Origin of the sequence: Collinsella sp. AM43-1, from assembly GCF_003467925.1 — a bacterium.
Taxonomy (GTDB): domain Bacteria; phylum Actinomycetota; class Coriobacteriia; order Coriobacteriales; family Coriobacteriaceae; genus Collinsella.
Genome location: NZ_QSFR01000011.1, coordinates 1 through 57,671, shown reverse-complemented (window position 1 = coordinate 57,671; position 57,671 = coordinate 1). Strand labels below are relative to the sequence as shown.

Sequence of the window (57,671 nt, the reverse complement as noted above, 5' to 3'; positions counted from 1 at the left end):
CGCTCGCGCTTTCCAGCATATCGCGCAGGACGCTCTTGGGAGAGAGCTGGTAGTCGTTTGCCCAGGGTACTTCCTGGCAGTACTTGTCAAAAGCGGCGTCGAGCAAGTCCTCGAGCGGCTTTTCGTAGGTGACGTCCTGGATGCGCTCCAGGCGTTCCTCATATTCGACGCCGTCAGCCTTCATTTCTGCCATCGCGCGGTCGCGCGCGGCGCGCTCCTGTGCGCGCAATATCTGCTTGGGATCCTCGAGCGTTGACTCGACCATCGAGATCAGATCCATGGTATAGGTCTCACTCTCGGGGTCGAGCAGCTCCAGCGCGGCAAGCAAAAACGGCGAGAGCGGCTGGTCGAGCGCAAAGTCCTCGGGCAGGTCGACCGTCAGCGCGTAGTCGATGTCCGGCGCGGCATCAGCCGGAGCGTCGGGTGCGGGCGGTACCTCGGTGCGCACGACGACGCCGGAGTCGATGAGCGTGGCGAAGATTTCGTCGGCGCGAACCTCGAGCTTGGCCTTTTCTTCGGGGGTCTGCAGGCTTGTCTCGATGAGGTCGTGCACGCGGGCGCGAGCGTCACCGCCCTGCTCGACCACGCTAATCACCATGGAGTGTGTGATGCGAAGGCGCGGCTTGAGCGTCTCGGGCTGCGTCTCGATCAGGCGCTCAAAGGTCTGCTTGTTCCAGGTGACAAAGCCCTCGGGGGCCTTCTTCTTTTTAATCTTGCGGAGCTTTTTGGGATCGTCGCCCGCCTTGGCCATAAGCTTGGCATTCTCGATCTCGTGCTCGGGTGCCTCGGCGATCACCATGCCCTCGGTATCGAAGCCCGAGCGACCGGCGCGACCAGCGATCTGATGAAACTCACGGGCGCGCAGGCGACGCATCTTGTAGCCGTCGAACTTGGTGAGCGCGGTGAGCACCACGGTATGGATGGGTACGTTGATGCCGACGCCGAGCGTATCGGTACCGCAGATGACGGGCAGCAGGCCCTGCTGCGCCAAGCGCTCGACCAGCAGGCGATAGCGCGGCAACATGCCAGCATGGTGCACGCCGACGCCGCAGCCGAGCAAACGCTTGAGGATCTTGCCGAAGGCCGTCGAGAAGCTCGTGCCTTTGGCGGCTTCCTTAATAGCCTCGCGCTGCTCCTTGCTGGCGATGCCAAAATTGGCGAGGGATTGCGCCGTCGCAAGTGCGGCGTCCTGGCTAAAGTGCACGATGTAGAGCGGGGCCTCGCCACGGCGCATGGCGAGCTCGACGGTGCCCTCAAGCGAGGTCGTCACGTAGTCGTAGCTCAGCGGCACGGGGCGTGGGGCATCGACGACCAAGTCGCAGGTAGCGCCGGTGTGTTCCTCGAGTGAGGTGGCGATGGCAGTGACATCGCCGAGCGTGGCACTCATGAGCATAAACTGCGTATGGGGCAGGGTGAGCAGCGGCACCTGCCAGGCCCAGCCGCGGTCGGGGTCGGCAAAGTAGTGGAACTCGTCCATGGCCACGCAGCCCACGTCGGCGTCCTCGCCCTCGCGGAGCGCATCGTTGGCAAGGATTTCGGCCGTGCAGCAGATGACGGGTGCCTTGGTGTTGATATGCGTGTCGCCGGTGATCATGCCGACGTTATCGCGGCCGAGCACCTGTACCAGATCGAAGAACTTTTCGCTGACCAGAGCCTTGATAGGAGCCGTATAGTAGCAGCGCTTGCCCTGTGCCATGCCCATAAAGAGCATGCCCAGCGCAACAAGTGACTTACCCGAGCCGGTCGGCGTGCCTAAGATGACGTGATCGCCGGCGGCCAGGTCCATGAGGGCCTCTTCTTGGTGATCCCACAGCTCGATGCCGCGGTCGCTCGTCCATTCAAAGAAGCGTTCGAAGGCTTGATCGGGCGTGAGCCATGGTTCGGGCTCGCTGCCGTCCTCGGGCTCCCACCAGGTGGGGGAGAGCGCACCGAGTGAGCCGAATTCGGCTTCGGTTCCCGTGCCGCCCGAGAATGAACTGGCGGCTCCGGCGCCGGAGACGGTGCTGGCGGCGATATCTGTCGTGGTCTGTGCCATGTGTTTGCTTTCTCTCGCGATTGTCCGCCAACTATTATGGCGTAGCGGCGGCGCGGGGTGCCAGCGCGAAAGAAAATGCAGGAAATGGGCGTCCTGCTCAGCCGTTTGGTGCGGCCGCGAGCTAAGTGAGTAGACTTTTTGCGATTTCGCCAGCACATGGCTTTTGCGTAAGGGATTTACCTGCGGTTTTACTTGTTCCTATGCGGGTTGTGCTTGGCTATTGCTAAAAAGTCTACTCACTTAGGCTTGAGGGTCGTTCGTCGGTGCCTATTTGCGCTTGCTCGCTGGCGACGTGACTGTCAAAAGCCCCTATGACTCCTGCGGAAGGCGCTTTTTGCCTTTGCGGGTGCGGTTTCTAAAGTTCTCGACGGCCTCTTCCATGCCCAGAGGTACATAGGTGAGCTCATCGAGGTTTTCGGGCAGGTAGCAGGCAAGGCTTTGCTCCTGCGCGCGGCCCGCCGCGAGCTGTTCATTGCTGGGCTGCGCGCCGGGTGTGGCGCAAATGCCATAGACGACGGCACCCATCTCGCGCGTGCGGCATTCGTACTCGGTCTCGGGATGCTCGGGATGGTCGCGGCGGACGTCGTCGCTTACCCAAAGCGTGTCGTAGCCGGCCGCGGCAAACTGCCCCAGGGCGTAGTCGCGCAATGGCTTACTGTCGGTTCGCAGTGTGACGGTGGCGCCGGCTGAAAAGAGCGGGCGGTAGAGCATCAGATGGTCGACATGGACGAGTCGTTTTTTGGCGTACTTGGCCTTGGGCTGCGGCGTGGGAAAGTTGATGGTTATGGCGTCGAGCTCGCCTGCGGCAAACAGCTGCGGCAACGTTGCGGCGCCTCGGGGCAGGACGAGTGCGTTGGATAGCTCCTGCTCGCAGATTTTCTGTGCGGCATAGGCGATGCAGATGGGCTCCTGGTCCATACCGATAAAGAGGGTGTTTGGCTCGTGCGCCGCACGCTCTACAAGGTACGTTCCCTTGCCACAGCCAAGATCCAGGTGAAGGTGTTCGAAGGGCTTGCTGCCAACTGGCGCGCAAGCCTCGCGCCAATCTCCGGCATAGGCCTCGGGGTTCGTCTCGATTGCATCGGCGTAGCGCCCCAGGCGCTCTTCGAGCACAAAGTTCTTAGGCGTGCGAACGTGGACGGCTCCCATGAGGCTCCTTGGTCATACGTATGGAACACATTGCAGGCGCGTTCCGTCAATGGGTTGAAAAAGGGTGGGCATGGTTTGCCCGAAAGATGCGGTGCGGCTCAGCGACGAGTCGCTGACGCCTATAGACGCTTGAGAATCACGTAACGGTTGAGATCGCCGCTGCGACCGTCGGCATGGAAGCGCTCAAGCTCGCGCACGGGGACCTCGCCGCTCTTGTAGAACGTACGGACGCCGCGCACCAGGTCGGTGATCTGCTGATCGTCAAAGTGATGGCAATAGCGGTAGGCGTGGCGGTCGTTTTGCCAGCCAATGAGGTGGTCACCGGCTTCAAACTGCGCGGAATCGTAACCCTCAAACGGCGGGGTGAGCTCGGCGCGGGCCTCGGCACGAACGGCCTTGCGCGCCATGCGCCCGTCGTTCATAAACTCCCAAAAGCTGATGGCGATGATGCCGCCTGGGCGCGTCTGGCGCACCAGGGCGTCGAGCACGCGTACGCGGTACTCGCACGACGGCACGTGGTGCATAAATCCAAAGCAGACCGAGATGTCGGCGAGCGGGGCGTTGAAAAGCACGTCGGGTGTCTTGGCGGGGTTGAGCTTCATGAGGGCGTCGAGCACATCGAGTTCCTGGAAGTGCAGGTTGGGAATGCGCAGGGCGTGACCGTGCGCATCGATAGCCAAATCCTGACACGAGTCAACACCATAGAACTCAAACGGGCAACTGGCGTCTGCCGAGGGGTTTGTGCCGTCGACGCCCTTGGCGGCAAGTGCGCCGCCGGCGGCAAAGTTCTCGAATCGCATATTGCCGCAGGCGAGATCGAAGACGCGGACGGGATGCTCGATCGTGGCGACGTCGAGCTGCTCGAGCGCTATGTCCATGGTGCGTACCCAGCCGGGCCACGGTGCCTGGCGCGTATCGGAGAAGGAGGCGGAGTGCTCGCGATAGAACGTATTGTTGAGCTGAATGAGCGATGAGGCGAAATCGCGGTTCACGGCGCGGAACTCCCTCCGTTGGCGGTGCGGAATAAACAGTACGACCATACTACCGTTAACGCCGCAACGGGGACAACCGAGCTGCGGGTCATTGCTTTGTTTGGACACATTTCCGCAGCTCATATATGCCCGCAACCGCCGGTTGTCAAAAATCTCACTAGAATAGGTGGCATGCTTTTGACGGTGGCGGATAGATTTTTAACTGTGCAAGGCGCCTTAAGAACAAAAACGGTCCGGCGGCACGGCTGGCATCGCATAGGAGGAACCATGAATGTAGAAACTGCGCAGCGGCTCGCCGACCTTCGTCGCAGCAAGGGTTTTAGCCAAGAAGGGCTGGCGCGAAAGCTGGGGCTGTCGCGCCAGGCGGTCAGTAAATGGGAGCGTGCGGAGAGCTCGCCCGATACCGAGAACCTGATCTCGCTCGCAAAACTCTATGGCGTGAGTTTGGACGAGCTCCTCAATCCGAGCGATGAGATCGAGGACGATATCGAGTTTGAGAACGAGGACCGCGCCCGTCAGCGCGAGGCCGAGGCGGCAGAACGTGCCCGCACCCATGAGGCGGCGGCGCGCGCCACGGAGGCAGCTACGCAGGCGAGTGATGCTGCGGCCAAGGCGGCGCAAGCGGCAAGCTGGAGTGCGCAGGCCGCCAATGCCGCTACGGCGCAGGTGACGAGTGGCGGCGCAGCTGGCTCGACTCCGTTGAAAGGTCCGTTCCAGTCGTTTCCGTATTGGGCCGTGTGCTGGCTGCTGTTCTTTTTGCTGATGTTCCTGTTTGGTGGCTCCTTTGCCGCGCTGATCTTCTTTACAATCCCCATCTATCACTGGGTGGCGCGTGCGCTCGATGGCGATTGGGCACGCGGGGATATTCAGGTTGGTCCGGCGCCGGAGGCGGCTAAGGCTCAGGATGTTTCCGCTGCGGTTGATACTGACGTGGCTTCCTCGACCGCCGCTGAGCCGAGCGCCAAAGAAGGTGATGAATGATGAAGCTCTCGCATGAGTCCAAGGTCCGCCTGGGCGTCGGTATCGGAGCGTTCGTGCTCATCATCGGGCTTATCTTTGGCACTTCGCGGATATTGTTTCATTTTGATGGCCCGTGGGATCTCGGCGATATTGCATCCGGTTTGTTCGGTATGGACGATGTGGTTGACGGGGACGATTCTTTGGATGGCGGTAACTATTCCGCTCAGTCTCGGCAGCTTTCGAGCGAAACGTTTGATGCCGACTCATTCCAGTCCCTTGACCTGGATGTGACATCGGGTGAGGTTGAGATCAAGTGCGTTTCCGGCGGGCAGGTGCGTGTCATCGAGAGCGGTCGTGTTGCAAAGGGGGTAGCTACCTACGATGCTGCCACTCAGAATCTGGCCGAGGTCAAGGGTTCTACACTCACGATTAGCCAGTTCGACTGCGATGACGAGCGCGCTATCGATCGTTCGGTCACCATCGAGCTGCCGCGGGATGTTGCCGATAACATGGTGGGCATTACAGCGAATGTAGGATCGGGCGATCTAACGGTCACGGACATTGCGTGTCATGACCTCAACCTGACGTTGGACTCGGGAGACGTCGCGTTTACGGGCACCGTGACCGACACCCTGAATGCCGAGGTCGGTTCGGGCGATGCAACGTTCGAGCTCTACCAGGCGCCCGCGAAGTCGATGGACGTGAGCGTGGGCTCGGGCGACGTGGAGATGACGGTTCCGAACTCTACGGGCTTTAAGGCGAGCCTCGCCGTGGGCAGCGGTGACTTCGAGAGCGATTTCCTTCCGCTTGGCTACGATGGCGAGACCATATTAAATCTTGAATTCGACAACGGTGATAAGTCTGCCACGTATCGTTTTGAGGTTGGTTCGGGTGACGTGTCGTTTGATTCGGAGTGACGGGTGGTTTTCGGAGACCCGCAAACGTAGCCGCGCTGTTTGATGAAGGCGCCGAAGCCGAGATCGGCTCCGGCGCCTTTGCCTTTACAATGGGGTCATGGAACAGATTATTTTGAACATACTCGATGCCCTGCGTCGCGGTGAGACCGTGGACGACAAGGTACTCGTCAAATTGATACATGCCGAGGCGCGCCGTGAGGGTGCCGACAAGCGCGATTTGGCCAAGCGTCGCCTGCTGCCGTTTTACCAGCGGGTGAAACGCGAGGAGCCGGCTCGTTGGACGGCATGGAATGTCGACGCCGAGCTAGAGCGCCAACTGCTGCAGGTGCTGCGCATGAAGCCCCGCCGCACGGCTTCGGGCGTGGCGACCATTACCGTCATCACCAAGCCGTGGCCGTGCTCGGGAGATTGCCTGTTTTGCCCCAATGACCTGCGCATGCCCAAGAGCTATCTGCACGCCGAGCCGGCATGCGCCCGTGCGGAGCAAAACTGCTTCGACCCGTATCTGCAGGTGAGCGCTCGCCTGACCGCGCTTTCGCAGATGGGACATGCGACCGATAAGATTGAGCTCATCGTGCTCGGCGGTACCTGGAGCGACTATCCGCAAGGCTATCAGACGTGGTTTATGTCGGAGCTTTTCCGTGCGCTCAATGACGATGCCGTTGCCGGCGTGGCTGCTAACCCCATGTTGGCGCGTCCGGGCATCAGCCGTGCCGAGGCAGGGCGCCTGCTCGATGGCGCTCCCGCCGATACGCTGCCGCCGGTGGTGGCGGAGCGACGCGAACGCTATCGCGCTGCCGGTATTGCGACCGATGAGGCTGAGCTTGCGAGCGGTGTTGCCGGCGAACAGGAGCGCGTGGATGCTGCCGTGGGCGGCTATAACCGCGCGGTGCGTCGTCTGTACGGCCCCGGTACGCCGTGGGGCGAGGTCGCCGAGTGGCAGGCGGCAACGATGGAGGAGCTCGAGCTTCAGCAGCGCATCAACGAGACGGCGAAGCATCGCGTGGTGGGGCTCGTTATCGAGACGCGCCCCGATGCCGTAACGCCGCAGGCGCTCACGCTCATCCGCCGTCTGGGCTGCACCAAGATCCAGATGGGCATCCAGAGCCTCGACCAACACCTGCTCGATATCAACGAGCGTCGCATTTCGGTGGCACAGATCGAGCGGGCGTTTTCGCTCGCGCGCCTGTTTGGCTTTAAGATCCACGCGCATTTTATGCTCAACTTGCTGGGCGCTACGCCCGAGGGGGACAAGCGCGACTACGAGCGCTTTGTGACCGAGGGCGCCTTTATGCCCGACGAGGTCAAGGTCTACCCGTGCGCGCTCATCGAGGGCTCGCGCCTGGTGGGCTGCTACGAGCGCGGCGAGTGGCGCCCCTATACCGAGGAAGAACTGCTCGATGTGCTGGCCGATGACATCGTGGTGACGCCGGCATTCTGCCGCATCAGCCGCATGATTCGCGACTTTAGTTCCGATGACATCATGGTGGGCAACAAGAAGCCCAACCTGCGTCAGCTCGTCGAGAACCGCCTGGCTGCTCGGGGTGACGGTGCGACGGTGCGTGAGATTCGCTATCGCGAGATCAGCACGGCGGGTGCCGACTTGGATGAGCTATCTCTTGATGAGGAAGTAGCGTACGAGACGCCGGTGACTTACGAGCGCTTTTTGCAGTGGGTGACGCCGCGGGGCAAGATCGCGGGCTTTTTGCGGTTGTCGCTGCCCGATCGCGCTTTTGTTGCCGCACATGCGGACGAGCTGCCGACGATGCCGGACGAGGCGATGATTCGCGAGGTGCACGTGTATGGCATGGCGGCGCGCGTGGGGGATCAAGGCCAGGCGGCGCAGCATCACGGTTTGGGGCGTTTGCTCGTAGAGCATGCATGCGAGATTGCCCGGGATGCGGGTTATGCGCGCATCAACGTGATTAGCGCGATTGGCACACGCGAGTACTATCGCCATCTTGGATTTTATGACCATGGCCTTTATCTGCAAAAGGAGCTCTAGATGAACAAGCCGAGTGTTTCTGCCGGCGTCGTTGCCGGCGTTGCTCTGGGAGCCGCGGCGCTTGGTGCGGCCGCTGTCGCTGTTCGTGCTGCCTGTCTGCAGGTTGCGCGAACTCGCAATGGGTTGGCGCGCGTGAAGCGCATGCACGATGAGAGCGGTGACGAGGTCCGTGTGCTCGTGCAGGGCGGCGTCTACCAAAGCGCGAGCTACGTTGGCGAGCGTTGGGCAGAGCCCGTCTTTACGTACTATCGCGCGTTTGATGACGTGTTTGAGGCCGAGGGCGCAATGCGTGATGCTTACGGGCATGGTATCGACCGTATGCTCATGCTGGGCGGCGGCGGGTTTGCCTATCCCAAGTTTGCGCTGATGTCGCACGAGGGCTTGCGCATGGACGTTATTGAGTATGACGGAGAGATTACGCGCCTGGCGCGCCGCTGGTTCTACCTAGACGAGCTGGAGCGCGCGGTGGGTGACCGCTTGCGGGTGATTACCGCTGAGGCTCGCTCGTATCTGGGCGTGACGAGCGTGGGTCATCGTCGCTACGACGTGGTCGTGAGCGATTGCTTTGGCGGTGCCGAGCCCGTGCGCGAGCTGGCAACCGTTGAGGCGTTGCGTTTAGTGCGGGGTAGCTTGAACCCGGGCGGCATCTACGTGGCTAATATTGTGAGCGCGAACGAGGGGAGCGACGTGACGTTCCTGCGCGATTGCGCCGCCACGGCGCTCGAGGTGTTCGACCACGTTTGGGTGGTCCCATGTGGCGATACGGAGTTCGGCGGCGAGGAAAACCACCTGCTCATTGTCAGCGACGGCGACTACGCCTTTGCCGAAGCCGTGCCCTTCGACGCCGACTTTCTCGGCGCTACCCTCCATGACTAGCGCGTTTCCCTGCGACCAGTCTTTCTGGGACGGGGCTTTTTTAGCTACGGGCATGATTTTTCTGGGACGGGGATTAAAAAATCATTAGGTACAGAATGATTTTTTAATCCCCGTCCCAGAAAAATCATGCTGCCGGCGCCTGGCCAAGAAGTAGCTCAACAAGCCCCGTCCCAGAAAGACTGGTCTCAGGCGTGGTCGCGCCAGCTGCGGACACGCTGCTTCATGCCCTCTATGTCGAGCACGCCTTCGGCAAAGCCCTTGCGCACGAGCTCTTCGGGAACAAACTCGTCGTAGCGGTCAAAGTAAGGCACCTCGCCAGGATAGACGAGCTCGATGGGATCGAAGTCCTTTTCGGCCTCGGCGGCGAGCACCTCAAAGAACGTCTCCTCGTCGGCCTTCATCTTAAACTGCATAAAGTACGGGCGTGACGGGTCGAGTCCGCGAAGGCCCAGCTCAGCGGCGCATTTGATTTTAAGCATGCGCTCGAGTGCTAGGAAGGCGTAGCTGCCCAACCAGGGGAAGAGCACCCAGGTGTCGCCACCCAGATTGATGAGCGGCTTAGTTCCCGCGCCCGAAATCTCGGCGGTATGACGAGCCTGCGCCAAGCGAGCCCGTGCGTTACCCATAAGGTACGGATATGCTGCGTGCTCAGTGAGCGCTTGGCGCATACGCTCGAGCACATGCGTGTTAATGTCGCCGGGGCAGTCGCCAAAGTAGGCCGGCACCCGGCCCTTGACCTGCGTGGCAAAGACAGTGTGGCGCTTCCAGTCCACTTCCTCGACAATCCAGCAGTGTCCGGCGATGGCGATGCGCTCACCGGGCGGGGGCGGATTAACGATCGTGCCCAGCTCGGCCGATTCGCTCCGGACGGTAAACTCCTCGTTTTCCTGGAACACGGCGTAGAACTTAAAGTTGTTGATGATGCGCTCGCCCGCGAGACCCACGATGAGCCCGCCACCTTCGGTGACCTGGATATGGTCGATCTTAATGAGGTGACGTAGCAGCACACGGTAATCGTCTGCCGAGACACGGTGGAAATAGCTGAGCGTGAGCACGCGCTGGGCAAGTTCGGCCGGCGTGAGCTCGCCGGTGCTGGCGAGGGTCGACATAGTCTGGTGATAGAGCAGGCTGTAGGGGAGACGATCGAGCTCGGGTGGCTCGACCCACTTTTCCTCGCGATAGAGTTGTACGAGCGCGATACCCTGCAGGAGCTTCCAGGGAATGGTTTCGGGCATCATCGTGCGCGGCTCGGGCTCTTCCTCGCGCATGACAAACCACATCTCGGGCGGAAGATCGCGACGGCCTGTGCGCCCCATGCGCTGCAAAAAGGAGCTGACGGTAAACGGCGCGTCAATCTGGAAGGCGCGCTCCAGGCGGCCGATATCGATACCGAGCTCCAGCGTAGAGGTGGTGACGGTCGTCTGTGTCTGTTCCTCGTCGCGCATGAGCTCTTCTGCCGTCTCGCGCAGCGATGCCGAAAGATTGCCGTGGTGGATGAGAAAGCGGTCGGGCTCGTGCCGGCTCTCGCAGTAGCTACGCAGCATGGAGCATACGGCCTCTGCCTCCTCGCGCGAGTTGGCAAAGACCAGGCATTTGCGGCCGCGGGTGTGTTCGAAGATATAGCCCATGCCGGGGTCGGCGTTGTCGGGCGCCGTGTCGGTGGGGTTGAGAAGCGCCTGCTCGGTCGCTCGTGGGATGTCGACTTCGCCCTCGGGGGCCGAGGAAGTTTGGCGGTCCTTGGGAGCGGCCTTGCCCCGTGCCCGCTCACGACGTTGATGGCGCTCCTCTTGTGTGAGCTGTCCGCTGTGACGCATGTCTTGGGCGCCGGCGGGCAGCGCCGCGGATGCCGCTGCCTCGATGCGCTCGCACGCGAGTACTTCGGCCTCTTGAGGACCTGTGCCCATGAATCCCCGCTGCTGAGCCTGGGGGCCCGAGTTGTAGAAGTGCTCCATGGAGATGCGCCACACGCGGCGCGGTTCCTCAAAGCGGGGGATAACGCAGTCGCGCCCCGTTCCCTGCGAGAGAAAGGCGCCCGTGCGCTCGGGGTCGCCGATGGTGGCCGAAAGGCCAATGCGGCGGGGCTGCACGCCTGCCATGCGCGAGAGGCGCTCGATAAGACAGAGCGTCTGCCCGCCGCGGTCGCCGCGCATGAGCGAATGGACTTCGTCGATAACCACATAGCGCAGGTCGCAAAACATGCGCGGGATCGCCATGTGCTTATGGATCAGGAGTGCCTCGAGCGACTCGGGCGTAATCTGTAGGATGCCGCTCGGTTTTTTGATGAGTTTGGCCTTGTGTGATTGCGAGACATCGCCATGCCAGTGCCAGACGGGGATATCGGCTTCTTCGCACAGGTCGTTGAGGCGGAAGAATTGGTCGTTGATGAGCGCCTTGAGGGGGCCAATGTAGAGGGCGCCCACGCTTGCGGGCGGGTTCTCCCAAAACTCGGTCAGGATGGGAAAGAAGGCTGCCTCGGTTTTGCCGGAAGCCGTGGATGCCGTCAGGAGCACATTGTCCTGTGTGTTGAAGATGGCATCTGCCGCCGCAACCTGGATAGAGCGCAAGCTCTCCCAATCGTGGGAGTAGATGAAGTCTTGGATAAACGGGGCGTAGCGGTCAAAGGCGTTCACGGGGCCTCCTTTCAACAACGAATCTCTCAACGCGGCTGGCAACGGCTTGCTGCATTACTGCTTCAACGTTTGCCCAGATAAAACCTGCCAAAATAAACCTGTCCCTTTTTGGTGGGTTAGATGGTGAACTCGGCGAAGTTGCGGTCGCCGCCTGCGGTGCCGGTGTCGCCTGTTGCGGTTGCCGGCGCCAACGCGTCGCCGCCGACGCTTTGCAGCAGCTCGGCCACGTTGGCGTCGGGGTTTTGGCATAGGATGTCGAGCAGCTCGATAAAGTCACGAATGACTTCACGCGGCGTCAGATGCGTGTCGGCTCCCACGCGACCGAACTCGATCTTGAGGAAGTCCACCAAGTCGTTCTCGGTAAGCGTGGGCGTCCAGCCAAAGTAGCCGGCGTGAATTTGCATGAGTTTTTCGATCAGCACCAGCAGCTCCTCGTAGGTGAGTGGCTGCAGGCGGATGATGGGCGCGAGCATGTCCTTAAGGTCTTCGCGCGCAAAGCGGCCCTGAGCGAGTCGGCTGCGCAGGGCCTCGTAGGAGAACACGCCGCGGCGGCGGTCTTCGATGGAGGTTGGCGTGCCGCCCATGATCATGCCTAGGTACTGCGCCTTGCCCTGGAGCGTGTCGTTGTACATGGTCAGGATCTTCTCGTAGTTGTATTGGCGCGTGATGGCGTTGGGAATCTTATACAGATTCACGAGCTCGTCGATGAGCACCAGCATGCCCTTGTAGCCACTGCAGACCAAAAAACGCGCGATGAGTTTGACGTAGTCGTACCAGTCGTCATCGCTGATGATGGTTGAGGAGCCCAGCTCGGCGCGTGCCTCGCTCTTGGTGCGGTATTCGCCGCGAATCCATTTGGTCACGCGGCTCATGGTCTCTTCGTCGCCCCCGGATGCGGCCATGCGATAGCGGCGGAGCATGCGGGTGAAGTCGAAGCCGTGGACCATCTCCTCGAGCGGGGCCAGTTGGGCATTGACGACCGACTCGTCGACGTCGGCACACGAGGCGACCCAGCGATCCAGAATAAGGTTGAGCGCACCGCCCTCGGGGCGCGTCTTGGTCGATATATTGCGGATGAGCTCGCGGTAGGTGGCAAGGCCCTGTCCCTGACCGCCCTGCAGGCGGCGCTCGGGCGACAGGTCGGCATCAGCGACGACGAATCCCTCGCCCATGGCGTGCGTGCGGATAGTCTGGAGCAAAAAGCTCTTGCCGGCGCCGTAACGACCGACCAGAAAGCGGAAGCTCGCGCCACCGTCGGCGATGAGACTCAGATCGGTGAGCAGGGCGCGGATCTCGACCTCGCGCCCTACGGTGATGTAAGGAAGGCCGATGCGCGGGACCACGCCGCCCTTGAGCGAGTTGAGAATGACGGCAGCGACGCGCTTGGGCACGCGAGGTGCTGCGGATGCGGTATCACTCATGGTCTAGGTATCCTCTCACGTCTGCTTCGTAGTCCTCGATAATCTGCGGCCCTGCTGCGCTAAATTCAATTACGGTGTCGCCCACCAGGTCAAAGAGCGCCTCGTTGATGGTATCGACGAGCATGTCCTCGCTCTGCTCCGATTGCACTACCGCCGATTCCGCCTGTACTGCGTTGTGCTCGAGCAGCGCGCGGAGATAGGCGTCTGCGGCGGGCGCGAGTTCGTTTGTGGCGTCAGCGGGCGTAGCAGCTGCGAACGCGGGCGTCGGCGCGAGAAGCGGTGCCACGACACCAAACTGTTCGGTGGATATGGTCGGCTCGTCGGACTCGTCCTGCCCTGCGGCCGCCGCGACCGCCTCGACCGTCGCGTCGGCTACGGGCTCGGCTTCCGGTTGCCCTGAGTCCGCTGCCTCGGCTTCTGCGGACGCGCCGTCCTCGCGTTCCTCGTCGATCAAAAGCGCTTCGCGCGTTTGTGCGGCAGCGCTCCGAATGTGCCCCAGCTGGCTCAGATCGATATCGATCTTGACGGGCTGGTGTGCGGCGTCCCACGAAAGCCATGCCACAATCTCGTCATCGATAATCTTGGCCAGATATTTGGGGACCTTTTCTTCCTTAAGGGGATGGGCAGGGTCCAGGGCCAGGCGCAGGCGTTGGTCGCAGGCGCGCATCATCTCGCCAAGTTTGCTGCTCTTTTGTCTGCTGCCGTGAATCCGCATGCATTCCCAAAAACCGTTTTGGCAACGGTAGATATGGATGGGGTCCAGACGGTATTCGCAGTCCTCGTGGCGCTCGGGCGCAAAGAATACGGCCGAGGCAAACATGGTGTAGGGCATGGCCGTCTCCTCCCCAAATAAACTTGCCACGATGCCGGTCTTTCGGTGCGTGTCATAGTAGCGCGCCATGCGGACATACACGGCGCACGCCACGTGGCGCAGATCACGGTGGTGGCTGCGGTCGAGCCGCGAGCTACTTAGGTTGTACGTGGAGAGGGCGTTGATGGCGGCCATGAGTCGCTCCTCGCGCACCTCATCGGGCGGAAGGGGGAGCGTGGGCTCGGAGGTTTTGCGACGCTTAGGGGTCTGGCCGGACGGTGCCGGTACAAGGTCTCGTGCCGCGCGCCGCAGTTCGATAAGGGCGTTATCGAACATGACGGTTTTAGAGTCGCGAAGCAGCTTGGGGTCGAGCCCGTGGAACACGGCGTAATCTTGCAGCCACACGCGCGCAAACCGGTCGATGCCGGGCTCGAAGGCGCGATAGACATCCCAAAAAGCCTTGATCTTGTTAAAACCATCGAGTGGATTATCTACGCCAATGCCGCAGATCAGCTCATAGAGATACAGAAAGGCAAAGGACGTAGACGTTTCCTCGACGGTTCCGCGGCGCACTTGGGCACGCCAGGTAAAGTAGCCGCGCAGTTGCCGGTCGCTCATGGCGTTGTAGGTGGGAAAGTACGACTTAAAGGTGCCGTTGTAGGGACAGTCGTCCTCAAAGTCGGCCATCAGCAGGCCCTGGCGGTAAAAAAGCTCGGCTTCCGAAAGCCAGCGGCCCGCACCGCCCTTGGGGTCATCCTGCCAGCGCGATATCTCGCGCATTTTGCGGTACTGGTCGGGGAGGAAATTCTGCATCTGTCGGCCGGTTTTGAGAATCGGCTCGTCTGCGTAGGTTTCGTTTGAGAAGCGGGCGGACTGATGGGTCCGGGCCTCGGCCATAATGCGCTCGATGAGCATCTTGATGTCCTGGTCGGCCACCGCTCCTCCTCTCGAACGCAGCTACGGTGTCCTCATATCATAGCACAGCATCAAACAGATGTTCGAGATACCGCTGCGTTGCTAGATTTAGAACAGGAGGGCGTATATGACGGCGATGACGACGGAGGGAAGCATATTGGCCGTGCGGAAGGTCTGAGGACGGATGAGGTTGACGCCGACGCAGAAGATGAGCATGGAGCCTACGAGCGAAAGGCTGTTGAGGGCTGCTGTGGTCATGATGGGGGAGAGCGCGCCGGCAAACAGCGTGATCGTCCCCTGGAACACGGCGACGGGCAGGGCGGAGAAGATGCAGCCGCGGCCAAGCGAGGCCGTCATGGTGCAGACGATGATGCAGTCCAGTGCGCCCTTGAGGGCAAGCGTTGACCAGTCGCCGAGCAGGCCGTCCTGGATCGATCCCACAATGGCCATGGCGCCGATGCACACGGTGAGTGAAGTCGAGACAAAAGCGTTGGTGAACTCGTTATCGCCCTCACTGCCAGTCTTGCGCTTGAGCCATTCGCCAAGGTTCTCGATGGCGGCCTCCAAGTTGATGGCCTCGCCGATGAGCGAACCGAGCGCAAATGAGACGATGAGCATGGTGGTACCGGTGGTCGCTAGCGCCTTTCCATCGATGATGAGCATCTTTTGCATGGTGCCGCCCAGGCCGATAAACAGGACGCACAGCCCCGATGCTTTCATGAGCGTGTCTTGGATGCGCGGTGTAATGAAGCGGCCGCCCGCTAATCCCAAAAGACCGCCCGCAACTAAAAGCGCAACGTTGATGATTGTTCCCAAGCCCGGCATGAGCCCTCCTGTATTGATGCCAACGTGGCAATCGTAGCAGAACGAAATGCGAGGCACATCGCGACTCATCTAATACGTTATATAAGTGGTATTAGGAATGATGCGCAGCATTTAAGCCTCAGGTGGTTGTCGGGACATAGGGGTAGTAGTCAAAGCGCAGTGTCATAAGCCGCTGCGGGGATTCAATAGCCGCGGCGATGATATTGGCATCGCGGGCACGATCAAACCCTTCGAGTTCGATCTGATACGAGACGTCTTGCATAATGTCCAGACGTCGCCAGGCTAGAAGTGTGTCGCCATCGAATTCCAAGGTCTTGCCTCCGTCTGGGGCAACGGCGTATAGACGCAGTTTAGCGGTGGTTGCAGGGTCGACAACCGTGACCTTTTTAATTTCGTTTCGAGTATTCTTGGCGCCCAACAAGGTGAGCAGTGTTGGGGCCACGACCTCGCCCGATGGCAAAAAGACGACTTCGATGGATTCGGGAAATGCGATGATGGCCGACTTGCGGACGGGCTGATTGGCGGCGGCAACTTCGATGTTTGCAGCATCGATGACCTCTGTGTGGTCGAGGGCGGCAAGCACGCAGCAGTTACCTTCATCGATCTCCTGAGGATCAGCAAGTCCCAGACTGTCCGCGAGCTCGGGATCGTTTGGACCGGTAGCGGGCTCATTCGGTGCTTCGAAAGAAGCTGGGACGCTGTTTGTCGGCGACGGCGTGTCGCCCGCACCTGCTTCTTTGTCCGTGCTCTCTTCTTGTATGGTTGCGTTGATGGGTTCGTCGTTTGAGGGGAGCGTCTTGGCGTCAAGCGCGGAGGGGACAATCCCGATGGCTCCGGATCCGTTCCACTCCATTTCGAGAAGCGCCGGGTCGGCAAGAATGCGTTGCCTGCTTTGCGCGTGGGCATCGATTTCAATAGGGCCTGCCTCTATCCCTCGTGTAAGGCTGAGTGATCCGGCTGACTTCTCGAAATGAGCGTCTGTGTCTTTGGTGCTGACGGCGTAGAACAGCAGGGATGCTTCTCCCGCCGCGATGGCATCGGTGCCCGCCTTGGTCAGCCGCAGCGATGCCGTGAATGAGAGGGTGGGCTGCACATCGTCTGCATTCGCGGCGGCGCAGCCCAGACATATACCGCCTCCTTTCTCGAAAAACGCACCGTCGAAGGCGACCTTCGCTCCGTTCGCCGAGTCATCGACCGAAGCGATATCGATGCGCAACCCCAAATCGCACGGATCGCCATCTGCATCGAGCACAATCGAGCGCCATGTGCAGACGGCGCACCCCGCCTGGGAGCCGTTTGCCTTGTTCGAACGATTGATATCCACGACTATCGAGCCGTCCGTATTACGACGAAGGCATCCCGAGGTTGAGATTGCGGCCTGTGCGAACGAAAAACGCTTGCACGCAATGGCGCTCGACGGATTTGGTGCGGAGCTTAGGGCTGCTGGTAAGGAGTCTGCCATGACGGGAGTCGCCCAAGCGGCGACAGGCGTTCCGGTTGCGAGCGCGCCGCAGAGTGCGACGACGGGCAAAAGGTTCTTCGATGCCATGGGGTCTCCTTAGCTAATTTAGTGCGGCCTGTCCGTGTTTCGTTTCTGGCTGCGTTTGATGTGCAGACCGAGGCCGGCGGTTCCCGCACCTGCTGCCGTGGCGCCTGCTGCCAAGAGCCATCGTCTGTCGTCTGTCTGTGCCAACGGTTCCTTGCGGTTGCCGCGGTCGAGCTCCGAGAGGTCGACCGTCACTTGCGTGGCGGCCTGCGCCTGTTCTTGCTGGGCAAAGGCCATGGCTGGCCCAAACGCTAGGATACTGACGGCGGCCAGGGCGACGGCCTTATGCCGTGTGCGCACCGGGCTCGACCGTCCAGGTGATCGTTGCAACCTGATCGCCTTCGCCGGTTACGCGGAAGATGTCGCGCGTGACGCGGGCGACGTTTCCGCTTGTCTTGAGCTTAATTTTGTCCGTGCCGCCGGCAATGCCCTGGTAGCCCATGTCGAAGGCTGCATTCTTGGAAAGATCGAGGCCCGTCTCCTGCATTGCGGCGCTGGCGTTCTGGAGTGCGCCGTCGGGGCCGACCTTAAAGTCGATGGAATTCTGCGCGGTTCCGGCCTTGGCGTCGGCGGCAATGGTCCAGGTGTTCATGGCGTCGATCTTCATGTTGGTGACATGGATGCCGTAGGCCGAATGATTGTCGATGGTGGTCGCGTCTTCTGAGGGGCCCTGAAGCGTGCCGTCGGCCTTGGCGACGAAGGGAATAACCGTCGGAACTTTGAACTCTACGTTGTCGATCTCGGTCCTGACCATTACTTTCGTGGTTCCAACGCGCCCGGCTGCCAGAGCTGGCGTCGGGGCGGCGCCCATTGCGAGCGCGAGCGCGAGCCCTGCGCCCACGACGAGCGCTCTGGCTCCGTTCATGTTCCTGGTGATGTCCATGGTCGTTCCTTTCTATTCGCCGCGGGCCGTCCCCGCGATGATTGGACGAATGCTGGTGAATTGCGTGCGGTGTCGCGTCGGCCGAAAAAGCTAGTTCTCGGCTTGCTCAACCCGTACCTTGACACGTGTCGGATTGCCGTGGCTGTCGAGGGTCTTGGCATCGAGTGCCTGGATCTCGATGTATGCCTCGCCTTCTTTGATGTCGCCGGCGGGGCACGTCTCGATTGTCTTGCCGGTCTCGACCACACCGGATTCGTACATGGTCTCGTCGTTTTGGATGACGCGGAATCGCTGGGGAAATTTATTGTCTTGGACGTTTTGCACGTTGACGCGCAGCTTGCCGTCCTCCTGTAGCTGAGCGACCGGCGCGACCGAAATCGTCATCATGTTGTCGCGGACGATGGCATCGAGCTCATCTTGGATTTCTTGTCGCGATTTACCCTCTGCCGTCGTGACTGAGGCGCCCGCTTCGGGCACGGGCTGCGACTGCCAGGCGTATAGCCCTACGGCGATGAGGGCGCAGGCGATAGCCAGGCAGACAACGACGAGTTTCTTGCGACGCCCCAGTCCTGCGAGGCGGGGCGGCTTCTTCGCACTCATGCGGCGTCCTTGGTGGTGTAGACACGTGCGAACGTGGACGGGTCCGCTCCAAAGAGCATGTGAAGCATCAGGCGGCGCGAGTAGATGAGCTCGTCAAAGTCGTGAGGGAGCTCGATGTCGTGGATACGCGCGATGTGGTGGGCGAGCGCCGAGAACGACTCGGGGTCGCAGATAACATCGGTGGTGACGTGGTAGACCGCCGTATCGGGGAACGCCTCTTCGTCGAAAGGCAGGAGATAGGGATCGTCGTCGACCTCGATGGCGACGCCGTACTGGGGCCAGTAATATGCCATGGGAACCTCCCTGCTTCTGGGGCCAAAACTTCTATCGGTTTTGGCTGTCGACGCCGACCGTATCAGCCGCTACTTGACCAATTTCTGACCAAATGCTTGACGGTTTGACATCTCCGCAGGTAAAAGGTGGAAAAATTACTTCAACTTTTTTCGAGCGACAATCGAGCGGTCGGCGACGGCGGGGCGATATGTGTCAAAAGCATCGTCTGCCGAGGAAGCCTTGCCGTTCGCCGAATTGCACAAACGTAAAAATCGCCAATTATGGAGACGGTCTCGAACACGTCGACGAAACGATGCGGTAACATCTCCCTGCAAACACTGTAGTTAGCTAAAGGGGGAGTTCGCGTGTCTGCAACCATTAAACCCTTCACCGATGAGTTCGAAGAGTATGGCCGCGATGAATCTCGTGCATCGGGCGAAGCATCGAGCATCTCGTTTCCGACAACGGAAGACGAGGTCCGTGCCATTTTGGAAACGCTCCATGCCGAGCGTGTCCCGGTAACGGTTCAGGGCGCCCGAACCGGCCTTGCCGCCGGTGCCGTGCCCCACGGTGGGCATATCCTCAATACTTCCCGTATGAATCGCTACTTGGGCCTTCGCCGCGATGAACAAGGCCAATTTCTGCTGCGCGTGGAGCCGGGCGTTGTGCTCTCGGAGCTGCGTAAGCAGCTGAGCAAGAAGGTACTGCCGACCGCTGGTTGGGACCAGGTATCGCTTGAGGCCTACGAGGAGTTCCAAGAGTCCCCCGAGCAGTTCTTTCCCACCGATCCCACCGAGGCATCTGCCTGTCTGGGTGGCATGGCGGCATGCAACGCCTCCGGCGCCCGCAGCTACGCTTACGGCCCCATGCGCCCGCATATCACGGGACTCCACGTCGCGCTGGCTGATGGCGATTTGCTTGAGCTTCAGCGCGGCGAGGCTTTTGCCCAGGGCCGCCACCTGTCGCTCGTGACGGCAGAGGGTCATACATTCGAGCTTGATCTTCCTGACTACACCATGCCCAAGACCAAAAATGCCTCGGGGTATTTTGTTGCGGACGATATGGACGCCATCGATCTTTTTATCGGTGCGTGCGGCACGCTCGGCGTCATTACCGAGCTCGAGATCGCCCTGCAGGCGGCACCTTCGGTCGTATGGGGTGTGAGTTGCTTTTTCGATAGCGAAGACAAGGCCGTGTCCTTTACCGATTCCGTGCGTCCCGTGCTGTCCCATGCCGCCGCTATTGAGTATTTCGATGCTGGCGCCCTGGATATCCTGCGTCGCCAGCGCGAGCAGTCGACAGCGTTTGCCTCGCTGCCGGCGCTCGACGACGAGGCAAAGGTCTGTGTCTACGTGGAGCTCGACTGCGATGACGAGGCGCAGGCGACCGAGGAGCTGTACCACCTTGGATGGGTGCTGGAGTTTGCGGGCGGCCGCGACGATGCGACATGGGTCGCCCGCACCGAAGTCGATCGCGAGTGCCAGCGGTTCTTCCGCCACGCGGTGCCCGAGAGCGTCAACATGCTCATTGACGAGCGTCGCCGCACCGACCCCACCATTACCAAGCTGGGATCGGATATGTCGGTGCCCAATGCACGCCTTGCCGATGTCATGGCCCTCTATCGCCGCACGCTGGCCGAAAGCGGGCTTGAGTCTGCTGCCTGGGGACACATCGGGAACAACCATCTGCATGTGAACATCCTGCCGCGCGATGCGCAAGACTACCGTCGTGGTGGAGAGCTCTTTGCCCAGTGGGCTTCCGAGGTCACGGCCATGGGCGGTGCCGTTTCTGCCGAACACGGCGTCGGCAAGATCAAGGCGGGCTTCTTGGAGACGATGTACGGCCACGAGGCCATGGTCGAGTCGGCGCGCCTCAAACTCCAGCTCGATCCTGCCGGCCAGTTGGGTCGCGGCAACCTGTTTACGGAGAAGCTCTTGGATGAACTCGTCCAGAAAGGGGGCGCGTGAAGATGAGTGATTTCCATATGGTGGTGTGCGTCAAGGCGGTGCCCGGAAGCACCGAGGTCAAGATGGACCCCAAGACCAATACTATCGTGCGTGATGGCAAGCAGGCGGTCATTAATCCCTTCGATGCAAGTGCCCTCGAATGTGCGCTAGCGCTGAAGGACGACTTTATCGGCTTTGGCATGGACGTGCGTGTGACGGTGGTGTCGATGGGCATCCCCGCGACCGAATCGCTGCTGCGCGACTGCATCGCCCGCGGTGCCGACGACGCGCTGCTGCTGACCGATCGCGCCTTTGCGGGCGCCGATACCCTAGCCACCACCTATGCCCTCAAATGCGGCATCGAGGCACTCGATGAGGACTTTGACCTGCTCATCTGCGGCAAGATGGCGGTGGACGGCGATACGGCCCAGATCGGCCCCGAGCTGGCCGGCGCCTTTGGGGTCCCCTGCGTGACCGACGTGAGCTGTGTGCAGAGCGCGGGATTTACGACGTGTGGCTCGCTGGCGCTCGTTCACGGCTGCGATGCCGGCGAGGAGACGGTGTACCTGGAGATGCCGTGTGCGATGACGACTGCCAAGGAGATTGGCCAGCTGCGCATGCCGAGTATTGCCGGTATTCGCGCGGCCGAGGATGCAGACGTGCGTGTGGCCAGCGCTGCCGACGTAAACGCCGATCCCTCGCGTTGCGGCCTTGCCGGATCACCGACGCAGGTCGTGCGCTCGTTTGTGCCCGACCGTGACCAAACGTGCGAGGCCGTCGAGGGAACGGCGTCCGAGCAGGCGGTAAAACTTGCCAAGATTATTGAGGGGATGGCATAGATGAGCGGGCTGATTATCGATAGCGAAGCCTGTATCGGCTGCGGTCGCTGCGTTCGCGCCTGCGCCTCGGGCGGCATTGTGGTGGAGGGTGAGCGCCCCAATCGCTGTGCCCGCGTAACCGACGGCTGTATCCTGTGCGGTGGGTGCGTCGACGCCTGCCCCGTCAACGCCATCTCGATTGAGCGCGACGAGGCCGCCGGCGCGGCAGACCTTGACGCATATCGAGACATCTGGATCTTCGTGCAGACTGACGAGCACGATGCCGTTGCATCCGTGGCCTTCGAGCTCATGGGCAAGGGGCGCGAGCTTGCCGATGCCCGCGGCTGCCGTCTGGTGGCACTGGTCGGCATGAGCCCCGAGGGCTCACTCGGGGACCTGGAGCATCTGATTTGCGCCGGTGCGGACGAAGTTCTGGTCTGTCGTGACGAGCGCCTGCGTCAGAACGACGCGGAGGTCTACGCCCGCTTGATCTGCGATTTGGTAGCCGAGCGCAAGCCCGAGGCCATTCTGTACGGCGCGACCGCCTTTGGTCGCGAGCTGGCGCCCGGTGTGGCCGTGCGCTTGCAGACGGGCCTTACGGCCGATTGCACGGTGCTTTCGATGGATACGGAGACGGGTCTGCTGCAGCAGACGCGCCCGGCGTTTGGCGGCAACCTGATGGCCACCATTATCTGCCCCAACCACCGTCCTCAGATGGCAACGGTGCGCCCCGGCATCTTTAAGGCGCCCGAGTTTGACTATAGCCGCTCCGGCACGATTGCCCAGGTAGTGCTAGCGGATGACGTTAAGGCCCGTGTCGAGATCTCGATTCCCGCCGAGGAGTGGGGACAGCAGGCCTCAATTGCCGATGCCGAGCGTCTAGTCGTGGTGGGCCGCGGCATCGGCTCCAAGAAAAACCTACCGCTGATGCGAAAGCTTGCCGAGGCTCTGGGTGCCGAGCTTGGCTGCACGCGCCCCGTGGTGGAGGCCGGCTGGCTGGAGTATCGCCACCAAATTGGCCAGACGGGTGTATCGGTCTCGCCCAAGCTCCTCGTGAGCATCGGTGTCTCGGGCGCTATCCAGCATCTCGCCGGCATCGGTGGGGCGGAGTGCATTGTCGCCATCAATGAGGACCCGGATGCCCCCATCTTCGGTGCCGCCCAGTACAAGGTCGTCGGCGATGCCGTTGAGATCGTTGAGGAACTGCTGGCTCAGCTCGAGTGCTAAGCGCTTGCCAGCCAGCGGCGCAGCTCGTCCTTAAGGCGGCTCCAGGTTGTCTGCGCGGCGGGGTCGGTAAAGGGTCGCGTAATGCCAAAGGGCGCGTCGAGCAGGCGATAGATATCGCCTTGCTCGCGCGCCAGTGCACGGCTTGCCGGATGGACGAGCTCAAACATAAAGCAGATGAGTCCCACCAGGTAGTCCGCCGGCTCGTTGCGCTCGTCACGCGCGACGCAGCGATGCTCGTCAAAGGCGGTAAGCGCCGGTGTCGAGAAGTGGCTGGCGAGAAACGTGTCCTCATCCACCTTGAGGATGGTGTCGACGGTGCTGTCGGCGATGGTGCGCATAATGTCGATCTTGTCGCCATCGCGCACGATCTCGCAGAAGCGCCGCGTGCGCTCGTCGAGCTGCGCGGGTAGACGGAAATCGCTGTGATAGGCAATGCTCGCTCGGATGAGCTCATCTTCTGCCGGGTCATCGATAAAGTCGCGGACGCTCGTCACGGCGGGTGCATCGGCGGGATTCTCGCCAAAGAGGACCTCGATGCCCAGCGCTGCATGGCCCATGCTCTCGGCGTCCTTAAAGGTGTCCCAGCGTCGCAGCTGCTCAAAGCGGCCCATATCGTGCAGCAGGCCGCAAAGCCATGCCAAGTCAATATCATCTGACGACCAGCCCTGCTCGCGCGCTACGGCATCGCATGCCTCGGCCACGTGGTACGTATGCTCGATTTTGAGCGCGATGCGTGGGTTGGTGGCGTCGTAGGCATCGGTGTAGCTTTTGAAGGCTGCGCGCGCCTGGTCTCGATCGATAGCTGTCATAATGACTTCCTAAAAAGTTGTGTCTTTCGATCCGGTGGCAATTGTAGGCGAACTTTATTGCCACCGGTTGATATTTCTGCTGCGTTGCGAGGTGCGCTGCAGACGACTTACCAGAATGGGAGTGGCATGGTCCTTAGGATCTTTAAAACCGTCTGGCCGGTGATGCTTACCTATGTTGCAATAGGCGCGCCGTGCGGAATGATCATGGGGCAGACGGGAATGGAACCCTGGATGGTCTTTGCCCTGAGCAGCACGTTTGTGACGGGCAGCGGCCAGTTTATGATCTGCAACCTGTGGCTGGCGGGCGTGCCTGCAGCATCGATCGTCGCGAGCGTTGCTGCCATCTCCTCGCGCTTTGCGCTTTACTCGGCATCGATCGCGCCGCATCTGACGGGTGCCTCGAAGCGTCAGACGCTGGCTGTTGCCGCGACACTTACCGAGGAGGCATATGGCATCTCGCTTGCCAAGTTGGTTGAAGGGGAGGATTGGGGCCCGCGCGAGTCCTTTGTGCTCAACGTGATTCTCATCGCAACATGGGGCGTTTCGTGTACGATGGGCGCCATCGTCGGCGCCGTTGTCGATGTTCCCACCGCCATTGCAGCCTTTGTCTGCACCTCGCTCTTTATCTGCCTGCTCTTTTCGCAGCGGCTGTCGCGCGGCAACGTTGTCGCGGCGGTTTCGGGCGCGGTGTCCGTCGCCGTATGCAAGTTCTTGGGCCTCACGAATATTGCCGTGCCGGCAAGCGTCGTGGCCGGCATGGCCATTGCGTTGGCGTGCGATGCTGTATTTGACGGAAGAGGTGCCCGCGATGCCCGTTAACGAGTTCTTGGTTCTGTGGCTGTCGTCGTGGGCTGCTATCGCGTTCTTTCGCATCGCGCCGGCGTTCGCCTTGCGCGGGCGGACCCTGTCGCCCCGCATTACCGAGGCCCTGGGCTATATCCCGCCCGCCGCCTTTGCCGCGCTGGTCGCCAACGACTTGGTGAGCCCCGGCGCGTTCGACGCGGGACTCTGGCCTGCCTTGGTTCCCTGGATTGCGGCCGCCGGCGTCGTGGTCGTGGCGGTCAAGACAAAATCGATGCTGTGGTGCTGCGTCTCGGGCATCGTACTCTATATTGTCTTGAGCCTTATATAGGGGTGGCGTCGCGGGCGCCGAATCTCGTTCCATCCCAACTCGTCGGATTTTTCACCGAGCTGGTCTATTTCTTCTGGTACCATGGTCAAACTTTACTGTAGCAAAGCGTGACGCGGGCTTTTGTACCCCGTCAGCGGAAATGGGGGTTTCATGGCACAGGAAGCAACCGCCAACGAGCAAAAGAAATTCAAGGTTCCGCGCATCCCGGGCGACATCATGATCTATCCGATGATCGTCGGTCTTTTGCTCAACACCTTCTGCCCGCAGGTTTTTGAGATCGGCGGCTTCTTTACGGCTGCCTGCCGCGGTGGCTCCAATACCATCGTCGCCGCGATCCTGCTGTTTGTGGGCGCCGGCATCAGCTTTAAGTCCACGCCGGGTGCCATCAAGACCGGTATCGTCGTGCTGATCCCCAAGCTGGTCGTCGCAGCGGCTCTCGGCCTGGGCGTGGCATATTGCTTTAACGACAACTTCCTGGGTCTGAGCTCCGTGTCTATCATCGGCGGCATCACGTTTTGCAACATGGCGCTCTATACGGGCATCATGGGCGAGTTCGGCGATGAGTCCGAGCAGGGCGCCGTCGGTATCCTGTTCTTTACGGCTGGCCCCGCCGTCACGATGATCATCCTCGGTGTTTCCGGCCTCGCCAACATTCCCATTGGCACCATTATCGGCTCCATCTTGCCACTCGTTATTGGCATGGTTCTGGGCAACCTGTTCCCGTTTATCAAGAACCTGCTGGTTCCCGGTGCCAATCCCGCGATTGCCGTCATCGGATTTCAGCTCGGTGCGTCCATGAGCCTGTCGAGCTTTATCACCGGCGGTATTTCCGGCATCTTGCTGGGCCTTGTCACGCTGTTTGTCGTCGGTCCCATCACCTTTGCGTTCGAGCGTCTGTGCGGCGGCAATGGCAAGGCCGCTGTGGCTTGCTCCACCATTGCCGGCACGGCTATGACCACACCGGTTGCCCTCGCCGAGGTCGCACCGCGCTACGCCGAGCTTGCGCCCACCGCGTGCGCTCAGATCGCCACCGCCGTTATCATCACGGCGATCATGGCTCCGATTCTGACTGGCTGGGTCGACAAGAAGTTCTGCCAAGGCAAGGAGGATCTGTCGCCTGTCGGTGTCGAGGCCATCGAGGAGGCCGTCGCGACTGACATCGATGGCGAGTAGCAATCGATACCCATCAATGATGCCGGCGTGTGCAATTCGCGCCGTATGGGCGCCCGAACAGAAACTGTTTTGCAGTGATGTTCGGGCGCTCTGCTATTATCCCCTTTACCCCTGCGGAGTAAAGGGGTGTTTATTGCCCTGATTCGAATTGGGCGATTCTGACCACTTGGGTATTGAAGGGATGGCGCTAGTGGTTAAGGCACTCAAGATTGAGATATTCGTGCTATGCATGATTGTTCTTATCGGGCTTGCCGTGCGAAGTCGTCGCTCCTTGTTCTCGAGCACCCAGCAGCTATTGTTTAGCATGCTTGGCTACACCTCTGCCGCGTACATATTATTCGATATGATCTGGACGCTTTCGGACGGTGTGGACGGCACGTTGGGCATTGCTGCCAACTGGATTTCCAACGCGGTTTCGTTTTCGCTCTTTGCTATCGCGTGTCTCATTTGGTTTATCTATTCCGAGACGGTGCAGGGTTCTCGCCTTTTGACCTCGCGCTATAGGGTGGTGCTTGTAGCGTTGCCTACGGCTCTGGTGGTCGTGCTGGCGTTTACCAGTTACTGGACGCACGCCCTGTTCTATATCGATTCGCAGGGCGTGTATCGTCGCGGCTTTGCCTATATGATCCAGCCCATCGTCAGCTACTGTTACGTTATACATACGTCCCTGCATGCATTTGTGCAATCTCGCAGGGTCGAGAGCCTGCAGACGAAGGCCATCTATCGAACCTTGGCATTTTTCGCCATTCCAGCCCTGGTGGGCGGTACCTTTCAGGTCGTATACTCGGTGCCCGGCCTTTGTGTCGGCATAATGATTAGCATGTTGCTGCTCTACATCATCTACCAGGAGCAGCTCATCTCGACCGACCCGTTGACTGGACTTAACAATCGCAACCGTTTTGAGACCTATATGCTGTCGCTCTTCTCAAATGTGGATCAGGCCGAAGATGTATATCTGCTTATGATGGACGCCGACGGCTTTAAGCAGATTAACGATCGCTATGGGCATGTGGAGGGCGACCACGCTCTTCAGGTCATATCCGCTGCGCTCAAAGAAGTCTGCTCGGCGTCTGGCGGCTTTATCGCACGTTATGGTGGCGATGAGTTCGTGGTGCTCCAAAAGGCAGTGGCGGAACAGGATATCATGCATCTGTGCGCGACAATCAACGATGAGCTCGCGCGCGCCGAGGTTTCGTATCTGTTGCGGATGTCCATCGGCTACGCACGGGTTGGTGATGGCGTCGATACCTGGCAAGACTTGCTTCGTGCTGCCGACGCGGAGCTCTACCGCGTAAAGCGCGAGAAGAAGAAAGCCGGCGTCCAGATACGCTAGGAAAAGGGGCACACGACCGTTGCGATGGTCGTGCGCTCCTTTTGCGTTTGTGGGGGCCACCGGTCATAATGCCCAGGCGCGGTGCGGCAAGACGGGCGTCTGCCGCCGCGACTCGGTGCGAAATCAACGAGAACCAGTGCATTCCATTAAGCTAAAGTGTGTGAAGGTTCTCCCTAAAAAGGTGAGCTCTCTAGGCTTTTTTGGGTTTGTTGACGATGATGATGCCGCTGCAGACCAAGAGCAGGGCAACGATGACAGTAACGGGGCTCGTGCCGGCGCCCTCGCCAAGCAGCAGTGCGCTCAGCAGTACGCCAAAGACCGGGTTCATAAATCCAAAGACCGAGACGCGGCTGACGGGGTTGACGGCAAGCAGGCGCGACCACAGCGAGTAGGCGACCGCGGAGATAAGCGCCATGTAGATGATGAGCACGATGGCGGGGACAATCGCTGTGGGGGAGAGCGCGCCACCCATCAAAAAGCCGATGGCGGTGAGGACCAGGCCGCCGACCAAGAACTGCCACCCGGCAAGCAAGACGCCGTCGTGCTTGCGCGAGAAGATGCCGATCAGGCAGGTCGAAAGAGCACCCGCGACTGTGGAGGCTAGGATAAAGCCCTCGCCATCGAGCCTGAAGCCAAAGGTGCCATCTGCGCCCGAGAGGTTGACGAGCGCGACGCCGGCAAAGCCCAGCGCACAGCCAAGCACCTTGGCCGTATTGAGCTTCTCGGTGTGAAATGCCAGGGCGGCAAAGAGGATTGCGAGGAAGTTGGCGCTGGCCTCGATGATGGAGCTCGACATGGCGCTGGCGTGCGAGAGGCCCAGATAGAAAAAGAAGTACTGCCCGATAGTCTGGAAGAGCGACAAGACAAAGATGGGCTTGATGTCGCGAGCCTGCGGAATGAGGGGGGCGGCGTTGGGCCGCACTCATCCCAACGATAACCAGGGCGCCGGCAAGCGTGAAGCGCAAGCCCGCAAAGAGCAGCTGCGAGGCGCTATCGTGCGCCGGGATACCAAAGAGTGCGTAGCCGATCTTGATGCAGGGAAAGGCCGATCCCCAGAGCGCGCAACAAACAAGACAGCCCAGGATGAGTCCGGGCAGGGTGGCGAGATACGGCTTGCGGCTTTCCATGATGTCCTTCCTGCATGCGCGAAGCAAAAAAGAACCCGCCACCGGATGTGTCGGTGGCGGGTGTTGTTACCCGAGGGGATTGTACCCGATGGGAAAGGTTTAAGCGAAGTAGGCCACGCCGCTCTCAAAGATCGGCATGAACTTATCGCCGGGGACATGCTCGGGCACGTTGCGGTACAGGTTGTCGCCGCGACGCTCGGCATGGCCCATCTTGCCCAGGACGCGGCCGTCGGGGCTCGTGATGCCCTCGATGGCGAGTGCGGAGCCGTTGGGGTTGACGGAAAGATCCATGCTGGGCTTGCCGTTCTCGCCCACGTACTGCGTGGCGACCTGGCCGTTGGCGATCAGCTGGGCGAGCACTTCGTCATTGGCGACAAAGCGGCCCTCGCCGTGGCTGATGGCGACGGTGTAGGGGTCGTCCAGGCTGCACTGCGACAGCCACGGGGACAGGTTGGACGAGATGCGGGTGCGCACCAGACGGCTCTGGTGGCGACCGATGGTGTTGAACGTCAACGTGGGCGCATCGGGCGTGGCGTCGACGATGTCGCCGTAGGGCACCAGGCCGAGCTTGATCAGGGCCTGGAAGCCGTTGCAGATGCCCAGCATCAGGCCATCGCGGGCCTTGAGCAGGTCGCGGACTGCCTCGGTGACCTCGGGAGCGCGGAAGAACGCCGTGATGAACTTGGCGGAGCCGTCGGGCTCGTCGCCGCCTGAGAAGCCGCCGGGGATCATGACGATCTGGCTTGCACGGATGCGGCGGGCAAGCTCGTGGGTGCTCTCGGCGACGGCCTCGGGCGTGAGGTTGTTGATCACGAAGGTGTCGGCCTCGGCACCGGCGGCACGGAAGGCGCGGGCGCTGTCGTACTCGCAGTTGTTGCCGGGGAACACGGGGATGATCACGCGCGGGCGGGCGATCTTGGCGCCGCCGTACACGTGGATATCCTTGGCGCGGAAGTCGATGGTCTCGACCTCGGGGGTCTCGCCGGCGCTGCGGTAGGTGAAGACGCCCTCGATGCCGCTCTCCCAGGCCTCCTGGAGCTCGGAGAGCTCGATGACTTCGGAACCGGTGTCGATGACATAGCCCTCGACGGTGGTGCCCAGGGGCTCGACGACAACGCCGTCGGCGACCTCGGGCAGCTCGGCATCCTCGGCGAGCTCGACAATAAAGCTGCCGTAGAGCGGGGTGAAGAGGCTCTCCACGTCTACATCCTCGGCAAGCTCGATACCGATCTGGTTACCGACGCACATCTTAAAGAGGCTCTCGGCGCCGCAGCCGTAGCCGGGCGTGGAGATGGCCAGGGCGTTGCCGGTAGCAGTGAGCGCCTCGACGGCGTCAAACGCGGCGAGCAGTTGCTGAGCATCGGGGCGGTAGTCCTCGCCATAGGTGGCGGGGGCGATGCGGACGACGCGGTGCGTGAGGCCCTTGAACTCGGGCGAGACGGCGCGGGCGGCCTTGCCCACGGCGACGGCGAAGCTGATCAGGGTCGGCGGAACGTTGAGCTCGCCGGCCTCGTCCTCAAACGAACCGCTCATGGAGTCCTTGCCGCCGATGGCGCCGGCACCCAGGTCGACCTGGGCCATAAGGGCACCCAGGACGGCAGCCATGGGCTTGCCCCAGCGCTCGGCCTCGGTGCGCAGGCGCTCGAAGTACTCCTGGAAGGAGAGGTAGGTGCGCTTGTGCTCAAAGCCGGCGGCAACGAGCTTGGCGATGGACTCGACCACGGACAGGTAGGCGCCCGCAAACTGGTCGGCCTCCATCAGATAGGGGTTGAAGCCCCATGCCATGGCGCTCGCCGTGGTGGTCTCGCCGTCCACGGGGAACTTGGCGACCATGGCCGAGCTTGGGGTGAGCTGCGTCTTGCCGCCAAAGGGCATGAGCACGGTCGCGGCGCCGATGGTGGAGTCGAAGCGCTCGGAAAGGCCCTTGTTGGAAGCGACGTTGAGGTCGGTGACGAGCGAGGTCATGCGCTCGGCGAGCGTGGTACCGGCCCAGCTGGGCTGCCACACACTGCGGGCGCAGACGTGGGCGACCTGGTGCTTGGGCGCACCGTTGGAGTTGAGGAACTCGCGGGACAGATCGACGATGGCGACGCCGTTCCAGGCCATGCGCATGCGCGGCTCGGCGGTAACCTCGGCGATAACGGTCGCCTCCAGGTTCTCCTCGGCGGCGTAGCCCATGAACTCCTCGACGTCACCGTCGGCGACGGCGCAGGCCATGCGCTCCTGGGATTCAGAGATGGCGAGCTCGGTGCCGTCCAGGCCGTCGTACTTCTTGGTCACGGTGTCCAGGTCGACATACAGGCCGTCGGCAAGCTCGCCCACGGCGACCGAGACGCCGCCGGCGCCAAAGTCGTTGCAGCGCTTGATCAGGCGGCAGGCGTCGCCGCGGCGGAACAGACGCTGCAGCTTGCGCTCGACCGGGGCGTTGCCCTTCTGGACCTCGGCGCCCGAGGTCTCGATGGACTCGGTGTTCTGGGTCTTGGAGGAGCCGGTGGCGCCGCCGATACCGTCACGGCCGGTGCGGCCGCCCAGCAGGATGATCTTGTCAGTGGGGGCGGGGCACTCGCGACGCACGTGGTTTGCCGGGGTAGCGCCCACGACGGCGCCGACCTCCATGCGCTTGGCAACGTAGCCGGGGTGATAGAGCTCGTTGACCTGGCCGGTGGCAAGGCCGATCTGGTTGCCGTAGCTGGAGTAGCCGGCGGCAGCGGTGGTTACGAGCTTGCGCTGCGGCAGCTTGCCCTCGAGCGTCTCGGACACGGGGACGGTGGGGTCGCCGGCGCCGGTGACACGCATGGCCTGGTACACGTAGCTGCGGCCCGACAGCGGGTCGCGGATGGCACCGCCCACGCAGGTGGCGGCACCGCCGAAGGGCTCGATCTCGGTCGGGTGGTTGTGGGTCTCGTTCTTAAAGAGGAACAGCCAGTCCTGGTCCTCGCCGTCGACATCGACCTTCACCTTGACGGTGCAGGCGTTAATCTCCTCGGACTCGTCGACATCGGTCATGACGCCGGTCTTCTTGAGGTACTTGGCGCCGATGGTGCCCATGTCCATGAGGCAGACGGGCTTGGTGTCGCGACCGAGTTCGTGGCGCATCTCCATGTAGCGGTCGAAGGCCTGCTGCACCACGGCGTCGTCGATCGTCACGTCGTCCAGGACGGTGCCGAAGGTGGTGTGGCGGCAGTGATCGGACCAGTAGGTGTCGATCACGCGGATCTCGGTGATAGTGGGGTCGCGATCCTCATCGCGGAAGTACTGCTGGCAGAAGGCGATGTCCGCCTCGTCCATGGCAAGGCCGCGCTCGGAAATAAAGGCGGCAAGGCCGGCTTCGTCGAGCTCGCGGAAACCGTCGAGCACCTCGACGGGCTGGGGCTCGGGGGTCTCCATGTACAGCGTCTCGGGCAGGTCGAGCGAGGCGATGCGCGCCTCGACGGGGTTCACCACGTAGTGCTTGATGGCATCAATGGCGGCCTCGTCCAGAGCGCCCGAGATCATATAGACCTTGGCGGAGCGCACGGCGGGGCGCTCGCCCTGGCTGATGAGCTGCACGCACTCGCTGGCGGAGTCGGCGCGCTGGTCAAACTGGCCAGGCAGGAATTCGACGGCAAAGACGGCGCCATCGCTTGCGGGGAGCTCGTCGTAGGTCACATCGACCTGGGGCTCGCTAAAGACGGTCGGCACGCAGGACCGGAAAAGCTCCTTGTCGATGCCCTCGACGTCGTAGCGGTTGATAATCCTCAGGGCCTCGATGCCCTTGATGCCGAGAATTTCGGTCAGCTCGCCCTTGAGCTGCTGAGCCTCGACGTCGAACCCGGGTTTCTTCTCCACGTAGATACGAGAGACCATTGGTTCCTGCCTTCCTGATCGGTTGGGCGTACGGTACGGTATGCGGCAGCGGTCGGTTTGCGGGGTCTGCCCTGCGGTCGCCTTGAGCCACATGTTTGTAAACCTCACTATGATACGACAGCTCGCGGCGCGTTGAGGACGGCGAGGGTGCTACAGTGAAGCGCAAACAAGAGAAAGGCATCACATGGCATTCGTTTCGCTCGCCATCATCGCACTCGTGGCCTTTGCGAGTCCTTTTATCGCCTCGGCGATTCCCGGAAAACCCGTTCCCGAGACGGTCTTTTTGCTCGCGCTCGGCGCGGTACTGGGACCCCATATGCTCGGCGTCATCCATGTAGATGCTGAGGTCTCGCTTGTGTCCGAGCTGGGCCTGGCCTTTTTGTTCCTGCTTGCCGGCTTTGAGATCGACCCCAAGAGCATCACAGGCGTCGAGGGGCGCTACGGCTTGGCGACGTGGGCCGTCACGTTTGGTATCGCCTGGCTTGCCGTGCGCTTTACCCCGTGGTTCTCAGTCAGTCATTTCGACGGTATCGCCGTGACGCTTGCCCTCACTTCGACGGCGCTCGGTACGCTTGTGCCCATCATGCGTGAGCGCTCGCTCACCGGCACGCGCGTGGGCGACTCGATTCTCGCGTATGGCACTTGGGGCGAGCTCGGTCCCGTGCTCGCCATGTCGGTGCTGTTGTCTGCCCGCACTGGCATCCAAACGCTCGTTATCCTTGGCTTGTTTGCGGTGGTTTGCGTGTTGCTGGCCGTGGTCCCGAGCCGCTCCAAGCGCGTCGGCAGCCGCTTCTTTGCATTTGTTGAGGAGCGCGCCGATACCACGTCGCAGACCTTCGTGCGCCTGACGGTGCTCATCCTGGTCACGCTCGTGGCATTCTCGGCTGTCTTTGATCTCGACATCGTGTTGGGTTCTTTTGCCGCTGGCTTTGTCCTGCGCTATATCATCCCCGAGGGCAACCATACGCTCGAGACCAAGATCGACGGTCTGGCCTACGGTTTTTTGATTCCGGTGTTCTTTACCGTGTCGGGCGCAAAGATCGACCTGACGGCCGTGGCGTCGCGCCCGGGCTTGCTCGCGGGCTTTATCGTGGCGTTGTTGATTATTCGTGCCGTGCCCATTCTTATTTCCATGAGCATTTGTCCTGCGACGCGCGATGTGTCGGCGTATGGTCGCATTACCGTGGCCCTGTACTGCACCACGGCGCTGCCGATCATCGTTGCCGTTACGAGCGTTGCCGTCAACGCGGGCGCGCTGTCGCAAGATATTGCGTCGGTCATGGTTGCCGCCGGTGCCATCACGGTGTTCTTGATGCCATTGCTCGCGCAGCTCTTCTACCGCGTGGTGGATGCCGCACCGGTCGCCGCCGTGGCAGAGGTTGCCGAGCATCCATCCGATGCGCTCGACATCTTGCGCGCCCACCACGACCTAGCGAGCTTGCTCGCGCGCGAGCACGAGCTGCTGACCTCGCATGGCCGTGGTCGCGTATTCGAGGGCCTGCCTACGCTCGATACGATTGCCGAGCGTCTTTCCGCCGAGGCAGCGAGCGGCCACATCGATGCCCGCATCGTGGACGCGGCGCACCTGCTTGCCGATAAGACCTATGGAGACGAGGTCGACCCGTCCGAGCTGACTCCGCGTGAGCGCCGCCGCCTGGAGCGCGCCAAGCTCGCCGTGCGCGAATACCGCCGCCGCATGCTGGAGCTCTATGCGCGCGAAGAAGCCGAAGACGACGACGGTAAGTAGTCGATACTTTCTCGGGGAAGCCGCGTCCCGCTTTGAAGGCTCGGAACGGGATGTGGTTTCCGAAACGGGGAGCGTTGGGAAACTGTGTCCCGGAATGGGCGCTCAGAGTGGGATGCAGTTTCCGCGAGAGGCTCGTTAGGGAAAGCGCATCCCATTCTGAGCCGGAATTATGGGACGCAGTTTCCTTTTCGAATAGAAGAAGGTGCGCTGCCTGCGGTTGATGCAGGCAGCGCACCTTCTTGCGTTGAGCTCGGTTGAGGTTTAAAGCTGTGGCTTGCGACCTTTAGGAGCGGGCGGCTCCGTCGACGGGGAGGATGGCGCCCGTGACGTAGGCGGACATGTCGCTCGCCAGGAAGACAAAGGCGTTGGCGACATCCTCGGGCTCGCCCATGCGGCCCAGCGGAATGGTGGCGATGATGGGCTTGATGACCTCTTCGGGCAGGTTGGCGACCATATCGGTCTTGGTCACACCGGGGGCGACGGCGTTGACGCGAATGCCCATGGGGGCGAGCTCGCGCGAGAGCGACTGGACCATGCCGTTGACGGCAAACTTGGACGTGGGGTAGCCGACACCGGAGGGCTGGCCGTACTTGGCGACCATCGAGCTCGTGGTGGTGATGGTGCCGCCGTGGCCGGCCTCGGTCATGATCTTGGCGGCAGCCTGGTGGCCATTAAAGACAGCGACGACGTTGAGGTCCATGACCTTTGCAAACTCCTCGGCCGTGTAGTCCAAAAGGGGGGAGCGCTGGGAGATGCCGGCATTGTTGACGACGGTGTCCAAGCCGCCCATATCGTCGGCAGCCGCGGCGAAGGCTTCGGTTACGGCCTCGAGTGAGGTGAGGTCGCAGGAGCGGCCCCAGACCTTGGCCTCGGGATAGGCAGCTTCCAGCTTCTCAACGGCAGCATCGGCAGTCTCCTGGCGCGAGCCAAATACGGTGACGGCAGCGCCTTCCTCGATAAAACGGCAGGCGATGGCATAGCCGATACCGCGCGTGCCTCCGGTGATGATTGCTTTCTTGCCCTCGAGCAACATGGTGCTTCCTCTCATCGCGGGCGGACATTCGCAGCACAGCGTAGCGGTAGCCGGAATCGGCCGCGTTTGCATATCGGTGAACGGTAGCCCGTGTTACCGATGAGCGGCTCGCGCAAATGTGCTCTGCCGTCGTGCTTAGGGCAGGAGACAAAAGGGCTCCCGTCCCACATCGGACGGGAGCCCTCAAGGCGCGTATTGCTGGGCGAGCGTTGGGTTAGTTCGCCATGACGTCTTCGGTCCAAGCCTCGACGTCCTCGATGCGCAGGACGTTGGCGACCTCGGCCACGCAGTCGACGCTGGCAAGTTCGGCGGCGGCAGCCTGGACGTCCTTCTCGAGTGCGCGGTGCGTCAGGAAGATGACCGAGCAGGCATCGCTGACGCCCGACTTGCCGTCCTCGACCTGGTTGATGAGCGAGATCGAGATGTTGTGCTTGGCAAAGATGTCGACCGTCTCGGACAGGGCGCCCACGCGGTCGGCGACCTTCAGGCGCACATAGTACTTGGTCTGGAGCTCGTCCATGGGCTTAAAGGCGAGGTTGTGGCCATAGGGCTCAATCTCGGGCAGCGGGGCCACGCCGCGGCTGATTTGCTCGGAGAGCGACAGAATATCGCCCACGACGGCGCTCGCGGTGGGGAAGGAGCCTGCGCCCGCGCCGTAGAACATGGTCTCGCCCACGGCGTCGCCTACCACGTAGACAGCGTTCATGGCACCGTTGACCTTGGCAAGCATGTGGTCGGCGGGGATCAGCGTGGGATGCACGCGGACGTCGACGCCGGCGTCGGTGTTGCGGGCGATGCCGAGCAGCTTAATGGTGTAGCCGAGTTCGCGGGCCTGGGCGATGTCCTCGGCGCCGATGGTACGGATACCCTGCTGGTACACATCATCGGTGGTAACGCGGGTGCCAAAGCCGATGGAGGCGAGGATGGCCGTCTTGCTGGCGGCATCGAAGCCGTCGACGTCGGCGGACGGGTCGGCCTCGGCATAGCCCTTGGCCTGCGCGTCGGCAAGCACGTCGGCGTAATCGGCGCCCTCGGCGTCCATGCGCGACAGGATGTAGTTGGTGGTACCGTTGAGAATGCCGGCGATGGTCAGGATCTTGTTGCCCACCAGGTCGTGCTCGAGCGTGCTGACGATGGGGATGCCGCCACCGCAGCTGGCCTCGCACTTAATCTGCACGCCGCACTCACGCGCCTTCTCGGCAAGCGTCTCGACATGGCGGCCCAGCAGAGCCTTGTTGGCGGAGACGACATGCTTGCCGTTCTCGAAGGCAGTGGTAAAGATCTCGGTTGCGGGATGCTCGCCTCCGATGAGCTCGACGACGATGTCGACGGCGGGGTCGGTGACGACGTCGTGCCAGTCACTCGTAAAGGCCTCGCGCTCAATGCCTGCCGCCTCGGCCTGCTCCCAAGCAAGCGCGCAGGCGCGGGTCAGCTTAAGGTCGATGCCGTAGGCTGCCAGGTACTCATCGTGGTGGCTCTTGATCAGACGGGCCACGCCGCCGCCGACGGTTCCCAGACCGATCAGACCGACGTTCACGGTGCGCAGGGATTCGCTCATAGATAGCTCCTTCGTGCATCTTATGGATGGATTAACCGCTTAAAGGTTGAGTGCATTCTAGCGTGAACCGGGGGCGCGTGCTCGCCAGGCAACAGGAGCCGCACAAAACGGCACCCCCGAAACGCTGCGGAAACATTGGAAACACGCTCGCTACAAACGGACTTCCGTAACAAACTGTCAACGTTTGCGCCATAAGGTTTGCCCTGTACCGCAAGACGGCCGCACCGCGGCCAGCGAAAAAGGGGACACCATGTTCAACATCAACAGCACGCTCAGCCGTAGGAACTTTCTCGCCGGCGCTGCGGCGCTCGGCAGCACCGCCGCACTCGCTGGTTGCTCGTCGGGTGGCTCGGACGGCGGCACCGCCGATGACGGCAAGACCTTCAAGATTGGCGTTATCGGCCCTCTGACCGGCGCCGCGGCAACCTATGGCGTTTCGGCCGAGAAGGGTGCCAAGCTTGCCGCCAAGGATTTCTCGACCAAGGACCTCAAACTCTCGCTTAAGTCCGAGGATGACGTCGCCGACGGCGAGAAGGCTATCAACGCCTTCAATACCCTGTGCGACTGGGGCATGCAGGCGCTCGTCGGCCCCGTCACGACTGGTGCCGCCGTCGCTGTCTCGGGCGAGATCGCCGACGATATGCTCATGGTCACGCCCTCTGCTTCGTCCCTCGACGTCACCAAGGACAAGACCACGGTTTTCCAGGTTTGCTTTACCGACCCCACCATGGGCGCGAGTGCTGCCAAGTTTTTGGCCGAGAAGTATGCAGACGCCAAGATCGCCCTGTTCTACAACTCCGGCGATACGTACAGCTCGGGTGTTGCCGATGCCTTTGCCGAGCAGGCCAAGGAGTCCAAACTTGATATCGTCGATGCCGAGACCTTTAAGGACGACTCCTCCACGAGCTTTACCAACCAGCTCACCAAGGCCAAGGAGGCCGGCGCCACGCTCATCTTTGCGCCGATCTACTACACGCCGGCGTCCGTTTTGCTCAAGAACGCCAAGGACATGGGATACGACATGACCCTCATGGGTACCGACGGCATGGACGGCCTGCTCTCCGTTGAGGGCTTCGACACCTCCCTTGCCGAGGGCGTGCTGCTCATGACCCCGTTCTCTGCCGACGATGAGAAGAACGCCGACTTCGTCAAGGCATATAAGGACGCCTACGACGAGACGCCCAACCAGTTTGCCGCCGATGCCTATGACTGCGTCCATGCGATTGTCGAGGCTATCGATAAGGCAGACATCGATATTACGGCCGACGGCGCCGACATTGCCGGCGACCTCGCCAAGGCCATGCGTAAAATCAAGATCGAGGGCCTGACGGGCGAGCTCACGTGGAACGACGAGGGCCAAGTCGAAAAGCCTGCTACGGCCTATGTGATTCAGGACGGCAAGTACATCGCTGCCTAAGTGTGCATAAAGCGCAACCGATGAGGCAGTTTTATTCAGGGCGGGGTCGCCTGTAACAGAATGGAAACATTACTTTTACACAATAAAGTGGCATTACTGCATAAAAAAATAGAAATACGCAGAAATATGGATAAATGAACAAATCCAAAGAAAAGTTGAAATAATCGCCACTTTTCCTAACTAAAGCGTCTACTATTTTGCGAACGCCGAACACGGCGAAGGATGGCCTGTCGGGCAACCAAAACCCGACGAGATTTGAGAGGAGAGCCGCATGTCGAGCCTCACCGGTAAGTCATTGAACCCTGTTATGAATCGCAGGAGCGTTATCGCGAGCGCAGCAGGTCTGGGGGCGATGTCCATTCTAGCGGGCTGCTCCTCCAACGGCGGCGACAGTGGTTCCGCTTCGGGCGACGCTTCGTTTAAGATCGGCACCATCGGCCCGCTGACCGGCGCCAACGCGTCCTACGGCAAGTCTGTTACCCAGGGCGTCGAGCTTGGCTGCAAGGACTTCTCCACCAAGGAGCTGCCGCTTGCCAGCAAGGCCGAGGATGACCAGGCCGATGGCGAGAAGGCCGTCAACGCCTTCAACACCCTGCTCGACTGGGGCATGCAGGCCCTCGTCGGCCCGACCACCACGGGCGCGTCGGTTGCCGTTGCCGCCGAGTGTGGTAACGACCCCAAGACGTTCATGATCACCCCGTCCGCGTCCTCCGAGGACGTCACCGACGGCAAGGATTGCGTCTTCCAGGTTTGCTTCACCGACCCCAACCAGGGCGTCAACGCTGCCAAGTTCCTGGCGCAGAAGTATGCGGACGAGAAGTTCGTGCTGTTCTATAACTCCGGCGACGCCTATTCTTCGGGTGTCGCGGATGCCTTTAAGGTTCAGGCTGCTGAGTCCAAGCTCGAGATTGTCGACGAGGAGACCTTTAAGGACGACTCCGCCACGAGCTTTACCAACCAGCTGACCAAGGCCAAGCAGGCCGGCGCCACCATGATCTTTGCGCCGATCTACTACACCCCGGCCTCCGTCCTGCTCAAGAACGCCAAGGACATGGGCTACGACGTCAAGATGATGGGCTGCGACGGCATGGACGGCATCCTGGGCGTTGAGGGCTTCGACACCTCTCTTGCCGAGGGTCTGCTGCTCATGACCCCGTTCTCTGCCGACGACGAGAAGAACGCCGACTTCGTCAACGCTTACAAGGATAAGTACGGCGATACCCCCGACCAGTTTGCCGCTGACGCCTACGACGGTGTGCACGCGGTGGCCGAGGCCCTCAAGGAGGCCGGTCTTGGTGTCGACGCCGACCCGACCGAGGTCGCCGAGAAGCTGTCCAAGGCTATGCTCAAGATTACCGTTGACGGTCTGACCGGCAAGCTCACCTGGAACGATAAGGGTCAGGTCCAGAAGGAGCCCACGGCGTACGTCATCACCGACGGCAAGTACGTACAGGCCTAATAGGCCGCCTTACATAGAGCGGTTTTGATCCCAAGCAGGGGAGGTTTTGGCCTTCCCTGCTTGCTTGGTATCTAGGGACGATGTAACGTCCCTGTTTCATACATCAACTGGAAACCTATTCGAAAGGGGGATGTGGAACATGACAGTCTTTATCCAATACCTGGTCAACGGCCTGTCCATGGGCAGCGTCTACGCCATCATCGCGTTGGGCTACACCATGGTCTACGGTATCGCCAAGATGCTGAACTTCGCTCACGGCGACGTCATCATGGTCGGTGCCTATGTCTCGTTCTGCGCCACGTCGTATCTCGGCCTCCCGGGCTGGGCATCTGTAATTCTCTCTTGTGTGGTCTGCACGGTTCTCGGTGTTCTCATCGAGGGTCTGGCATACAAGCCGCTGCGCCAAGCAGGCCCTCTGGCCGTTCTGATCACGGCCATCGGCGTGTCTTACTTCCTGCAGAACGCCGCGCAGCTTCTGTGGGGCGCCACGCCCAAGAACTTCACTTCGCTCGTCACCTTCCAGGTGCCGGAGTTCTTGGCCAAGTTCAACGTAAGCGCCGTCTCGCTCGTCACCATCGTCGCCTGCCTGGTTATCATGGCCGGCCTGATGTTCTTTACAGGCAAGACCAAGATGGGCAAAGCCATGCGCGCCGTGTCCGAGGACAAGGCCGCCGCTCAGCTCATGGGCATCAACGTCAACCGCACCATCTCGATGACGTTCGCCATCGGCTCCGCCCTTGCCGCCATCGCCGGCGTGCTGCTGTGCTCCTACTCGCCGGTGCTGCAGCCCACGACGGGTGCCATGCCTGGCATCAAGGCCTTCGATGCCGCTGTCTTCGGTGGCATCGGCTCCATCCCCGGTGCCTTTGTCGGTGGCATTCTCATCGGTATCATCGAGGCGATGGCACAGGCTTATATTTCCACGAGCCTTGCCAACTCCATCGTCTTTGGTGTTTTGATCATCGTCCTGCTCGTCAAGCCTGCCGGCCTCTTGGGCAAGTACGTCCCCGAGAAGGTGTAGGTGAGCGTTATGAAGTTTCTTAAAGACAAGCAGACGCGTCACGACTTTGTTACGTACGCCATGTGCCTTGTGGCGTTCGCCATCGTGTTCTTTATGCAGTCTAACCACATGATTCCGCGCATGATCGCCGGTCAGCTGGTTCCCATCACGGCCTATATCGTCATGGCTATCTCCCTTAACCTCGTCGTCGGCATCGCGGGCGACTTGTCGCTGGGCCACGCGGGCTTTATGAGCGTCGGCGCCTATACAGGCATCGTTACCGCGGTCGCCCTCGAGAGCGCCGTTCCCTCCGATCCGATACGTCTTGTCATCAGCATCGTGGTCGGCGCCATCGCTGCCGCCATCCTGGGCTTCTTGATCGGCATCCCGGTCCTTCGCCTGAGCGGCGATTACCTGGCTATCGTGACGCTGGCCTTTGGCGAGATTATCAAAGAGATCGTCACCTGCCTTATCGTGGGCGTCGACTCCCACGGCCTGCATGTGATCTTTAACATCACGGGCAACTCCACGATCGACGACCTGCACCTGCTCGAGGACGGCACCGCCATCATCAAGGGCGCCCAGGGCGCCTCGGGCGTGTCGACGTACTCGACCTTCCTTGCCGGTGCCATCTTGGTCATGGTCGCACTCGTGATCGTGCTCAACCTGGTGCGCAGCCGTACCGGCCGTGCCATCATGGCCGTGCGCGATAACAAGATTGCAGCCGAGTCCGTGGGCATCTCCGTCACCGAGTACCGCATGATCGCCTTCGTGGTTTCCGCCGCTCTCGCCGGCGCTGCCGGAGCCCTCTTCGGCGGCAACTTCTCGCAGCTCTCCGCCACTAAGTTCGACTTCAACACGTCGATTCTGATTCTGGTGTTCGTGGTCTTGGGCGGTCTGGGCAATATGCGCGGCTCCGTCATCGCAGCGGCGTTGCTCACGGTACTTCCCGAGCTGCTCCGTCAGTTCTCGGACTACCGCATGCTCATCTATGCCATCGTGCTGATCCTGGTCATGATCTTTACCAACAACCCGCAGCTTAAAGCGTTCTTCGGTCGCGTCAAGGACCGTTTTGCTTCCAAGAAGGAGGTGGCAGCCGATGCCCAGTAAATTTGAGTTCAACAAGGGCAAGATGGTCCCGTATCCTTCTGGCGCCATCGTTCCCGATCGCGATCTGGGCCAGCGCCCGGCGCTCGAGTGCATCCACCTGGGCATTGAGTTCGGTGGCCTTAAGGCAGTCGACGACTTTAGCCTGACTATCGGCAAGACCGAGATCGCCGGCCTGATTGGCCCCAATGGTGCCGGTAAGACCACGGTCTTCAACCTGCTCACCAAGGTGTACCAGCCCACGCACGGCACCATCCTGCTCGACGGTGAGGACACCTCGGGCAAGTCGGTCTATCAGGTCAACCGCATGGGCATCGCCCGTACGTTCCAAAACATCCGCCTGTTCAACACCATGACGGTGGAGGACAACGTCAAGGTCGGTCTGCACAACCAGGAGCGCTATTCCGGTTTTGAGGGCGTGCTGCGCCTGCCGACGTACTGGAAGCACGAGAAGGCCGCCCATGAGCGTGCCATGGAGCTGCTGTCCATCTTTGATATGGAGCATCTGGCAAGCGAACAGGCCGGCTCGCTGCCTTACGGCGCTCAGCGCCGCCTGGAGATCGTCCGCGCGCTTGCCACCAACCCCAAGCTGCTGCTGCTCGACGAGCCTGCCGCCGGCATGAACCCGTCCGAGACCGCCGAGCTCATGGAGAACATCGTCAAGATTCGCGACACCTTTGGCATTGCCATCATGCTTATCGAGCATGATATGTCGCTCGTCATGAACATCTGCGAGGGCATCTGCGTGCTCAACTTTGGTAAGGTTATCGCCAAGGGCACGGCCGAGGAAATCCAGAACAACGATGCCGTTATCGAGGCATATCTGGGCAAGCAGGATAAGGGGGAGAACTAAATGGCAGAGCCGATGCTTTCCGTCTACAACATCAACGTCTGGTACGGCGCCATCCACGCCATCAAGGACATCTCCTTTAACGTCAACGAGGGCGAGATCGTGGCCCTGATCGGTGCGAACGGTGCCGGCAAGTCCACAACGCTCAAGACGGTCTCGGGCCTGCTGCGCTCTAAGACCGGCTCCATCAAGTTTATGGGCGAGGACATTACCCATACGCCCGCTGATAAGCTGGTTGGTAAGGGCCTGGCTCAGGTTCCCGAGGGACGTCGCGCCTTTTTGCAGATGACGGTCGAGGAGAACCTGGAGATGGGTGCCTATACGCAGCCCAAGTCCACGGTGGCTCCGGGCCTGGAGCGCGTCTACGAGCAGTTCCCGCGCCTGAAGGAACGTCGTCGCCAGGTCGCCGGCACCCTTTCAGGCGGCGAGCAGCAGATGCTCGTTATGGGGCGCGCCCTTATGAGTAACCCCAAACTGCTCATGCTTGACGAGCCTTCCATGGGCCTGGCGCCGATTCTGATTGAGCAGATCTTCCAGATTGTCGAGGACCTGCACAAGGCCGGCACCACGGTGCTTCTGGTCGAGCAGAACGCGCAGATGGCGCTCTCGATCGCCACGCGTGGCTACGTGCTCGAGACCGGCAAGATCACCATGACCGGCACCGGCCAAGAGCTCCTGCACGACGATAACGTGCGTAAAGCCTACCTGGGCGGTTAACTAGTTACGCGGTTTTACCAAACCGCGTAACGGCTCGACGCTGCAAGCCCGCCAGAGCGGCAATCTGCCTTTCAACTTCGGCGGCATGACCAGAAGGTCAATGCCGCCTCGTTTCAAGGCACCTTGCTCGCTCTGGCGGGTTTTCGCTGTCGTTGCCAAAACATCGACGTTGTGGCAGATGCCAACGACTATTCCCTTTAAGTTGCGGTGGAATAGGGACTAAATGGGAGCCTCAGAGGTCAAAAGAGTCCTTATTCCACCGCAACTTCATGGGGGTGTGTGACAATGCCCGTCGGAAAACATCTGCTGTCTTTGGGGGTCTATCTATGCTGTACGAGTTTTGTGCCGAGAACTTTGAGCGTGTGCCGGCGGCTATCGATGCCGGTGCTAAGCGCATCGAGTTGTGCGACAACCTTGCCGTTGGTGGCACTACGCCCTCGGCCGGCGTTATCAGCACTACGGTCAGCTATGCTCACGAGCATGACGCGCGAGTGATGTGCATGATTCGCCCGCGTGGCGGTGACTTTCACTACAATCAGGACGAGCTGCGCATGATGGAGATGGACTTGGGTCTTGCCGTGAGCGCCGGCGTTGACGGCCTGGTCTTTGGCTGCTGCAAGCCCTGTGCCGGCGGCTGGGCGCTCGACGAGCTCACCCTCGGCGCTCTCGTGATGGCTACGGGCTGCGCGACCGAGGAGTGCAAGCGCGGGGTCATCGATATCACCTTCCACATGGCCTTTGACCAGCTCTCGCTCGAGGCTCAGCTCGATGCCATTGACACTACTCGCCGACTGCGGCATCACGCGCATCCTGACGCATGGTGGTGCTGCCGGAACGCCGATCGAGGACAACCTGGAGCACCTGTCGCGTCTTGTCGAGTATGCGGGCGACCGCCTGACCATTCTTCCCGGTGGCGGCATTTCCACGGCCAATCGCGATACCGTGGCGGCGGCACTGGGCGTCTCCGAACTCCATGGCACCAAGATCGTGCCGCTGGAGGTATAACCCGTGGCGCTGGTATTTGACGTCCAGCAGGCGAGCGGTAAGCCCGACGATAATCGTCGCCCTGGCACCGCGTGCCCCTTTTGTGACACGGAGGGGCTCGCCAACATCATCCAGCGCGATGGTGACTGCATCTGGCTCGAGAATAGGTTCAAGACCTTGCGCGCCACCCGTCAAACCGTGTTGATTGAATCGGCAGATCACGATGCCGACTTGGTGACCTATGAGCCGGATGAACTCCACCATGTGATGCGGTTTGCTCTGGGCTGTTGGCAGCAGATGATCGATTCCCAGCAGTACCGCAGTGTACTCATGTATAAGAACAAAGGTCCGCTTTCGGGCGGCAGCCTCGTCCATCCACACATGCAGATTGTGGGCTTGGAACAGGAGGACGGCTATGCGGCGCTGACCTTAGCCAACTTTGAAGGCATCGCTGTCTGGCAGCAGGGGAGAATCTCGGTCAACATCTCAACCGAACCGATTATGGGATTCTTTGAGGTCAACGTCTCGGCTCCACAGGGAATCGCCGCCAGCGACGACGCCCGCGACCAAGCCGAAGCGGACCTGTTTGCCGATGCGATTCAGGTGGCCCTGCGCTATATCCTGCACGAGCACCACGGCGGCCGCGCGGAGTCGTACAACTTGTTCTTCTACCACATGGACGGCCGGACCATTGCCAAGGCGCTTCCGCGTTGGGTGGTTTCGCCCTACTTTGTCGGCTATCGTTTGGCCCAGGTTAATGCCGAGACCACGCTCGATATCGATGCTGATCGCCTGCGTGCGCATCTGGAAACGCTCGTATAGCAAGACTAACACCCGCGTAACGCGGACGGTCTAGCGTCCCATGGCGTCGCGGCCGGCCTCGACGCGCTTGCGTTGGGCGGCGCGCTCCTCGCCGGTCAGTCGCTCAAAGAGATGTCCGATAACCGAGGCGAGCACCTGCTGAAACAGCGTTCCGCACATGACGGGAAACACGACTTCGCCTGGAAAGTACTGCGTGGCGATGACGGCGCCCGAAGAGATGTTACGCATGCCGCAGGTAAAGCACATGGTGGTCGTCTCGCTATACGGCAGGTGCAACGCACGGGCGACCAGAAAACCGACGACAAAGCCGCTGATGGCGAAGACCAAAATAAAGAGGGCGACTTCCAAGCGCTCAACATTCATGTGCAACACGTACTCGCTCATGGCGGTGGAGTTGGACGCGATGACCCCCATCATCATGAACTTGCAGGCGGGCGAAAGCGCGGGGGAGAGTTTCTCATGTCCCCATCCGCGCGTGAGCTCGTTGATCACGATGCCGAACACGGCAGGGATGGCGATCATAAAGGCCGTGTTCTGCATCATGCCCGGAACATCGATTGCGACGGTGGCACCCAGCAGGAGCTTCAGCGTGAGCGGAATCGTCACGGGCGAGATGACCGAGGACGTCAGGATGATGGTGAGCGCGAGCGGGCCGTTGCCGCCGAACATGCTAATCCACATAAAGGCGGTGACTGCCACGGGTACGCTGTACTCGAGCGCGATGCCGCAGACAAGGTTTGGGTTGGAACCAAAGAACAGTGAGCTCATGGCATACGCCGCGATGGGGATGAGCACGGCCGAGACAAATAACGCCAAAATCAAATGTAGGGGACGGCGGAACACCTCGGCCACCTGGTGAAAGGTGTTGCTGAGCGCACCTTGGAACGTCATAAAGGCAAACAGGGCGGGAACGATGGGCTTGAGCACGCCGATCTGCCGGGGAAAGAGCACGCCGAGCGTCACGCAAATCGGAACGATGACCTGCATGTGCCCCGCAAGAAACTTGCCCAGTCCAACCCATTGCTTCATATGCTCTTGTGACTCCCTTTGCTCGTGAATCCGTTTTGAATGGATATGCTAGACGCTCGCATGCGTCCGTGCGTCAGAAACGCTCGATTATTTCGAGGGTATTACCGCCCTCGTTTATCGAAACCGCGGCGTGCTGGACGTTGTGCGTCCGCGCTGCACGGTATAATAAATCCGTTCAACAGATCTGCCTGCCGAAGCGGGTATACACAGAGGACTCATCGCTATGAACCGTGAGAGGTATCGCGGCGACCTGCCCCTATCGGGGGTGGGCGCCTATGTCATCGCTTAAGACGACGCATCGCTGGGCAGTCGCTCGGCAAAACCCCGAGCTCGAAAAGGAGCTTTCGGCTGGCCTGGGCATACCCGGGCTGGTGGCGCGCATTATGGTTGCGCACGGCATAACATCCATCGAGGAAGGCCAGCTGTTTTTGACGCCTTCGCTCGATCGCGACTGGGCCGACCCACTCATTATTCCGGGCATGGCGGTCGTTGCCGACCGCGTCGAGCGCGCTATTCGCAACCACGAGCACATCGCGGTCTTTGGCGATTTTGACGTCGACGGCATTACGTCGACTTGTCTGTTGACCGAGGCGCTACGTTCGTTTGGCGCCAACGTCACGCCGTTTATTCCGCATCGCTTTGACGAGGGCTACGGCCTGTCGCGTGCGGCGCTCGACCGCGTCAACGAGCTCGCCCAACCCAACCTGATCGTGACCGTCGATAACGGCATTGCCGCCAAGGAGGAGGTCTCCTATCTGGAGAGCCTGGGGATCGATTTGGTGGTCACGGACCATCACGAGCCGTCCGACCAGGTGCCGCAGGGCGTGCCCCTGACCGACCCCAAGCTCGAGGACGAGGGTCCCTCGCGCGAGCTTGCCGGTGCCGGTGTGGCGCTCAAGCTGGTGCAGGTCCTGGGCGAGCGTTTGGGCAAGCCGTCGTATTGGCGTTCGCTGATCGAGGTCGCGGCGCTGGGCACCGTGTCCGACATGATGCCGCTCACGCCCGAGAATCGCGCACTGGTCGCCGAGGGCATCCAACAGATGCGCGTGACGGCCCGTCCCGGCTATATCGCGCTTGCCGCACTTGCCAAGGCCGACCTTTCTACCATTACGGCCGACGGCCTGTCGTTTTCGCTCATCCCTCGTCTGAATGCTGCCGGCCGCATGGCTGATCCCAAGCTGGCGCTCGACCTGCTGCTTGCCCGCGATCCTATCGAGGCAAGTGCACTGGCAGCCGAGCTCGAGGAAATCAACCGTCAGCGCCGCGAGATCGAGGCGGAGCTCACACGCGACTCCATGGCAAAGGTCGAGGAGACCTATGACGGCGGTCGCGCAATCGTCGTGGGTGGCGAGGGCTGGCACGAGGGCGTCAAGGGTATCGTAGCGAGCCGCCTGACCAACCGTTATCACGTGCCGGCGCTGCTCTTCTCGATTGAGGACGGCGTTGCGCGCGGATCGGGTCGCTCGGTGGGCAAGGTCAACCTGTTCGACGCCGTCGAGCGTTGTTCCGACCTGCTGATTCGTCGCGGCGGACATGCCGGTGCGGTGGGTGTGACCATCGAGGCATCCAAGCTCGATGAGTTCCGCCGCCGCCTTTCCGCCGTGCTATCGGAGCTTCCCGCCGAGGACTTTGAAGACACCGACGAGGTCGCCGCCACCGTCGACCTTTCCGAGCTGAATATCGAGACCATCGAGCAGATCTCCCGTCTTGAGCCGTTTGGCCAGGGCAACAAGGTGCCGCTGCTGGCTGCCGAGGGCGTGACGATGTGCGACCGCGCCGTGGTGGGCAAAACCGGCGAGCACATGCGCTTTGTGGCGACCGATGGCGCCGCGAGTGTGCCGGCCATTATGTTCCGCGTGCCGCAAATCGATAAGCTCATCAACTGCGATAGCGCTGTCGACTTGGTGTTCGAGGCCGTTGCCGAGCATTGGCAGGGGCGTGTGAAGCCCAAGCTCATGATCAAGGATGTTCTGGTCCGCGATACCACGCTGCCCAGCGTCGACGATCCGGCATGCGAGCTTCGTCGTGGCGTGCAGCCGGCGGATTCCGGCCTGCGCCTGGAGTCGCGTAAGCGCGAGACGCTCGCCCAGCTTTCCTATACCGAGCTCACGCGCTCGCTTATCCATAGCTTTATCGGATCGAACCAGCCGCACCGCGCGCAGGTTGAGGCGCTCGATGCCTTGGCCGACCACCAGAGCGTCTTGGCCGTTATGGGAACGGGCCGCGGCAAGTCTCTCATCTTCCATGTACATGCTGCGCGCGAGGCTGTCCTTCGCGGACGTGCGAGCATCTTTGTCTATCCGCTGCGTGCGCTTGTTGCCGACCAGGCCTATCACCTCTCGTCGACGATGGCAGCGCTTGGCATTGGCGTTGGCGTGCTGACCGGCGAGACCGTGGAGGCCGCACGCGATGATGTGTTCGCCGGCCTAGCTTCGGGCCGCACCGGTATCGTGCTCACGACGCCCGAGTTCCTATCTATCCACCGTGACCGCTTCGCGCGTTCGGGCCGCATCGGCTTTGTCGTTATCGATGAGGCGCACCACGCCGGCCTTGCCAAGGGCGGCGACCGCAGCGCCTATCTCGACATGCCCGATATCCTCAAAGCCCTGGGCGACCCGGTTGTTATGGCTGCGACGGCCACCGCGACGGCTCCGGTCGTGGCCGAGCTTGCCCGCATGCTGCCGATTACTCGCACGGTGGTCGACGAGACGGTGCGCGAGAACCTGCAGCTCGAGGACGACCGCGACCTTGCGAGCCGCGAGAATCGTTTGGTGTCGATCGTGGCGACGGGGGAGAAGACCGTCATTTACGTCAATTCGCGCGACCAGTCCGTGGCGCTCGCCAAGACGTTGCGCAAACGCGTGCCAGACTGTGCGACCCATATCGCGTTCTATAACGCCGGGCTCGCGCGTTCCGATCGCCGCCGCGTAGAGGAAGCGTTTCGTGACGGAAACCTCAGTTGCATCGTTTCGACCTCTGCCTTTGGTGAGGGCGTGAACTTGCCCGATATCCGCCATGTCGTGCTCTACCACATGCCCTTTGGCGCCATCGAGTTCAACCAGATGAGCGGACGCGCCGGTCGCGACGGCCAACCTGCCGTGATTCACCTGCTCTATTCGTCGCGTGACGCTCGCATTAACGAGCGCCTACTCGACTGTTACGCGCCCGAGCGCGATGAGCTTGTCACGCTCTATCGAGCGCTGCAGACCATGTGGCGCTCCAACCGTGGCAAGACGGGGGACGATTCATTCTGCGCAAGCGATATCGACATTGCGCAGATGTGCCTTGCCATCGATGCTCGCACGCCGGTCGACGAGCGCTCGGTGGAAAGCGGCCTGGGAATCTTCGAAGAGCTCGGTTTCTGTCGCGTTTCGGGGTTTGACGATACGCGTCGCATCGCGATGGCCGAAAACCCTGGCCGCGTGCAATTGAGCAGGTCAATTCGCTATTTGGAGGGCTTGCGCTCGCGCATGGAGTTCTCGGCTTTCCGGAGCTGGGCGCTCGATTCGTGCGCTTCTGATATGCTAGCCAAAGTTAACCGCCCGATCGTACCGCGGGCCTAGGGGAAGGGGACCTCGATGGATGCCGCAGCCCGTACCGCCCATGATTCCACCCTCCAGCCGTTTTCGGAGATGGAGCACTATAAGCATGCCGATGAGCTGCCGCCCGAGATTATGGCGGACAGCTACGACAAGCTAGAGCGCCTGTGCCTCAAATATATGAATGAGGACGACTTCTCTAAGGTGGAGCAGGCCTATTGCTTTGCTGCCGAGAAGCACTGCAACCAAAAGCGCCGCTCGGGTGAGATGTACATCAACCATCCCGTCGAGGTGGCCATCATTTTGGCCGATCTCAAGATGGACTGCGATGTGGTGTGCGCCGCGCTGTTGCACGATACCGTCGAGGATACCGAGACCTCGCTTGCCGATGTTTCCGGCCTGTTTGGCGATACGGTGGCCGAGCTCGTCGATGGCGTGACCAAGCTCACCAACATCGAAGTCGACAGCATGGACGAGAAGCAGGCCCTCACGCTGCGCAAGATGTTCCTTGCCATGTCCAAGGACATCCGCGTCATTATCGTCAAGCTTGCCGACCGCCTGCATAACATGCGTACGCTGGCGGCCCTTCGCGAGGACCGTCGCCTGTTTAAGGCCCGCGAGACCATGGACGTATACGCGCCCTTGGCCGACCGTCTGGGCATGAGCTCTATCAAGTGGGAACTCGAGGACCTGTCCTTCTTTTACCTGGAGCCCGATGCCTACCAGCGCATCTCGCGCATGGTAGCCGAGTCGCGCGAGGTTCGCGAGCGCTATCTGGCCGAGACTATCAAGACGCTCACCGATGAGCTCAACCGCATTGGCCTGGAGGGCTTTCAGATCAACGGCCGTTCCAAGCACTATTGGTCTATCTATCAAAAGATGAAGCGCAAGGGCAAGGAGTTCTCCGAGATTTACGACCTGGTGGCGCTGCGCGTCATCACCCATTCGGTGCGCGATTGCTATTCCACGCTCGGTGCGGTGCATACGCTGTGGCACCCCATGCCCGGTCGCTTTAAAGACTATATCGCCATGCCCAAGGTCAATAACTACCAATCGCTTCACACGACGGTTATCGGACCCACGGCTCGTCCGCTCGAGATTCAGATTCGAACCTACGAGATGCATGAGCAGGCCGAGTACGGCATTGCCGCCCACTGGCTGTATAAGAAATCGGGCGGATCGTCTGCGTCTAAGACCAATGATGCCCAGCGTCTGGATGACCAGATTAACTGGCTCAAACATTCGCTCGATTGGGCTGCGTCTGATGAGATCACCGACGCCAAGGAATACCTGCATTCGCTGAAGGTCGACCTCTTCGATCAGGAGATTTTCGTCTTTACGCCCAAGGGCGAGGTCATGGCGCTTCGTGCCGGCTCCACGCCGCTCGACTTTGCCTACGCCGTTCACACCGAGGTGGGAAACCACTGCGTCGGCGCTAAGATCAACGGTGCGGTGGCCCCGCTCACGCACGAGATCAAGACGGGCGACCGTGTCGAGATTCTGACCAACAAGAGTTCCAAGCCGTCGCGTGATTGGCTCAAGATCGTTAAGACACCTTCCGCCAAGTCAAAGATCCGCCGTTACTTCGCCGCCGCGACCAAGGACGACGACGCTGCCGCCGGCCGCGATATACTGGCTAAGGACCTGCGCAAGCGCGGATATGGCATCTCTACGCCACGATCCACGCGTGCGCTCAACGCCGTGGCGGAGCAGTTTAACTATAAGCAGCTCGAGGACCTGTTTGCCGCCGTTGGTGCGGGCAAAGTCGCCCCACGTGCCGTTGGCAATAAGGTCGAGCAAATCTTGGACCCCAAACCCGAGGAACAGCTCACCAAGGCCGAGGCTATCGCCGAGGTCGTCAAGCAGCCTGCCCGCGGCTCCAACCGCAAGCCGCAAAAGCGCGGCAAGAGCGCCAGCAACGGCATTATCGTCAAGGGCGAGAGCAACAGCGGCCTGCTGGTCCGTCTGGCCCATTGCTGCAACCCCGTGACGGGCGACGACATCGTCGGCTTCATCACGCGCGGTCGTGGCGTTTCGGTGCATCGCGCCAACTGCCCCAACGTCAAGGGTCTTATGGAGCATCCCGAGCGCATGATCGATGTGGAATGGGACGGCGCTGCCGACACCCTCTTCCAGGTCGAGATCGTGGTCGAGTGCCTGGACCGCATGGGCCTGCTCAAGGATGTCACCATTGCCATTGGCGATGCGGGTGGCAATATCCTTTCTGCCGCCACGTCGACCAACCGCGAGGGTATTGCAACCCTGCGCTTTATGGTCGAGATCTCGGACGCGAGTGGTCTGGATCCGCTGCTGGCCTCTATCAGCAGCGTTGACTCGGTCTACGACGCGCGTCGCTTGATGCCCGGCGAGGGTGGAGCCCAGCTTAAGCGCCGCGTTTAGTCGCGACGAACGTGCCATATTATCGATATTCGCTACACTCGAGGCATCGTTTGATGCCTCGAGTTCTATAGAGAGGAGAGGGACATGAGTGCTGTGTCCTTGGATTTAACTCCCAAGGGATCGGTCGAGATCGAGACGCTCGTAAACGGTCCCATTCAGACCAATAGCTATGCTGTCATTTCGGACAATGAGTGCGTGATTATCGACCCCGCATGGGAAGGCGAGCGCTTGGTGGAGCATATTCGAGCCGAACACCCCGATGTGCAGGTGCTCGGCGCCGTTTGCACGCACGGTCACGCCGACCATGTTGGCGGTGTCGCTGGAGTTCGGGCCGCCGTTGGCGCCGACGTCCTGTACGAGCTGTGTGGCAAGGACGCAGCAGTGCCGCATGCGAATATCGAGGAGCAGCGAGCGATGTGGGGCATCGAGACGCCCGATCCAGGTGAGCCGACGCGGCTGCTTGCCGAGGGCGACACCATTGAGCTGGGCGACATTTGCCTGCAGGTAATTGAGGTGCCCGGGCACACACCGGGCGGCATCGTTCTGTTCGCCGCCACTGAGCAGGGGAACATTGCCTTTGTGGGCGACACGCTATTCCCGGGTGGGCATGGCCGCACCGATCTTTCTGGAGGAGACGAGGCGGCGATCCTGCGCTCGCTCTCCAAGCTCGCCCAGCTTCTCCCGCCCGATACCGTTTGCCTAACCGGCCATGGCGATTCGACCACCATGGCACGCGAGCTCATGCAGAGCCCTTTCATGCAGATGTAGCTTAATAGTCGGCTTTTGAAGCACGAGAAGCGTCCAAACGTCAAGCTATTTTTCCCCAACGGGTCGATTTCGTAGGGCAAACGGTCAAAAAAGTCTGTTTGGACGATATTCGTGAACAAACGAACGTTTATGCTCGGGTGCGCCGTGGTAAAATCTCAGGCGTTATCGGAGCAACCTTACAGGAGGTTTCTTTTATGCTCGTCAACGCAGCAGACATGCTCAAGAAGGCCGAGGCCGGCAAGTACGGTCTTGGTGCCTTCAACACCAACAACCTCGAGTGGACCCTGGCTATTCTCCAGGCCGCCGAGGAGGCCAAGTCTCCGCTGATCCTTCAGTGCACCGCTGGTGCCGCTAAGTGGATGGGCGGTTTCAAGGTCTGCGCCGACATGGTCAAGGCTGCCGTCGAGGCCACGGGCGTTACCGTTCCCGTCGCCCTTCACCTCGATCACGGTTCTTACGAAGACTGCTTCAAGTGCATCGAGGCCGGCTTCACGTCCATCATGTATGACGGCTCTCACGAGGAGACCTTCCAGCTTAACCTCGACCGCACCAAGGAGCTCGTTGAGCTTGCCCACTCCAAGGGCATGTCCATCGAGGCCGAGGTCGGTGGCATCGGCGGCACCGAGGACGGCGTGACCTCCAGCGGCGAGCTCGCTGATCCTGCTGAGTGCAAGCAGATCGCTGACCTGGGCGTCGACTTCCTCGCCTGCGGCATCGGCAACATCCACGGCGTGTACCCCGCCGACTGGGCTGGTCTTTCCTTCGAGCGTCTGGGCGAGATTAAGGCCCAGACCGGTGACCTGCCCCTCGTTCTGCACGGTGGCACCGGCATCCCCGAGGATCAGATCAAGAAGGCCATCTCCCTGGGCATCTCCAAGATCAACGTCAACACTGACCTGCAGCTCGTCTTCGCCAAGGGCGTCCGCGAGTACATCGAGGCTGGCAAGGATCAGCAGGGCAAGGGCTTTGACCCCCGCAAGCTCCTCAAGCCTGGTCGCGACAACATCGTTGCCCGCACCAAGGAGCTCATGGAGGAGTTTGGCTCCGTCAACAAGGCGTAAGTAGCGGTTTAACTTCCCGCCGGAGGCCCCGTTTCCCCTACGCTGTTTCCCTCGCGCTCACCTGGCTTTGCCAGAAGTCGCGCGACGGAATCAGCTCCGGGGAAACGGGGCCTCCTTTGTTAACTCGCTACAGGGTTACTGGGCTGAATTAAAATGGCTACTGGCTTCGCCAGAAGTCGCGCCAAGGAAACGGTTCCGGGGGACGGGGCTTCCTTCGTTTAACGCCGCAGGCTTACAAGTCTGAATTCATTTTTAGAGGTACCGTTTATCGGTGTTGAGAGCTCCTTTATTGGGGCTTTCTTTTTTATCTCGCTACAATGTGCTTCAAGAGTTCTAATGACTTGGAGTTTGGTATGGCTGTTATTGATGTACTGCCTTCGGATGAGAAGGTTATTGACGAGGGCCCTGTTGGTTGCTCTGTCGATGTTTGCTGTGATGATTTTCGCCATCTCGATATTGGGCTAACGCCTGAGATTCTTCGTCTTAAGGATGCCGGATATTTGACGCAGGCTGTTGCTGCCTGCGATCGCCTTTTGGAGCAGAACCCTGAGCCTTCGCTGGCTGCTTGTGTTCGTGCAGAGCGGTATCGCATGCTCGAGACGCCGCTTCATTTTTCGGTGTCGCGTGATCGGGCCATTGCGATGATTCGCGAGGAGTGGCCTGAGTTTACCGAAGAGCAGTTCGATGACCTGATTAATCGTAAGCGTATTGACTGGCGCTTTATCGATGGCGAGCTGTTTGTTCTCGATAACTTCCTCGATTCACTTCGCGTGTACCCCAAGGAGGTCCCGGGTCTGCGTCCCGATTCTACGGATGGAATTGCGCTGCGCAACCAGATGCTCGAGGAGATGGAGTCGCGGGGCGGGCTGTCTCGCGCCATCACGCTTAAGGCATGCGTGTCTGTCCCCGGTGCTTTGGAGGGAGAGACTGTTCGCGCGTGGCTTCCCGTTGCCGCCGCCTGCCGCCAGCAATCTCAGGTCGAGATGCTTGATATGACGCCGGAGGGGGCCGTTGCTCCTGCGAGCGCCTCGGCGCGTACTGCCTCGTGGGTCTCCTTGACTGATCGCTCGTTCTCAGTGACCTATCGCTATCAAATCGATGCCGCTTATCGCGATATCTATGGGGGTGCGCTTCCGGCGCATCCGTGTATGGACGCGCCGCTGCCCGAGGACACCTCCGAGGACCGTCCGCACATTGAGTTCACGCCATATTTACAACAACTGACCGAACATGTCGTTGACGGGCTCGAGGATCCGCTCGATCGCGCCCGTGCTATCTATGATTACCTGACACAGCATATCGACTATCGCTATCAGCCACCGTACCTGCTTTTGGGATCTATTGCCGACGACTGCGCACACTCGCTCCGCGGCGATTGCGGCGTTATGGCGCTCACGTTTATCACCATGTGCCGCATCGCGGGCGTTCCTGCCCGTTGGCAGAGCGGCCTGTATGTTGCGCCCGATTCGGTGGGACCGCACGACTGGGCCGAGTTCTATACACCCCAGACCGGTTGGCTTAACGCCGACGTATCGTTTGGTTCCTCCGCACGCAGGATGGGGGAGGAGTGGCGTCGTCGTCACTACTTTGGCAATCTCGACCCGTGGCGTATGGTGGCCAACGATCGATTCCAGGCTGAGTTTGTGCCTGCTTTCGACGGCATGCGCGAGGATCCCTACGACAACCAGATGGGCGAAGCCTCGGTTAACGGACGCGGGTGCCGCCAGCGTGAGATGCTCCGTTCGGTCGAACTCATCGAAATGCTCGAAGTTCCATTTTCGGACTAATCAACAGAAAGCTGTGATAAACTAACTCACGCATTACGTGCCCGAGTGGCGGAATTGGCAGACGCAGTGGACTCAAAATCCACCGTTGGCAACAACGTGCGAGTTCGAGTCTCGCCTCGGGCACCATACATGCACCTGCGCTTCAAGGGGGTTGCGGCCCCCTTTTTCGTGTACGTAATGTGATAACGCGCGGTACGTGTTATTATTCGCAAGGCGTTGTTCCCGCAATGCCCTAAAGAGGAACCTGAGGGTTCCCACCTTTTGGCGCCAATGAGCAGCTGACTGGTCATACAACTTAGATTCCCTTCCTCATACCGAGGATGTCTATGTGTACGACCTGGTTGCAAAGAAGCGCCGGGTTTTTTTTTATGAATGGAGGTAGGGAAAATAGCTAAGTCTGATGACACCCGCATCAACGACGAGATCACTGCATCTTCGTGCCGTTTGATTGGCGTCGATGGCTCTCAGCTCGGCCTGTTCGCCATCCGCGATGCCCAGCGCGTCGCCGACGATCAGGGTCTCGACCTGGTCGAGATCGCTCCCAACGCGGAGCCGCCGGTCTGCAAGGTCATGGACTACGGTAAGTTCAAGTACCAGCAGGCCATGAAGGCCAAGGCCGCTCGTAAGAACCAGTCCAAGGTCGAGGTCAAGGAAATGAAGTTCCGACCCAAGATCGACGTTGGCGACTACGAGACCAAGAAGGGCCACGTTCTGCGTTTCCTCAAGAAGGGCGCACGCGTTAAGATCACCATCATGTTCCGCGGCCGTGAGATGGCTCACCCGGAGCAGGGTCTTAACGTTCTCGAGCGTCTCGCCGAGGATCTCAAGCCTTACGCTACGGTCGAGTCCAAGCCTAAGATGGAAGGCCGTAACATGCTTATGCTGCTCGCCCCGATTAAGGGCGCCTTCGATGAGGATAAAGCGGCAAGCGATACCAAGTAACTAGTGTTCTGTAACCGATTAAGGAGTATTTCATGCCTAAGATGAAGTCCCACAGCGGCACCAAGAAGCGTTTCCGCAAGACTGGTACCGGCAAGCTTATGCGCGCCAAGGCTTTCAAGAGCCACATCCTGAGCAAGAAGTCCACCAAGCGTAAGCGTGGCTTCCGTCAGGAGACCGAGATTGCCGCTGCCGACCGCAAGGTCATCAAGTCGCGTCTCGCCTAAGTTCGCGTTCCCATTTTTCGTTTTACCGTCTAGGAGTTGATAGAACATGGCACGTATTAAGCGCGCTGTTGCCGCCAAGAAGAAGCGCCGTACCGTTATGCACCGTGCGAAGGGTTACTACGGTGCCGCTTCGCGTACTTACAAGCATGCTAAAGAGCAGGTCCAGCACTCCCTGCAGTATCAGTATCGTGATCGCCGCAACAAGAAGCGCGAGATCCGCTCTCTCTGGATCACCCGTATCAACGCTGCTGCTCGCCTGAACGACATCTCTTACTCTCAGTTCATGCACGGCCTGAAGGTTGCCGGCATCGAGCTCGACCGCAAGGTCCTGGCTCAAATGGCTTACGAGGACATCGAGTCCTTCAACGAGCTGGCTACCATCGCCAAGAAGGCTCTCGAGGCCTAATTGATTCTCTTGAATCGCTAGGGGAGTGTCGCGCTGTGCGCGGCGCTCCCTCTTTTTATCTAAAGCGCTGGTTTATTTAGCAAAAGCGCGGGTAGATAGACAGTTACAGGTGACCGATCTTTATATATCTCTAAACCGAAGGGTCATCATCTGATACGTGCAGTATTTCTGCACCAGCCTTTCTATTTCTTATATAGGAAGCGATACATTGTGTAGGACTTGTGAAGAGTGGAATTGACGTCCCACATCGCTTCGCGGTCTGGCAATATATCTCCTTGCCGCGCGGCCCGGTCGGACCGGATCAGCCGCCAGGCGTGCACCTTGAGAACCGGATACTGCGAGGATGGACACTTACGAGTGTCGCATCCGGGCAGACATCGAACCATTTGAAATGGTCTAACTTGGATTTGTTTTTCGCAAGGCCGCCGAGAGGCGGCCCCGAGAAATTCCTTTTCCTATCAAATAGAACCATATGAATCGAACGGAACCGATCAGCGATGAACTGAGAGGACCGGACGGGCTCGAAGCCCAAATATTTTGGACGGAGAGTTCGATCCTGGCTCAGGATGAAC

At 60.7% G+C, this 57,671-nt stretch carries 46 protein-coding genes, 1 tRNA gene and 1 pseudogene (1 of these 48 running past the window's edge); 30 read left to right on the top strand and 18 right to left on the bottom strand.

Features of this window, described 5'->3' with window-relative positions:
* The 3 genes from DW925_RS06825 to DW925_RS06815 form a co-directional block, all read right to left on the bottom strand.
* Nucleotides 1-2,035 carry the 5' portion of an RNA helicase gene (locus tag DW925_RS06825; protein ID WP_117629637.1) on the bottom strand. 647 nt of this gene lie to the left of the window's left edge, so 2,035 of the gene's 2,682 nt are visible here — the first part of the coding sequence; it begins with the start codon at nt 2,033-2,035; its stop codon lies off the left edge, out of view.
* Nucleotides 2,036-2,344: 309 nt separating this feature from the next.
* The gene (locus tag DW925_RS06820) at nt 2,345-3,184 is read right to left on the bottom strand and encodes a tRNA (guanosine(46)-N(7))-methyltransferase TrmB (RefSeq protein WP_117629638.1); all 840 of its coding nucleotides are present in this window, start codon (nt 3,182-3,184) and stop codon (nt 2,345-2,347) included.
* Between the two features lie 119 nt (nt 3,185-3,303).
* A complete protein-coding gene (locus tag DW925_RS06815) occupies nt 3,304-4,176 on the bottom strand; it encodes a hypothetical protein (protein WP_117629639.1) in 873 nt (290 codons plus the stop codon).
* Between the two features lie 267 nt (nt 4,177-4,443).
* On the opposite strand from DW925_RS06815, the gene DW925_RS06810 reads away from it, so the two are divergent.
* The 4 genes from DW925_RS06810 to DW925_RS06795 all read left to right on the top strand — a co-directional run bounded on the left by DW925_RS06810 (nt 4,444) and on the right by DW925_RS06795 (nt 8,934).
* Nucleotides 4,444-5,157 (top strand): helix-turn-helix domain-containing protein, encoded by a 714-nt coding sequence (locus DW925_RS06810; RefSeq protein ID WP_117629640.1) that lies wholly within the window; start codon nt 4,444-4,446, stop codon nt 5,155-5,157.
* Nucleotides 5,157-6,053 (top strand): DUF4097 family beta strand repeat-containing protein, encoded by an 897-nt coding sequence (locus DW925_RS06805; RefSeq protein WP_158551306.1) that lies wholly within the window; start codon nt 5,157-5,159, stop codon nt 6,051-6,053. Before DW925_RS06810 ends, DW925_RS06805 begins: the two co-directional genes overlap by 1 nt.
* Nucleotides 6,054-6,150: 97 nt before the next feature.
* Nucleotides 6,151-8,058, top strand: coding sequence for an elongator complex protein 3 (locus DW925_RS06800; protein WP_117629642.1), 1,908 nt, complete (start codon nt 6,151-6,153; stop codon nt 8,056-8,058).
* Nucleotides 8,059-8,934 (top strand): spermidine synthase, encoded by an 876-nt coding sequence (locus DW925_RS06795; protein ID WP_117629643.1) that lies wholly within the window; start codon nt 8,059-8,061, stop codon nt 8,932-8,934.
* Nucleotides 8,935-9,119: 185 nt separating this feature from the next.
* On the opposite strand, the gene DW925_RS06790 is transcribed toward DW925_RS06795, so the two are convergent.
* From DW925_RS06790 to DW925_RS06750, 9 genes are all read right to left on the bottom strand, one after another.
* A complete protein-coding gene (locus DW925_RS06790; RefSeq protein WP_117629644.1) occupies nt 9,120-11,564 on the bottom strand; it encodes a DEAD/DEAH box helicase in 2,445 nt (814 codons plus the stop codon).
* A gap of 116 nt (nt 11,565-11,680) precedes the next feature.
* Complete coding sequence (locus DW925_RS06785) at nt 11,681-12,985, bottom strand: ATP-binding protein (RefSeq protein WP_117790672.1); 1,305 nt, start codon at nt 12,983-12,985, stop codon at nt 11,681-11,683.
* The gene (locus tag DW925_RS06780) at nt 12,978-14,732 is read right to left on the bottom strand and encodes a TerB N-terminal domain-containing protein (RefSeq protein WP_233540252.1); all 1,755 of its coding nucleotides are present in this window, start codon (nt 14,730-14,732) and stop codon (nt 12,978-12,980) included. The genes DW925_RS06785 and DW925_RS06780 overlap by 8 nt, the downstream gene beginning before the upstream one ends.
* A gap of 87 nt (nt 14,733-14,819) precedes the next feature.
* A complete protein-coding gene (locus tag DW925_RS06775; protein ID WP_172622415.1) occupies nt 14,820-15,536 on the bottom strand; it encodes a DUF554 domain-containing protein in 717 nt (238 codons plus the stop codon).
* A gap of 118 nt (nt 15,537-15,654) precedes the next feature.
* Nucleotides 15,655-17,085 carry a hypothetical protein gene (locus tag DW925_RS06770; RefSeq protein WP_117645731.1) on the bottom strand — a complete coding sequence of 477 codons (1,431 nt, stop codon included), beginning with the start codon at nt 17,083-17,085 and terminating at the stop codon, nt 15,655-15,657.
* Between the two features lie 18 nt (nt 17,086-17,103).
* Nucleotides 17,104-17,319, bottom strand: a complete 216-nt coding sequence (locus DW925_RS06765) for a hypothetical protein (RefSeq protein ID WP_147349525.1) — start codon at nt 17,317-17,319, stop codon at nt 17,104-17,106.
* Nucleotides 17,320-17,365: 46 nt separating this feature from the next.
* Nucleotides 17,366-17,965, bottom strand: coding sequence for a hypothetical protein (locus DW925_RS06760; RefSeq protein ID WP_089573324.1), 600 nt, complete (start codon nt 17,963-17,965; stop codon nt 17,366-17,368).
* 90 nt (nt 17,966-18,055) lie between these two features.
* Nucleotides 18,056-18,565 (bottom strand): hypothetical protein, encoded by a 510-nt coding sequence (locus DW925_RS06755; protein WP_117629648.1) that lies wholly within the window; start codon nt 18,563-18,565, stop codon nt 18,056-18,058.
* Nucleotides 18,562-18,858, bottom strand: coding sequence for a hypothetical protein (locus DW925_RS06750; RefSeq protein WP_089573322.1), 297 nt, complete (start codon nt 18,856-18,858; stop codon nt 18,562-18,564). The genes DW925_RS06755 and DW925_RS06750 overlap by 4 nt, the downstream gene beginning before the upstream one ends.
* A 345-nt stretch (nt 18,859-19,203) precedes the next feature.
* On the opposite strand from DW925_RS06750, the gene DW925_RS06740 reads away from it, so the two are divergent.
* From DW925_RS06740 to DW925_RS06730, 3 genes are read left to right on the top strand one after another with little or no spacing between them, the layout of a single operon-like run.
* Entirely contained in the window at nt 19,204-20,805 is a 1,602-nt protein-coding gene (locus DW925_RS06740; protein WP_117790670.1) for an FAD-binding oxidoreductase, read from the top strand.
* A gap of 2 nt (nt 20,806-20,807) precedes the next feature.
* On the top strand, nt 20,808-21,623 hold the full coding sequence (locus DW925_RS06735; RefSeq protein WP_089573320.1) for an electron transfer flavoprotein subunit beta/FixA family protein: 816 nt from the start codon (nt 20,808-20,810) through the stop codon (nt 21,621-21,623).
* Entirely contained in the window at nt 21,624-22,829 is a 1,206-nt protein-coding gene (locus DW925_RS06730) for an electron transfer flavoprotein subunit alpha (RefSeq protein WP_117790669.1), read from the top strand. It abuts the gene before it with no gap.
* Here the strand turns inward: DW925_RS06730 and DW925_RS06725 are convergent.
* Nucleotides 22,826-23,638: an HD domain-containing protein gene (locus tag DW925_RS06725; RefSeq protein WP_117790668.1), complete on the bottom strand. Its 813-nt coding sequence runs from the start codon at nt 23,636-23,638 to the stop codon at nt 22,826-22,828. The genes DW925_RS06730 and DW925_RS06725 overlap by 4 nt on opposite strands.
* 126 nt (nt 23,639-23,764) lie before the next feature.
* Between DW925_RS06725 and DW925_RS06720 the strand changes: the two genes are divergently transcribed.
* From DW925_RS06720 to DW925_RS06705, 4 genes are all read left to right on the top strand, one after another.
* A complete protein-coding gene (locus tag DW925_RS06720; RefSeq protein WP_158551185.1) occupies nt 23,765-24,457 on the top strand; it encodes an AzlC family ABC transporter permease in 693 nt (230 codons plus the stop codon).
* Nucleotides 24,447-24,770: an AzlD domain-containing protein gene (locus DW925_RS06715; protein ID WP_035137063.1), complete on the top strand. Its 324-nt coding sequence runs from the start codon at nt 24,447-24,449 to the stop codon at nt 24,768-24,770. The genes DW925_RS06720 and DW925_RS06715 overlap by 11 nt, the downstream gene beginning before the upstream one ends.
* A gap of 150 nt (nt 24,771-24,920) precedes the next feature.
* Nucleotides 24,921-25,943: a 2-keto-3-deoxygluconate permease gene (locus tag DW925_RS06710; protein WP_117790667.1), complete on the top strand. Its 1,023-nt coding sequence runs from the start codon at nt 24,921-24,923 to the stop codon at nt 25,941-25,943.
* Nucleotides 25,944-26,133: 190 nt separating this feature from the next.
* A complete protein-coding gene (locus DW925_RS06705) occupies nt 26,134-27,276 on the top strand; it encodes a diguanylate cyclase (RefSeq protein ID WP_158565755.1) in 1,143 nt (380 codons plus the stop codon).
* A gap of 190 nt (nt 27,277-27,466) precedes the next feature.
* On the opposite strand, the gene DW925_RS06700 is transcribed toward DW925_RS06705, so the two are convergent.
* Together DW925_RS06700 and DW925_RS06695 are read right to left on the bottom strand one after the other, a co-directional pair.
* Complete coding sequence (locus tag DW925_RS06700) at nt 27,467-28,198, bottom strand: DMT family transporter (RefSeq protein ID WP_233540251.1); 732 nt, start codon at nt 28,196-28,198, stop codon at nt 27,467-27,469.
* Between the two features lie 304 nt (nt 28,199-28,502).
* On the bottom strand, nt 28,503-32,249 hold the full coding sequence (locus tag DW925_RS06695) for a phosphoribosylformylglycinamidine synthase (protein ID WP_117790665.1): 3,747 nt from the start codon (nt 32,247-32,249) through the stop codon (nt 28,503-28,505).
* Nucleotides 32,250-32,433: 184 nt separating this feature from the next.
* On the opposite strand from DW925_RS06695, the gene DW925_RS06690 reads away from it, so the two are divergent.
* Complete coding sequence (locus DW925_RS06690) at nt 32,434-33,996, top strand: cation:proton antiporter (RefSeq protein ID WP_117790664.1); 1,563 nt, start codon at nt 32,434-32,436, stop codon at nt 33,994-33,996.
* 283 nt (nt 33,997-34,279) lie between these two features.
* Here DW925_RS06690 and DW925_RS06685 read toward each other — a convergent pair whose 3' ends face one another.
* Nucleotides 34,280-35,029, bottom strand: coding sequence for an SDR family NAD(P)-dependent oxidoreductase (locus DW925_RS06685; protein ID WP_117582908.1), 750 nt, complete (start codon nt 35,027-35,029; stop codon nt 34,280-34,282).
* Nucleotides 35,030-35,243: 214 nt separating this feature from the next.
* Entirely contained in the window at nt 35,244-36,587 is a 1,344-nt protein-coding gene (locus tag DW925_RS06680; protein WP_117582909.1) for a homoserine dehydrogenase, read from the bottom strand.
* A 250-nt stretch (nt 36,588-36,837) separates the two neighbouring features.
* Here DW925_RS06680 and DW925_RS06675 point away from each other — a divergent pair, with 250 nt between their 5' ends.
* The 9 genes and pseudogenes from DW925_RS06675 (at nt 36,838) to DW925_RS06640 (ending at nt 44,943) form a co-directional block, all read left to right on the top strand.
* Nucleotides 36,838-38,004: an ABC transporter substrate-binding protein gene (locus tag DW925_RS06675; protein WP_117582910.1), complete on the top strand. Its 1,167-nt coding sequence runs from the start codon at nt 36,838-36,840 to the stop codon at nt 38,002-38,004.
* 271 nt (nt 38,005-38,275) lie between these two features.
* Nucleotides 38,276-39,463: an ABC transporter substrate-binding protein gene (locus tag DW925_RS06670; protein ID WP_117582911.1), complete on the top strand. Its 1,188-nt coding sequence runs from the start codon at nt 38,276-38,278 to the stop codon at nt 39,461-39,463.
* 139 nt (nt 39,464-39,602) lie between these two features.
* Nucleotides 39,603-40,484, top strand: coding sequence for a branched-chain amino acid ABC transporter permease (locus DW925_RS06665; protein WP_117582912.1), 882 nt, complete (start codon nt 39,603-39,605; stop codon nt 40,482-40,484).
* 9 nt (nt 40,485-40,493) lie between these two features.
* On the top strand, nt 40,494-41,573 hold the full coding sequence (locus DW925_RS06660) for a branched-chain amino acid ABC transporter permease (RefSeq protein ID WP_117582913.1): 1,080 nt from the start codon (nt 40,494-40,496) through the stop codon (nt 41,571-41,573).
* On the top strand, nt 41,563-42,423 hold the full coding sequence (locus DW925_RS06655; RefSeq protein ID WP_117582914.1) for an ABC transporter ATP-binding protein: 861 nt from the start codon (nt 41,563-41,565) through the stop codon (nt 42,421-42,423). Before DW925_RS06660 ends, DW925_RS06655 begins: the two co-directional genes overlap by 11 nt.
* A gap of 12 nt (nt 42,424-42,435) precedes the next feature.
* Nucleotides 42,436-43,137: an ABC transporter ATP-binding protein gene (locus tag DW925_RS06650; protein WP_035137222.1), complete on the top strand. Its 702-nt coding sequence runs from the start codon at nt 42,436-42,438 to the stop codon at nt 43,135-43,137.
* A 269-nt stretch (nt 43,138-43,406) separates the two neighbouring features.
* A pseudogene (locus tag DW925_RS10350) lies at nt 43,407-43,829 on the top strand (copper homeostasis protein CutC); the annotation flags it as partial.
* A 76-nt stretch (nt 43,830-43,905) separates the two neighbouring features.
* A complete protein-coding gene (locus tag DW925_RS10345) occupies nt 43,906-44,142 on the top strand; it encodes a copper homeostasis protein CutC (RefSeq protein ID WP_304999750.1) in 237 nt (78 codons plus the stop codon).
* A 3-nt stretch (nt 44,143-44,145) separates the two neighbouring features.
* Nucleotides 44,146-44,943 (top strand): DUF4931 domain-containing protein, encoded by a 798-nt coding sequence (locus DW925_RS06640; protein WP_117582916.1) that lies wholly within the window; start codon nt 44,146-44,148, stop codon nt 44,941-44,943.
* A 30-nt stretch (nt 44,944-44,973) separates the two neighbouring features.
* Here DW925_RS06640 and DW925_RS06635 read toward each other — a convergent pair whose 3' ends face one another.
* Nucleotides 44,974-45,972, bottom strand: coding sequence for a bile acid:sodium symporter family protein (locus tag DW925_RS06635; RefSeq protein ID WP_117582917.1), 999 nt, complete (start codon nt 45,970-45,972; stop codon nt 44,974-44,976).
* A 275-nt stretch (nt 45,973-46,247) separates the two neighbouring features.
* Between DW925_RS06635 and recJ the strand changes: the two genes are divergently transcribed.
* From recJ to rplT, 9 genes are all read left to right on the top strand, one after another.
* Nucleotides 46,248-49,535: a single-stranded-DNA-specific exonuclease RecJ gene (gene recJ / locus DW925_RS06630; protein WP_117790663.1), complete on the top strand. Its 3,288-nt coding sequence runs from the start codon at nt 46,248-46,250 to the stop codon at nt 49,533-49,535.
* A gap of 15 nt (nt 49,536-49,550) precedes the next feature.
* Complete coding sequence (locus DW925_RS06625) at nt 49,551-51,911, top strand: bifunctional (p)ppGpp synthetase/guanosine-3',5'-bis(diphosphate) 3'-pyrophosphohydrolase (protein WP_117582919.1); 2,361 nt, start codon at nt 49,551-49,553, stop codon at nt 51,909-51,911.
* Between the two features lie 84 nt (nt 51,912-51,995).
* Nucleotides 51,996-52,679, top strand: coding sequence for an MBL fold metallo-hydrolase (locus DW925_RS06620; RefSeq protein ID WP_117629661.1), 684 nt, complete (start codon nt 51,996-51,998; stop codon nt 52,677-52,679).
* A 194-nt stretch (nt 52,680-52,873) separates the two neighbouring features.
* A complete protein-coding gene (gene fba, locus DW925_RS06615; RefSeq protein ID WP_035137086.1) occupies nt 52,874-53,740 on the top strand; it encodes a class II fructose-1,6-bisphosphate aldolase in 867 nt (288 codons plus the stop codon).
* Between the two features lie 353 nt (nt 53,741-54,093).
* Entirely contained in the window at nt 54,094-55,527 is a 1,434-nt protein-coding gene (locus DW925_RS06610; RefSeq protein WP_117582921.1) for a transglutaminase-like domain-containing protein, read from the top strand.
* A gap of 39 nt (nt 55,528-55,566) precedes the next feature.
* Nucleotides 55,567-55,653 (top strand) — tRNA-Leu (locus DW925_RS06605).
* A gap of 246 nt (nt 55,654-55,899) precedes the next feature.
* Nucleotides 55,900-56,469 carry a translation initiation factor IF-3 gene (gene infC, locus DW925_RS06600; protein WP_006234423.1) on the top strand — a complete coding sequence of 190 codons (570 nt, stop codon included), beginning with the start codon at nt 55,900-55,902 and terminating at the stop codon, nt 56,467-56,469.
* Between the two features lie 32 nt (nt 56,470-56,501).
* The gene (gene rpmI, locus DW925_RS06595; protein WP_006234422.1) at nt 56,502-56,693 is read left to right on the top strand and encodes a 50S ribosomal protein L35; all 192 of its coding nucleotides are present in this window, start codon (nt 56,502-56,504) and stop codon (nt 56,691-56,693) included.
* Between the two features lie 46 nt (nt 56,694-56,739).
* Complete coding sequence (gene rplT, locus DW925_RS06590; protein WP_006234421.1) at nt 56,740-57,099, top strand: 50S ribosomal protein L20; 360 nt, start codon at nt 56,740-56,742, stop codon at nt 57,097-57,099.
* Nucleotides 57,100-57,671 lie beyond the last annotated feature (572 nt).

Coding starts and splice junctions, on each gene's coding strand:
- DW925_RS06750 (WP_089573322.1), bottom strand. CDS start 18,858: ATGGCATATTACTGGCCCCAGTACGGCGTCGCCATCGAGGTCGACGAC.
- DW925_RS10345 (WP_304999750.1), top strand. CDS start 43,906: ATGCCATTGACACTACTCGCCGACTGCGGCATCACGCGCATCCTGACG.
- DW925_RS06660 (WP_117582913.1), top strand. CDS start 40,494: ATGAAGTTTCTTAAAGACAAGCAGACGCGTCACGACTTTGTTACGTAC.
- DW925_RS06695 (WP_117790665.1), bottom strand. CDS start 32,249: ATGGTCTCTCGTATCTACGTGGAGAAGAAACCCGGGTTCGACGTCGAG.
- DW925_RS06730 (WP_117790669.1), top strand. CDS start 21,624: ATGAGCGGGCTGATTATCGATAGCGAAGCCTGTATCGGCTGCGGTCGC.
- DW925_RS06820 (WP_117629638.1), bottom strand. CDS start 3,184: ATGGGAGCCGTCCACGTTCGCACGCCTAAGAACTTTGTGCTCGAAGAG.
- DW925_RS06670 (WP_117582911.1), top strand. CDS start 38,276: ATGTCGAGCCTCACCGGTAAGTCATTGAACCCTGTTATGAATCGCAGG.
- DW925_RS06715 (WP_035137063.1), top strand. CDS start 24,447: ATGCCCGTTAACGAGTTCTTGGTTCTGTGGCTGTCGTCGTGGGCTGCT.
- DW925_RS06795 (WP_117629643.1), top strand. CDS start 8,059: ATGAACAAGCCGAGTGTTTCTGCCGGCGTCGTTGCCGGCGTTGCTCTG.
- fba (WP_035137086.1), top strand. CDS start 52,874: ATGCTCGTCAACGCAGCAGACATGCTCAAGAAGGCCGAGGCCGGCAAG.
- DW925_RS06665 (WP_117582912.1), top strand. CDS start 39,603: ATGACAGTCTTTATCCAATACCTGGTCAACGGCCTGTCCATGGGCAGC.
- DW925_RS06800 (WP_117629642.1), top strand. CDS start 6,151: ATGGAACAGATTATTTTGAACATACTCGATGCCCTGCGTCGCGGTGAG.
- recJ (WP_117790663.1), top strand. CDS start 46,248: ATGTCATCGCTTAAGACGACGCATCGCTGGGCAGTCGCTCGGCAAAAC.
- DW925_RS06760 (WP_089573324.1), bottom strand. CDS start 17,965: ATGGACATCACCAGGAACATGAACGGAGCCAGAGCGCTCGTCGTGGGC.
- DW925_RS06770 (WP_117645731.1), bottom strand. CDS start 17,085: ATGGCATCGAAGAACCTTTTGCCCGTCGTCGCACTCTGCGGCGCGCTC.
- DW925_RS06710 (WP_117790667.1), top strand. CDS start 24,921: ATGGCACAGGAAGCAACCGCCAACGAGCAAAAGAAATTCAAGGTTCCG.
- DW925_RS06610 (WP_117582921.1), top strand. CDS start 54,094: ATGGCTGTTATTGATGTACTGCCTTCGGATGAGAAGGTTATTGACGAG.
- DW925_RS06620 (WP_117629661.1), top strand. CDS start 51,996: ATGAGTGCTGTGTCCTTGGATTTAACTCCCAAGGGATCGGTCGAGATC.
- DW925_RS06725 (WP_117790668.1), bottom strand. CDS start 23,638: ATGACAGCTATCGATCGAGACCAGGCGCGCGCAGCCTTCAAAAGCTAC.
- rpmI (WP_006234422.1), top strand. CDS start 56,502: ATGCCTAAGATGAAGTCCCACAGCGGCACCAAGAAGCGTTTCCGCAAG.
- DW925_RS06720 (WP_158551185.1), top strand. CDS start 23,765: ATGGTCCTTAGGATCTTTAAAACCGTCTGGCCGGTGATGCTTACCTAT.
- DW925_RS06650 (WP_035137222.1), top strand. CDS start 42,436: ATGCTTTCCGTCTACAACATCAACGTCTGGTACGGCGCCATCCACGCC.
- DW925_RS06735 (WP_089573320.1), top strand. CDS start 20,808: ATGAGTGATTTCCATATGGTGGTGTGCGTCAAGGCGGTGCCCGGAAGC.
- DW925_RS06635 (WP_117582917.1), bottom strand. CDS start 45,972: ATGAAGCAATGGGTTGGACTGGGCAAGTTTCTTGCGGGGCACATGCAG.
- DW925_RS06675 (WP_117582910.1), top strand. CDS start 36,838: ATGTTCAACATCAACAGCACGCTCAGCCGTAGGAACTTTCTCGCCGGC.
- DW925_RS06785 (WP_117790672.1), bottom strand. CDS start 12,985: ATGAGTGATACCGCATCCGCAGCACCTCGCGTGCCCAAGCGCGTCGCT.
- infC (WP_006234423.1), top strand. CDS start 55,900: ATGGAGGTAGGGAAAATAGCTAAGTCTGATGACACCCGCATCAACGAC.
- rplT (WP_006234421.1), top strand. CDS start 56,740: ATGGCACGTATTAAGCGCGCTGTTGCCGCCAAGAAGAAGCGCCGTACC.
- DW925_RS06685 (WP_117582908.1), bottom strand. CDS start 35,029: ATGTTGCTCGAGGGCAAGAAAGCAATCATCACCGGAGGCACGCGCGGT.
- DW925_RS06765 (WP_147349525.1), bottom strand. CDS start 17,319: ATGGCCTTTGCCCAGCAAGAACAGGCGCAGGCCGCCACGCAAGTGACG.
- DW925_RS06680 (WP_117582909.1), bottom strand. CDS start 36,587: ATGAGCGAATCCCTGCGCACCGTGAACGTCGGTCTGATCGGTCTGGGA.
- DW925_RS06775 (WP_172622415.1), bottom strand. CDS start 15,536: ATGCCGGGCTTGGGAACAATCATCAACGTTGCGCTTTTAGTTGCGGGC.
- DW925_RS06810 (WP_117629640.1), top strand. CDS start 4,444: ATGAATGTAGAAACTGCGCAGCGGCTCGCCGACCTTCGTCGCAGCAAG.
- DW925_RS06625 (WP_117582919.1), top strand. CDS start 49,551: ATGGATGCCGCAGCCCGTACCGCCCATGATTCCACCCTCCAGCCGTTT.
- DW925_RS06805 (WP_158551306.1), top strand. CDS start 5,157: ATGAAGCTCTCGCATGAGTCCAAGGTCCGCCTGGGCGTCGGTATCGGA.
- DW925_RS06755 (WP_117629648.1), bottom strand. CDS start 18,565: ATGAGTGCGAAGAAGCCGCCCCGCCTCGCAGGACTGGGGCGTCGCAAG.
- DW925_RS06655 (WP_117582914.1), top strand. CDS start 41,563: ATGCCCAGTAAATTTGAGTTCAACAAGGGCAAGATGGTCCCGTATCCT.
- DW925_RS06690 (WP_117790664.1), top strand. CDS start 32,434: ATGGCATTCGTTTCGCTCGCCATCATCGCACTCGTGGCCTTTGCGAGT.